Annotated in this window: 47 protein-coding genes and 2 pseudogenes (1 of these 49 running past the window's edge); 6 read left to right on the top strand and 43 right to left on the bottom strand. The window is 47.6% G+C overall.

All coding sequences use genetic code 11. From position 1 onward, the window contains the following. Nucleotides 1–1,487, bottom strand: partial view of an ATP-binding protein gene (locus AC0YN3_RS30005; protein ID WP_475778579.1) — the 5' portion only. It extends 40 nt beyond the left edge of the window; the window shows 1,487 of its 1,527 coding nt (coding positions 1–1,487); the start codon lies at nt 1,485–1,487; the stop codon falls past the left edge of the window. A gap of 134 nt (nt 1,488–1,621) precedes the next feature. Between AC0YN3_RS30005 and AC0YN3_RS30000 the strand changes: the two genes are divergently transcribed. After that, nucleotides 1,622–2,284 (top strand): hypothetical protein, encoded by a 663-nt coding sequence (locus AC0YN3_RS30000; protein WP_475778578.1) that lies wholly within the window; start codon nt 1,622–1,624, stop codon nt 2,282–2,284. A 29-nt stretch (nt 2,285–2,313) separates the two neighbouring features. Here AC0YN3_RS30000 and AC0YN3_RS29995 read toward each other — a convergent pair whose 3' ends face one another. From AC0YN3_RS29995 to AC0YN3_RS29940, 12 genes are all read right to left on the bottom strand, one after another. Further along, entirely contained in the window at nt 2,314–4,017 is a 1,704-nt protein-coding gene (locus tag AC0YN3_RS29995) for a DNA cytosine methyltransferase (protein ID WP_475778577.1), read from the bottom strand. A gap of 104 nt (nt 4,018–4,121) precedes the next feature. Continuing rightward, nucleotides 4,122–4,868 carry a choline/carnitine O-acyltransferase gene (locus tag AC0YN3_RS29990; protein ID WP_475778576.1) on the bottom strand — a complete coding sequence of 249 codons (747 nt, stop codon included), beginning with the start codon at nt 4,866–4,868 and terminating at the stop codon, nt 4,122–4,124. 5 nt (nt 4,869–4,873) lie between these two features. Then, nucleotides 4,874–5,725 (bottom strand): hypothetical protein, encoded by an 852-nt coding sequence (locus AC0YN3_RS29985; protein WP_475778575.1) that lies wholly within the window; start codon nt 5,723–5,725, stop codon nt 4,874–4,876. Next, nucleotides 5,715–7,616, bottom strand: coding sequence for a hypothetical protein (locus tag AC0YN3_RS29980; RefSeq protein ID WP_475778574.1), 1,902 nt, complete (start codon nt 7,614–7,616; stop codon nt 5,715–5,717). Before AC0YN3_RS29980 ends, AC0YN3_RS29985 begins: the two co-directional genes overlap by 11 nt. Beyond that, nucleotides 7,591–8,682 (bottom strand): DNA cytosine methyltransferase, encoded by a 1,092-nt coding sequence (locus AC0YN3_RS29975; RefSeq protein WP_475778573.1) that lies wholly within the window; start codon nt 8,680–8,682, stop codon nt 7,591–7,593. Before AC0YN3_RS29975 ends, AC0YN3_RS29980 begins: the two co-directional genes overlap by 26 nt. An 872-nt stretch (nt 8,683–9,554) precedes the next feature. Then, entirely contained in the window at nt 9,555–10,706 is a 1,152-nt protein-coding gene (locus AC0YN3_RS29970) for an enolase C-terminal domain-like protein (RefSeq protein ID WP_475778572.1), read from the bottom strand. A 40-nt stretch (nt 10,707–10,746) separates the two neighbouring features. Further along, nucleotides 10,747–12,990: a helix-turn-helix domain-containing protein gene (locus tag AC0YN3_RS29965; protein WP_475778571.1), complete on the bottom strand. Its 2,244-nt coding sequence runs from the start codon at nt 12,988–12,990 to the stop codon at nt 10,747–10,749. 39 nt (nt 12,991–13,029) lie between these two features. Beyond that, entirely contained in the window at nt 13,030–14,652 is a 1,623-nt protein-coding gene (locus AC0YN3_RS29960) for a type 2 periplasmic-binding domain-containing protein (RefSeq protein WP_475778570.1), read from the bottom strand. Between the two features lie 67 nt (nt 14,653–14,719). Next, nucleotides 14,720–15,589, bottom strand: coding sequence for a carbohydrate ABC transporter permease (locus AC0YN3_RS29955; RefSeq protein ID WP_475778569.1), 870 nt, complete (start codon nt 15,587–15,589; stop codon nt 14,720–14,722). Nucleotides 15,590–15,604: 15 nt separating this feature from the next. Further along, complete coding sequence (locus tag AC0YN3_RS29950; RefSeq protein ID WP_475778568.1) at nt 15,605–16,510, bottom strand: ABC transporter permease; 906 nt, start codon at nt 16,508–16,510, stop codon at nt 15,605–15,607. Nucleotides 16,511–16,854: 344 nt separating this feature from the next. After that, entirely contained in the window at nt 16,855–17,115 is a 261-nt protein-coding gene (locus AC0YN3_RS29945) for a hypothetical protein (RefSeq protein WP_475778567.1), read from the bottom strand. 263 nt (nt 17,116–17,378) lie between these two features. Next, nucleotides 17,379–19,085, bottom strand: coding sequence for a glycoside hydrolase family 2 protein (locus AC0YN3_RS29940; RefSeq protein WP_475778566.1), 1,707 nt, complete (start codon nt 19,083–19,085; stop codon nt 17,379–17,381). 119 nt (nt 19,086–19,204) lie between these two features. On the opposite strand from AC0YN3_RS29940, the gene AC0YN3_RS29935 reads away from it, so the two are divergent. Further along, complete coding sequence (locus AC0YN3_RS29935; protein WP_475778565.1) at nt 19,205–20,026, top strand: helix-turn-helix transcriptional regulator; 822 nt, start codon at nt 19,205–19,207, stop codon at nt 20,024–20,026. 87 nt (nt 20,027–20,113) lie between these two features. Here the strand turns inward: AC0YN3_RS29935 and AC0YN3_RS29930 are convergent, their stop codons facing one another. The 6 genes and pseudogenes from AC0YN3_RS29930 to AC0YN3_RS29905 form a co-directional block, all read right to left on the bottom strand. Continuing rightward, nucleotides 20,114–20,656 (bottom strand): histidine phosphatase family protein, encoded by a 543-nt coding sequence (locus AC0YN3_RS29930; protein ID WP_475778564.1) that lies wholly within the window; start codon nt 20,654–20,656, stop codon nt 20,114–20,116. A gap of 127 nt (nt 20,657–20,783) precedes the next feature. Further along, complete coding sequence (locus AC0YN3_RS29925) at nt 20,784–20,906, bottom strand: hypothetical protein (protein ID WP_475778563.1); 123 nt, start codon at nt 20,904–20,906, stop codon at nt 20,784–20,786. Nucleotides 20,907–20,924: 18 nt separating this feature from the next. Beyond that, nucleotides 20,925–21,905 carry a glycerophosphodiester phosphodiesterase gene (locus tag AC0YN3_RS29920; RefSeq protein ID WP_475778562.1) on the bottom strand — a complete coding sequence of 327 codons (981 nt, stop codon included), beginning with the start codon at nt 21,903–21,905 and terminating at the stop codon, nt 20,925–20,927. Between the two features lie 175 nt (nt 21,906–22,080). Beyond that, complete coding sequence (locus AC0YN3_RS29915; RefSeq protein ID WP_475778597.1) at nt 22,081–22,368, bottom strand: hypothetical protein; 288 nt, start codon at nt 22,366–22,368, stop codon at nt 22,081–22,083. Nucleotides 22,369–22,479: 111 nt separating this feature from the next. Further along, nucleotides 22,480–23,586: pseudogene (locus tag AC0YN3_RS29910) on the bottom strand (DEAD/DEAH box helicase); the annotation flags it as partial. Nucleotides 23,587–23,644: 58 nt separating this feature from the next. Then, a complete protein-coding gene (locus AC0YN3_RS29905) occupies nt 23,645–24,121 on the bottom strand; it encodes a GNAT family N-acetyltransferase (protein ID WP_475778561.1) in 477 nt (158 codons plus the stop codon). Nucleotides 24,122–24,512: 391 nt separating this feature from the next. On the opposite strand from AC0YN3_RS29905, the gene AC0YN3_RS29900 reads away from it, so the two are divergent. Beyond that, nucleotides 24,513–28,400 (top strand): glycosyl hydrolase family 18 protein, encoded by a 3,888-nt coding sequence (locus tag AC0YN3_RS29900; protein ID WP_475778560.1) that lies wholly within the window; start codon nt 24,513–24,515, stop codon nt 28,398–28,400. A 270-nt stretch (nt 28,401–28,670) separates the two neighbouring features. Then, nucleotides 28,671–28,835 (top strand): hypothetical protein, encoded by a 165-nt coding sequence (locus AC0YN3_RS29895; protein ID WP_475778559.1) that lies wholly within the window; start codon nt 28,671–28,673, stop codon nt 28,833–28,835. A 6-nt stretch (nt 28,836–28,841) separates the two neighbouring features. Here the strand turns inward: AC0YN3_RS29895 and AC0YN3_RS29890 are convergent, their stop codons facing one another. The 13 genes from AC0YN3_RS29890 to AC0YN3_RS29830 all read right to left on the bottom strand — a co-directional run bounded on the left by AC0YN3_RS29890 (nt 28,842) and on the right by AC0YN3_RS29830 (nt 43,813). Then, nucleotides 28,842–28,964: a hypothetical protein gene (locus AC0YN3_RS29890; protein ID WP_475778558.1), complete on the bottom strand. Its 123-nt coding sequence runs from the start codon at nt 28,962–28,964 to the stop codon at nt 28,842–28,844. A 183-nt stretch (nt 28,965–29,147) separates the two neighbouring features. Then, complete coding sequence (locus AC0YN3_RS29885; RefSeq protein ID WP_475778557.1) at nt 29,148–29,705, bottom strand: GNAT family N-acetyltransferase; 558 nt, start codon at nt 29,703–29,705, stop codon at nt 29,148–29,150. Nucleotides 29,706–29,899: 194 nt separating this feature from the next. Beyond that, the gene (locus tag AC0YN3_RS29880) at nt 29,900–30,931 is read right to left on the bottom strand and encodes an ABC transporter substrate-binding protein (RefSeq protein ID WP_475778556.1); all 1,032 of its coding nucleotides are present in this window, start codon (nt 30,929–30,931) and stop codon (nt 29,900–29,902) included. A gap of 120 nt (nt 30,932–31,051) precedes the next feature. After that, entirely contained in the window at nt 31,052–31,867 is an 816-nt protein-coding gene (locus AC0YN3_RS29875; RefSeq protein WP_475778555.1) for a helix-turn-helix transcriptional regulator, read from the bottom strand. Between the two features lie 237 nt (nt 31,868–32,104). Continuing rightward, nucleotides 32,105–32,494, bottom strand: a complete 390-nt coding sequence (locus AC0YN3_RS29870; RefSeq protein ID WP_475778554.1) for an iron chaperone — start codon at nt 32,492–32,494, stop codon at nt 32,105–32,107. A gap of 22 nt (nt 32,495–32,516) precedes the next feature. Beyond that, nucleotides 32,517–32,705, bottom strand: a complete 189-nt coding sequence (locus AC0YN3_RS29865; RefSeq protein WP_475778553.1) for a hypothetical protein — start codon at nt 32,703–32,705, stop codon at nt 32,517–32,519. 140 nt (nt 32,706–32,845) lie between these two features. Then, on the bottom strand, nt 32,846–33,499 hold the full coding sequence (locus AC0YN3_RS29860) for a M48 family metallopeptidase (RefSeq protein ID WP_475778552.1): 654 nt from the start codon (nt 33,497–33,499) through the stop codon (nt 32,846–32,848). Between the two features lie 370 nt (nt 33,500–33,869). Continuing rightward, on the bottom strand, nt 33,870–37,670 hold the full coding sequence (locus AC0YN3_RS29855; RefSeq protein WP_475778551.1) for a GH32 C-terminal domain-containing protein: 3,801 nt from the start codon (nt 37,668–37,670) through the stop codon (nt 33,870–33,872). 140 nt (nt 37,671–37,810) lie between these two features. Beyond that, nucleotides 37,811–38,692, bottom strand: a complete 882-nt coding sequence (locus AC0YN3_RS29850) for an ROK family protein (protein ID WP_475778550.1) — start codon at nt 38,690–38,692, stop codon at nt 37,811–37,813. Between the two features lie 15 nt (nt 38,693–38,707). Beyond that, entirely contained in the window at nt 38,708–40,186 is a 1,479-nt protein-coding gene (locus AC0YN3_RS29845) for a glycoside hydrolase family 32 protein (protein ID WP_475778549.1), read from the bottom strand. A 94-nt stretch (nt 40,187–40,280) separates the two neighbouring features. Next, nucleotides 40,281–41,894, bottom strand: coding sequence for an ABC transporter substrate-binding protein (locus AC0YN3_RS29840; protein WP_475778548.1), 1,614 nt, complete (start codon nt 41,892–41,894; stop codon nt 40,281–40,283). Between the two features lie 87 nt (nt 41,895–41,981). Beyond that, nucleotides 41,982–42,863 (bottom strand): carbohydrate ABC transporter permease, encoded by an 882-nt coding sequence (locus tag AC0YN3_RS29835; protein ID WP_475778547.1) that lies wholly within the window; start codon nt 42,861–42,863, stop codon nt 41,982–41,984. A 17-nt stretch (nt 42,864–42,880) separates the two neighbouring features. After that, complete coding sequence (locus AC0YN3_RS29830; protein ID WP_475778596.1) at nt 42,881–43,813, bottom strand: ABC transporter permease; 933 nt, start codon at nt 43,811–43,813, stop codon at nt 42,881–42,883. A gap of 467 nt (nt 43,814–44,280) precedes the next feature. Here AC0YN3_RS29830 and AC0YN3_RS29825 point away from each other — a divergent pair, with 467 nt between their 5' ends. Continuing rightward, complete coding sequence (locus AC0YN3_RS29825) at nt 44,281–45,321, top strand: LacI family DNA-binding transcriptional regulator (RefSeq protein WP_475778546.1); 1,041 nt, start codon at nt 44,281–44,283, stop codon at nt 45,319–45,321. 291 nt (nt 45,322–45,612) lie between these two features. On the opposite strand, the gene AC0YN3_RS29820 is transcribed toward AC0YN3_RS29825, so the two are convergent. Together AC0YN3_RS29820 and AC0YN3_RS29815 are read right to left on the bottom strand one after the other, a co-directional pair. After that, the gene (locus tag AC0YN3_RS29820) at nt 45,613–46,314 is read right to left on the bottom strand and encodes a DUF5666 domain-containing protein (RefSeq protein ID WP_475778545.1); all 702 of its coding nucleotides are present in this window, start codon (nt 46,312–46,314) and stop codon (nt 45,613–45,615) included. 330 nt (nt 46,315–46,644) lie between these two features. Beyond that, the gene (locus AC0YN3_RS29815; RefSeq protein ID WP_475778544.1) at nt 46,645–47,076 is read right to left on the bottom strand and encodes a hypothetical protein; all 432 of its coding nucleotides are present in this window, start codon (nt 47,074–47,076) and stop codon (nt 46,645–46,647) included. Between the two features lie 112 nt (nt 47,077–47,188). Here AC0YN3_RS29815 and AC0YN3_RS29810 point away from each other — a divergent pair, with 112 nt between their 5' ends. After that, a complete protein-coding gene (locus AC0YN3_RS29810; RefSeq protein ID WP_475778543.1) occupies nt 47,189–47,557 on the top strand; it encodes a DUF4180 domain-containing protein in 369 nt (122 codons plus the stop codon). Nucleotides 47,558–47,606: 49 nt separating this feature from the next. Here the strand turns inward: AC0YN3_RS29810 and AC0YN3_RS29805 are convergent, their stop codons facing one another. The 9 genes and pseudogenes from AC0YN3_RS29805 to AC0YN3_RS29765 all read right to left on the bottom strand — a co-directional run bounded on the left by AC0YN3_RS29805 (nt 47,607) and on the right by AC0YN3_RS29765 (nt 57,113). Then, nucleotides 47,607–48,485 carry a DUF72 domain-containing protein gene (locus AC0YN3_RS29805; protein WP_475778542.1) on the bottom strand — a complete coding sequence of 293 codons (879 nt, stop codon included), beginning with the start codon at nt 48,483–48,485 and terminating at the stop codon, nt 47,607–47,609. Between the two features lie 318 nt (nt 48,486–48,803). Further along, a pseudogene (locus AC0YN3_RS29800) lies at nt 48,804–49,268 on the bottom strand (MEKHLA domain-containing protein). Nucleotides 49,269–49,363: 95 nt separating this feature from the next. After that, nucleotides 49,364–49,792: a disulfide oxidoreductase gene (locus AC0YN3_RS29795; RefSeq protein WP_475778541.1), complete on the bottom strand. Its 429-nt coding sequence runs from the start codon at nt 49,790–49,792 to the stop codon at nt 49,364–49,366. Nucleotides 49,793–50,031: 239 nt separating this feature from the next. Continuing rightward, nucleotides 50,032–51,312: a glycoside hydrolase 5 family protein gene (locus tag AC0YN3_RS29790; protein WP_475778540.1), complete on the bottom strand. Its 1,281-nt coding sequence runs from the start codon at nt 51,310–51,312 to the stop codon at nt 50,032–50,034. Between the two features lie 26 nt (nt 51,313–51,338). Beyond that, the gene (locus AC0YN3_RS29785; protein WP_475778539.1) at nt 51,339–53,972 is read right to left on the bottom strand and encodes a glycoside hydrolase family 2 protein; all 2,634 of its coding nucleotides are present in this window, start codon (nt 53,970–53,972) and stop codon (nt 51,339–51,341) included. A 12-nt stretch (nt 53,973–53,984) separates the two neighbouring features. Continuing rightward, nucleotides 53,985–54,815, bottom strand: a complete 831-nt coding sequence (locus AC0YN3_RS29780) for a carbohydrate ABC transporter permease (protein WP_183566924.1) — start codon at nt 54,813–54,815, stop codon at nt 53,985–53,987. 3 nt (nt 54,816–54,818) lie between these two features. After that, a complete protein-coding gene (locus AC0YN3_RS29775; RefSeq protein WP_475778538.1) occupies nt 54,819–55,136 on the bottom strand; it encodes a carbohydrate ABC transporter permease in 318 nt (105 codons plus the stop codon). Further along, nucleotides 55,079–55,702 (bottom strand): carbohydrate ABC transporter permease, encoded by a 624-nt coding sequence (locus tag AC0YN3_RS29770; protein WP_475778537.1) that lies wholly within the window; start codon nt 55,700–55,702, stop codon nt 55,079–55,081. Before AC0YN3_RS29770 ends, AC0YN3_RS29775 begins: the two co-directional genes overlap by 58 nt. Nucleotides 55,703–55,808: 106 nt before the next feature. Continuing rightward, nucleotides 55,809–57,113: an ABC transporter substrate-binding protein gene (locus tag AC0YN3_RS29765; RefSeq protein WP_475778536.1), complete on the bottom strand. Its 1,305-nt coding sequence runs from the start codon at nt 57,111–57,113 to the stop codon at nt 55,809–55,811. Between the last annotated feature and the right edge of the window lie 558 nt (nt 57,114–57,671).

Here is a 57,671-nt window from a genome sequence, read left to right as displayed (position 1 = left end):
TCTGAGTACCGGTTGTATGCCGGCATGTCTTTTATCGTTGAAATTAACTTTGTAAGAGGGATATCCATTTCTTGATAGATACCATGTATTTTTAGTATTTGTTTGGCGTCTTCATCCGTAATTTCATCTAGTTCTTTAGTAAGAGTAGCCGGAACATACGTAAAAGTATTTATTGGACAAAACTCTTGAAGCATACTAAGATATGCGGTTAGCATTGCATCGGTATCCTCATCAATGGCGCTTTTTATTTTCGTTAATAATAGGTTTTCGCGATGTATCTGAAAGTAAGCCCTATCGTTTCTCGTTGTCTGAGACCAAAGAAAATCGATTTCTTGATCTTTTTTCCCATCCCGCTTACTACTGATTCCCGATATGCCTCTATGATAGAACACCTTTTGAGATAACATCCTCGCTTTCTCTCCCCATCGCTTTAGCGCTTCAATTACTTCTTGAGGAGGTCTGGCAACCGATTTTTTAACATCAATTTGCCAATCAAAGTCCGAGTCTTGACCAATATCAATTTTAATTCGCGCAAGCTTAGTAGACTCTTCCTTGGGAAATAAATTAAGCCAGCCTGCTACCAGAAGCATTCTCTTATTTCTATAAATATAAAATCCTTGCTGATCGTACCAACCTTCAGGACCTTTTGCTTCCTGGTACTGTTCTTTGTTTATCTTACTATGATGAGGAAGAACATACCCCTCGATATGTATCAATTTGTCATCAATAACGATAGACTCATCGCCCAATTCATGTGTTTGCTGAAGCTTACTGCAAAAGGGATCCCATGGTGCTAATACATTCCCATTAAGAATAATGCTTACTTTTTGCGAACCCGATAAAAAACGATGAAATACCATGCGAAGATGTAGCTCTAATATACTTAACTGTCTAAAAAATTTATTTCTTTTATGACCAGTATATGGTGGGTTTATTAACCTATCGAGTTTCTCAATTAAAACAACTGTTCCTGTACGGGTAGATACGGTATCCAAGAAAATTAATGAATCTATAAATGCTTGTTTCCTAAGCTTCCACTCATTTGTTTCGTTAATCGTATCCAAATCCCAGCAACGAACGTTTACTTTTTCTCCCAGTTTAGAGGAGACCGTTAATCGCTTTCCCAAAGAAAAAGAAGCAGTTTTCAATCCCATTCCAAATCTACCTAATTCTTTGCTCCCTCTTTCAGCAGATGGATCTTTAGAACCTAATCGCATAGCAACGACTAATTCGTCTTCTGACATACCTCTACCATCATCTTCAATCCGAACATAGCTTTTTTCTTCTTCCCAAATCATATCAACCTTTATCATTTTTGCGCCTGCATCCAAACTATTGTCAATAAGATCTGCAATTGCGGTTTCTAACGAATAACCGATCGCACGTAAGGACTGAATCACAGGAGAAGCTTCAGGCGTAACGATATCAAAATCCTCTATCAATGTTGTTTTTTTGTCGCGCTTCAGTTTTCTCGCTCCTTCAGTCATATAGTAAAATATTCCTAGTAATAGGATATCAGACTATAAGACTATGTGTAAAACGAACATATGTTTTTTTTGGAATTAATCTACTATAGTTAATGATTGATTTTATGCACTATAGTAGAAATAGGGTGATGAATATGAATTCTAACTATTTCTTTTGGTCAACTTTATTGCGTTGGTTTAACTATAATTGCCGCGAGTTCCCATGGCGTATCTCAAAAAATCCATTTCATGTATTAATTGCAGAATTTTTATTACAGCAAACTCACGTCAGAAAAGTAGAATCTGTTTATTGGAGACTCATAGAACAGTATCCAACACCAGAGAATCTTTCTGCAGCTGTAAGTGAGGACATCAAGAAAATTATCGCACCACTTGGTCTAAGCTACCGTGCTGATAGGTTGCATGCTGCAGGAAATCATATTTATGAAAACTTTAACGGCATTGTACCATCTGAATATAATGAATTAATCAGCATAAGAGGTATCGGAGATTATATCGCAAATGCAGTTCTTTGTTACGGATTCGGCCAAAATACTATACCTATTGATACAAACGTTATTCGATTGTTCACCAGATACTTCAACTTATCATCTAATTGTTCTAGACCGAGAACTGATAAAAGATTGGCAGCTAACATTAGAGATAAATTTCCGAGGTATGCAAACTATAAGAACTATAATCTTGCGATATTAGATTTTGCAGGGTTAGTATGTGTGGCAAATAACCCACAATGTAATGTCTGTCCTATGGCTGCAAATTGCTTGTATAATAAAAAAACCATCTCCACCTTATGCTAGATCTTACTTGCATAGGTAGAGATGGTTTTTCATACAAAATTAGCTGTTTTAGGAACAATTATATGCTCTAGTTCCTCCTCAGGTTCCATACCAAGCAGATGAAGCACATGCTCAGCGACTGCTCTTCCTAGCAATGGTGGAACCGCATTCCCAACTTGTTGATATTGGGCATCCTTTGGACCTACAAATACAAAATTATCTTGGAATGTTTGTAGCCGAGCAGCTTCCCTAATGCTGATTGCCCTATCCTCTCTAGGATGAATCCACATTGATTTTCTTACATTTACAACTGTTCCAGACGGCTCATTATATTTTAAACGCAGGTAGACCGTATTCTGGGTTCGATTTGGATTTGAATAGGTTGTTTTCATTTTTTCCGCAAGATGGTGAAAATTCTTTCCTTCATCTATTTTCTTAAATCTTTCTAACGCTATTACTGTGGTTTCTGTACATATGTGATTGTGTAATTCGTTAGTATTAGCATTCAGATATCTTGACAATAGGTTGGTTGGTTTTCGTTCAGGTTTTATTTTCAGGTCACTATTCATTATCGTTTCCGGCTCTATATGCCTCAAATCCTCAATAGCATTTTTCACTGTATAACGATTATCTTTTGTTATTATAGCCTTAGGGAGTGTCACAGTATTCATTCTATTTTCATTCAATTTTTCTTTTTTAACTCCTATTATAAACAATCTCTCTCTGACCTGTGGAGCTCCAAAATCTGCTGCATTCAGAATAAGTTCTTCACGTTCATTATTGAAGATATACCCCAATTGAGTAAAACTTTCTTTCAAATAATCTAATACACCGTATGTCTTCACCTTAATAAATACTTCCATTAAACTTGGTTCGCAGTACTCAAAATCAATTTGTTTTTGCACTATTTCGCACATTTTGTTGATTAGTTTTTGGACTTCAATTATTTCCTTCAGTGACTCTATTATCTGAGTTTCAAGTGAAAAGTTACCGTTGAAATAATCTTGAAAGTTTTCTTTCAAATTCAACCATAACTCCGTGTAATTGTCGTTCCAATCTGTTTGATGAAAACTATCCCATTTGTTTAGCTGACTAAATAGAAATGCCTTCCCTCTATGTGCGTATTCCTTGAATTGTTTTTCTTTTCTAACTAGATGAGATATTTTCGAAAATAATTTATCATCTGTGATTTTATATTTCTCTAACAAATCAGTGTTTATTTGATTATAATTTTTCAAGAACTTCATTAATGAATCGACCAATTCCGACCTTTTGGAAAGAATAACATTTTCGCTCTTCAACTTAATTCCTAACTTCGAAATTGTTTCTTCTTCTCCTTTGGCTAAGAAGAATTTATGAGTTGACGACTGCAGCATTTTGACGTTCTCCATAACGAATGCCTGGGGATCCATCAGTTCAATTGCTTTAACGTAGGCTTTAACTAATTCATTATTGGTAGACAAGAAACTCACCTTCTGCCTATTAGCATTTGAGAAACCTTGGCAAGGAGGACCACCACAAACGATATTAGCCTTTAAATCATGAGCATCTAAGTATCTCTTCAAGTCATCTAGTTCTTTAGTTACATCTCCGAACATTTTCACATTTTTATGATTTTTCAGGTAAGTTTGTTGCGCCCATTTATTATTCTCAAACGCAGCTATCACATTCATTTTATTTGTTTGTCTAAACCCGGCGCTCAGTCCGCCCGCCCCAGCGAACAAATCAACTACATTCAATTTGTCCTTTTGCATCTTACACCAACTCTCATTGCTATTCATCCTACTATTATAGCAGTTTGGCATATTCCTGCTACGAGAAATAATGACAAAAACCGTGCATTTCTGCACGGTTTCCTCTACAGGACTCGTAGGTTATTTAACTCCTCTTCAAGCAATTGTTCAAGTTCCTCTTGGGAGTAAGAATCCAATACGGTTACTCCCCCAAGTTGATTTAAATATTTCATTAATTCCCTAAATTCGTTTCGCGTGGGTTCTTGAATATCAGATTTTTCGATTTTTACTAGAAAACTTAGAATCGACTTAGTTATGATTGTATTTCTAGAGAAGCTGCGCTCTATGACGTTTTGTGTTATATCCAGCTTTGAAAGCAGCATTTTGGTCAGTTCGAATGGATCATCTCTCGTCTCGTCATAGGAAATGTATCCGTACCACCATAAACGAGATATACCGTTCCGAGTCAGAGCTCTATCCTTATTTGCCATAAAAAAATACCTTTCTCTTATAACAGATGAAGGATCTTCTTTTTCCAAATATGTATCAACCGACCACCGTTTACTCATATAGTTCCAAAATACTTTATGGGTAAGATATGCCCATAACCGTTCATCTATTGCTTGAGAAATGGTTAATTCCTTGAAAGCAGTATATAATCGTTTCGTATTTTCCAGATCATAATGCTGCGTGACACTCTGAGGCAAGAGCAGATCAATCTCATGAAATCTAAATTTCGTTGGTCGCGACCATTCTTGCCCTTCAAAGTAAGAACTCACCCAAGATTCCTCTTCTAAATAATGTTGGATATTAGTCCTAACGTTTAATTTCAGTTGATCTAAATAATTTGATTCTATATATTCCAGGTTCATTTACCTTAGTCCTCCGCTTCCAAGTTTTCAATGGCAGCTAGTGACTGCGTTAACGGGTCACCAATTAGCTTCTGAGCAATAACTACGGTCGAGTCTGTAGTAATAGCAAGATTAATATTGAGACTTCTCAGTTTTTGTTTAATCACTTGATACCAGCGGCAATCTTCATATTCAAGCGCATCCTCTAGTCCCTTAATAGATTCAATTATTGATACAAGAGACGGAACAATTATTAATGCTGACAGCAATGGTTGCAAATTTTGATCCACAGATAAATATTTATAGCGCTCAAAATTTCCAGGAGACAAGGAGACGACAATTTTGTTACCTGAAGCATCAAAATCCATCGGTAAAGCATCATCATTATAGTTTGGCACGACTGAGAATATTGATGGGATTTTTTGAAGTGGATCTGTATCATTATCTGCATAAAAAACCCGTTCATTATCGATGGCCAATATGTCGCCCTTTTTTATCGAAAAGTAATGGCCTTCGTAATCAGTATGGAACTCTTCTAATCTATACTTATCGTTATCAGCTGTGGAAATAATAAACGAACATATTTCCACTTTTCCATTAAGCTCGTCTGCTTTTATCTCGAAAGAAAACTTATCCTCAAACGAAGTGAACATCCTTCTGTATCGAGTGCTCTGGCATTCAATATGGAAAGCATATTTTGCTTTCCTGTCAGCCATATATTCTCTCAACCCGTCGCAACTTGTAATCGCGGATGCGTCGAACATATAAGTATTATGAGTCTTAGTCGGTTTCAGAGCTGTTTGAAAATCGACATCAGGAACATCATCTGAAAAATAAGAGAGCACAGGATGAGGATACTGTCTGAAATTAATTTGCATGGATGGACACCTCCAATGCACAACGTTTAGATCTTTGAAGCTTAATAATAACATTGCATTTCTTGTCCCTTAGAAAACTAATGGGACCTACTCTGCCATCGCCGACGTGAAGCGGCTCCTGCATACCTTCCAGTACCGCAGACTTGATATTTGCAAGCTCGCCACCAACTTCACCTGCGATTTTAACACTGAGATAGCCTAATCCATTATCGTCTGACTGCACGCTAATCTTGTACTCTCCATTTAATGCATCCGTACAAAATACACGCAAATGTTTGAGTTTCAACGATTTCTTAGGAGCATCGTTTTTTCTCTCGTCATTCTTTTGTTCAGGTTTTTCAGCGACATTATCGTCTGTAACATCGTCTTCATTCTCTTCGTTATTAGAATCTTTATCGGAGTTTTCATCTCCACTCTCGGAATTCGTTTCTTCATGTTCAGAGTCAAGCTCCGACTGATCGCTTGTAGCTGCTACTTCTTCATTATTTACAAGTACAGTAGCCGCCATTGGCCGCCTTACAATATCCAATTCAATTTCCTTTGACACCAACGGTTGTTTATTAGGTAAATTAAACATACTTACAGGCTGATTATCACCTACATAATCCGGTAAATGATCACCTAATCCCTCAACATCAAGCTCCTCTACATTATCTGGGATAGCTATAGACTTTACTTTATCGTTTATCCAAGCGTATAGAGAACGAATTCTACTTTTAGCGAGCTCAGGATCATCATGACGTTCTGCTTCCCAAGCAATATGCGTTGGAGGTTCTAATTGTCTTAAGAAAGAGTTCATTTCATCACCCTTCGCAATCATGACACCCGCAAACTTAAAAGGAGTTCTAAAATTACCTTTATCATAGATTTTCATCCCTGTTTGCCTTACCATAGCAACACGTTTAGGAAGGTCTTTACCTGGCAATACGAATAACTCAATACGTCCAAGTCCTAAAAAATTTTCTTCGTAGAAATAATGACGATTAGATAAGGTGTATGAATCAAAATATGCTGCCGACAGACAATCGGAATCTTGTCGAGTGTATCGATTAATTAACTCTGCCATCGTAGCTGAATTAATTAGTGTGTCTCCTACTTTTACTACTAGTTTTTGCTCAAGAATTGAAACAAAAAAGTTTTCCAATACAGACTTAATAACCTTTATCTCCCAATCCTCTTCTACCATGAAGCCCGCTACAAATATATCTGTTCCCATCTCTTCACGTTTAAAAAATGTATGCAACCCCTCAAGTTCATGAATAGGGCTGTTTCGATCCTTAATACCAAAATAACCGGTTCCCTGCGTTGGCTCTCCGTTGCTTCCAATATGAGTCACTAGTTTTGAAACTCCTTGGAATGCTCGATTACCATTTTTATCTAGCGTTCCATAATAGACAGTTCTCAATTGTGAGCAAGCAAAGGGTGCATGTTTACCGATGCCGAAGGAGCCACCAGATTTTGACCCTTTATCTGAAGAACCAACCGATTTAATCAGGTTATGCCAACCTCCTCGATCCAGTTCAGATGAGCCCGTTAATCCAGTCGTATTAAAATCGCTGATTTTTAAAAAAGGAATCTGATCTTCGCTCATTATCTTTAATGCGTTTGAAAAAAAGCTTTCAGTTTTCGCGTTTCCCTTCCAAAAATCAAAGCAAGATTCTAAAATTTGAACAAATTGTTCATGACCCGGAATATCAGTCCTTTTAATAAGTTCTAATTTGAATTCTACTTCTACGGGACGAGTACTGTCATCACCTTTCGCATCGCATGAATTTTGATTTATCTCGCGAGCAAGTGAATCCCAAGGATTCCCTTTGAATGTCTCAATTCCAGCATCGTTTAAACCGGTCGTTTGACCGTAATTATTAGATGGAAAACTCCAACCTATCATATCCTTTAGTCCTCTCTTCGGCTATTAATTGATTTTTACATTGAGCTGCCAATAGTTGAACAAGATCAACCGTTACAGCATTGCCTATTTGCTTGTATTGTTTTGTTTTTGCCATTTGAATTGGGAATGAAAACTCATGATCCTTAAACCCCTGTAATCTAAGACATTCACGCGGAGTAAGCTTTCTTATTCCCCAGTCATCTTCAATAACCGGTACATTATGGCCACCGCTCCCCATATTTGCTGTGAGAGTAAAGGCACAGTTATTTTTATTCTCCCTTACATAAATACGCCTTAATAAATAGACAGAGTCATGACGTCCTTCTTTTTTAGCCTCTTTAATTGCATCTGCAAACAAAGTTTCATATTTACTTCCAGGCTCAAAATACAGTTCAGATTCGCCTTTTTGTAACTTATCAAAAAAGGATTGAATATCCGTGAGCGGTAAGGTTCTCTCATCTGGGAATTTAAACATGTTTTTTTTGAAATAATCGCTGTTTAACGCAACCATGTATAGCCGTTCGCGATTTTGAGGAATAGTAGTATGATCTTTCGTATTCAGCACCTTGGCATTGGGAGTAGAGTTTAACAAATGACCATTCATGTCTTTATTCACTCGAAACCAATACCCTGCATTCCTTAGCTCTTCTTCTAATCGACGAATTGATCTACCGGAATCATGGTATATAAGATTCTTAACATTTTCTAATACGATAATTTTTGGTTTCTCATTTCCAAATTCTTTTATTAGCCTAATAATTTGAAAAAATAATGAACCACGTGGATCCTCGAAACCCAGTTGGTTTCCAGCAACTGAAAAAGACTGACACGGAAATCCGGCAGTCAAAACATCAACCGGATTCAATTTATCCATATTCACCGAAAGTTCTTCTATCGATTTTTCATGTAAGTCAACTTCAGGATTATTGTATCTATATGTCTCACACGCGGACTTATCAAATTCATTAGCCCATGCAATTTGAAAGCCTTCCCTTTTAAATGCAGTACAAAAACCGCCAATACCTGCAAACAAACTGCCTACGCTCATTGAGTACTTCTCTTCCAACCTAATTTCCCCTATGACTGATTTTTTTGTTCTGTCAATCAATAATAATAGAATTCCTCAACATTCATCATTATCCTTTATTATACAAGATCAAAATGTACTATTTTTATAAATATATTTTACTTCAACATTAATTTTAGGCATTTAGACTTGAAGAGGACTTATTATTCATTCTCCTGTTTGACTAGGCCACCGAGAAACACTAACCGCTTCGATGTTAACAGTTTAATTCAGATGCTTGTAAGTAAATCTGATTTTTATATTCAGAGTACGCATTCCCCGGCTATACGTCTATTTTCACACGCTCCGCTTCTATCAACGGAACAGTTAGAGCCATGGAATTAGACAGCTTCATCTTCTTGTTACAAACCTATATTTCAATGATCACACCAATAATTGTCATATATATACATCCCTATAGTTAATAAATTGTTTGTAGTAGGATGTAGTGTTATGTTACTTTAATCATACCATGATTTTAATATTAGTTTATTATCAAGCTTATTTGTATTTGCGCCACAGTAAGAAGTCTTGGCATCATCCATTGGAAGTCTTAATTGATTGACAGGGCATTATTAAACATGTTTTTAAATATATATCCTGAATAGTATTTGTTAAGTCTTGTTTTTTTGTTAGGAGAGCGATTTTCCCCCTCTCTAACTACCAGAAACCAAGCAACACTTGGGAGAATTAGGCATAAAAAGGTTGTTGATCGCAACCTGACGTTTAGTCGTGCGCTGAACTACGCTGGCGAATGTAAATCAGTCGTCTCCCATAAAATAAATAGAAGTATTTGGTCGATGACCAAATACTTCTCCCAAGCGTAAGATTTATTAAAAAACACTACCCCGCAGCAATTCAATCCTGCACAACTAATCGATCACCCATCCACCTTGAGAAACCTGAAAGGTAAACCGATCATCGTCAAACTCCAGTCCAAACCCTGCTTTAGGCGGAACATAGAACATTCCGTCTTGCACGGAATAAGCGCTGGCGTCCATCCCTTCGATCGTGATGTCATCCCATTCCACGAACTGAAAACCTTTGATGCTGGCAGATAAATGTCCCGTTGCGTATATGCCATAAGCATTGCCATAACAGTGCGGCGCAGTCAACAAAGCATGCTCATCCAGCTTTGCGCCAAGCTCCAGCCAGTGGGTAAAGCCGGGATGTATAATATCGTATTGCAACACGTCGACTCTTCCCTGTATAGCCCAGTCAACCAATCGGGGGGAGGCATACCCTTCTCCGTCCGCGATCAACACGCTCTGATTACGATCCTTCAGCCACGACTTCAAATCTTTGTACAATTCTTCGTCCTCGTGGAAAGCTTCTTCGATCCAATACAGATCAACATCCGATAAAGCGGTCAAAACTTCTTTTGTCAGGTTGAGATTGTAAGCATTGTTGGCATCGATCATTAGCTTTCCTGCCGGGCCGGCCACTTCCCTTACGCCCTCCACGATCGCGATGTCCCGTCTAGTCCCTTCCATCAGCGGCATATGCATCCCGCCGCGTCCTACTTTTATTTTAAAATGACGATGTCCCTTCGCGTAGCCTTGTTTGGCTTCTTCCTGAATGAGCGCGACCGCATCCTTGTCATTGGTCAGATGCAAATCGTCAAAATATAGAGAAGTATCATAGCATGGAACGGCCAGCCCGCTTTGCGTTTGACTGCTGGCCCCATTATATATTTCATACACCGGCTGGTTCCATCTACGCCCCAACCAATCCAGTAACGGAAATTCGAGACAGATGCGATAAGGCTCACGAATTTTCCCCATATCGTCGAATAAGTCGCGAATAGGCTTCCCGACAAGCGTTCTCGCCTGCTCCGTCGTGATGCGCGAGGCGCCGTATGCCGTTTGGCCGTCAATGGTGATTCGGACAAGGCTAACTTCGCAAGCGGTGCCATGAATGCCTAGTCTGGCATTTGCCCCGGCACTTCGCGCCCGCTGCCCGTGAAGCTTAGCGAATTCGATCTTCTCAATTACCCAATTTTTATTGATTGCTGCAAGATTCATTCCTATCCCGCTCCCTCATGATTAGACTTTACTGTTATCGTTATTTCACGTTCATGCTCCGGTATTCCCCCGGCGTTTTGCCTACCAGCTTCTTAAATACGCGGTTAAAGGAAACCGAATGGGTGTATCCGACCAGGTTGGCAATATGTTGTATGGGTTCCGCGGTTGCCTTCAAATATTGTTTGGCTTTCTCCATGCGGAAATAAATTAAATAACTGACGAAGCTCTCCCCGAATTCTTCCTTGAAGAGACGGCTTAAATAATTTCCGCTCATGCCGAATTTATCGCTAATCGAGGTCAAAGATAGGTTCGAATCATGATAATTCATTTCGATATAACTTCTAATGTCACGAACCGTTTCATGGTTGCTATGATTTTCCCGCATGCCTTGTATATCATTAAATAAGGTCATGAGTATGTTTTTTAAATTTTCCTGGGTATCCGTGACAGACTCAATGATGTACATCTCTTCGCGTATATGGGACAAGCTGTTTTCCTTCAAAGATTCGATGGACTCCATATCTAAGTAGGATAGTTCTCTATCCAGCTCGAAGAGCAGGTAATTCAGTAAATTCACCATATCCTCCGCGGTTAGTATAGCCCCCTTCACTTCGCTGAACAGCCGCTCGAAGGTGCTCTCCCATTTCGCGTCGCCTACTCTGAACGAGTCGGCGAGAGCATGGACAAGATGCTGGTATTCGTAATAAACCTTCCCTGATTTCCCCTCGACATCTTCGCGCGAAATGATTTTGCGGTCTTCAAGCAGCCACTTATAACGCAAAATCTCCTCGGCATCCCGGTAAGATCTTTTCAAATCGCGAATATAGAACACTTCGCGGCCGATGCCGACGGTAATGCTGAACGTCATAAACCGTTCCATCCAATCGAGCATTTCCCGCCAAAATCCGTTCGCGGTCTCGGACATATTGCACGAATCAGATTCGCCGAGGCTAAATAGGAGGATCAGCCTTGTTTGCGACATCCATTCGCAATAGATGCCGAATGGATAATACTCTGCGATCTCCTGAATCACTTTGGTCACGGCGTATCTTAGCAAATACTGATCCGATTCCGAGTATCGACTGTCGAACTGGTGGAAACGGTCGATCTCGGCGATCGAGAATTGAAACTGCTTGGACTGGATCAATAAGTGTCCGTCCTTCAATTCCGAAAGTAATTGTTCAACCTCACCTGTGACGTCCTCGCTCATAATTTTTTGAAATACATGCTTGCGCTTGATGACATCATCCTTTACCGACTGCTCCCGGAACTTGCCTAGCTCCTCCGCCATATTTCCGAACGTGGATTCGATAAACCCGAATTCATCCATATGCCGAACATCGGCAAATTCGTCTTTTTTGCTAGGAGCATTCATTCGAATTCGAGTGATAATCGATTCAATCGGTTTGTAATTTCTGCGCGTCGCATATACCACCCAAATTACGCCAACTACGGTGACCAATGATCCGAGAATGATCCATAAGTATGAAAAGGCAGAAGCGTAGCTGATTATGCCCCCTTGCTTGATACCGCTTTCAAATGTCCATCCCGTATAAGGCGATGTGACGCTTGCCAGCTGCACATGATTGTTCTTCCCCTGCTCCTTAGACCTTTCGCTCGTATCGAGCAGCATGTCCCCTTGCCTATGGATCGCGATAAAACCTAACTTCAAGGCCGTCTTTTCTTCAATCGACCTGGCAATGGCCTGGGTCCGGATATTGACGATGACCAGCCCCTGGCTGCCGTGCTCCAGCGGAGCCTTGCGTACAAGGGTAACCACCTTTTGCGACGGATCATGCGGCACGAACGGATCCTGTCTGCCAGTCCAATTGAGAAGGTTCCTGGCGTTCTGAGCTTCTTTAATGAACGCCTCGTCCGTAAATTCATCCAAACTCGCCAAGCCGCCTTGCGCTAGCAGCAGGCGATCGGACCATCGAACGACATAGATGGACGAAATCCATGGATTGGAATCCATCCATCCCCTCAGCTTCTCGCCCGTTTCGTAATTCTGGAAATACGTATTCGTCGTCCCCTTCTCGTTAAAGAAGGCGGATAACACCTCATCCGTCTGAATCCCTTGCATGATAACGCTGTCAATCGTCTGCAGCGACTGGTCCACGGATTGCATCACGGTCTGCGCGAACATCGTGTTGGCGCGTCCCGTCTCTTCCTGCGACAGCTTTACTATGAATAGGAAGCAAGAGATAATCAAACCCGAAACAACAAAGAGCACGATCGGGAGATAAGAGAACAACAACCGATAAAACCACTTATTGCGCTTCATTCTTTATCCCCCTGCCCATCGTTTGGATGTTGCGTAATCTTACTTCGTATATAAATCTTTGGTTAAATAGGCCGTGTCTTTATTTGCATTATACCAATCCCTCCACCAATCGTCGATTTGTTCGCCTCCTACTTGTTTCCATGCCTTTTGCGCATCGGCGATCGCTTGATCCGCGGTGTACGCATCCCCGCTGACGATCGCTTTCTTCAAAATATTATCGATCTGCCCGTTCACGGTAGAGGAGATGGTCTGCAGCTCTTTGGGCAGCACTGGCCTAAACTCCATGAAAGTGAATCCCGGGTAAGGACGGTCCGGACTCAAATAATTTTCCGTTGCTTGTCCGTATAGCTCCAACCATTTCTTTTCTATCGGATTGTCAAGGCTCAGAGAATTGATATAAGCAGGCACGCTCCCGAAGAAGGCCGGCGAATATAATAAATTAACGTCGTTTGTCCAGGAGAATTTCGGATTATCCAGCTGTTTAAGCGCGGGAAAACCCGCTTCGGTCAGCGTATGATCGGTTCCCTCGTCTCCGTAAGCCAATTTGGTCATGCTCGCTTTATCCGAAAGGAAATCGATATACTTCATAACGGCTGCCGGATCTTTGGCATCGGCATTGACGAGACCGACCACTTGGATCGGCGGGATCAAGCCGCCGCTGAACTGGCCGTATGCACTCGCAGGCAGCGCAATGCAAAGCACTTCTGCGTTCGGGTTATTGTTCATTAATGTAGCAAGGACCTGCATTTCGTCGATTCCGTCGATGGAGCCCCCGTAAATGCCCAGCTTGCCTGTTACCCATTCTTCCTTCGCTTTCGCCCCATCCTTATCGTTCAGGAAGTCTTTATTTACAATGTCCGAATCAAATAGCTGCTTTTTGAAAGCCAGCGCATCCTTTTTCCGATCCCAGCCGTTTACTAGTTCGTCATTTTCCACCACAGGGGTGATGTTCCCGAACATAGCGTCAATCAAGGCACCTGTAATAAAACTCATCGCGATGCCGCGCGTATCGTGCTTCCCGTTGCCGTCCGGGTCCTGGGTTGCAAACGCCTTGGCCACTTCAAAGAGCTCCTCCGTCGTTTGGGGAACGGACAGATTCAGCGCTTTCAACCAGTCCGCCCGAATAAACAAAGAATCATTCGGCTGCAATCCGTTCATACGGCCGATTTGATAAATATGCCCGTCCGGATTAGTCGTAAGCTTTTTCAGCCCCGGGTAGTCCTCCAGCAGCTTCTTATAAGTGGTACTCGTCTCGTTGATAAGCTCCTCGAGCGGCATAGCTTGGCGCTGGTTGATCAGTTGGCCTTTGAAATCGCTGCTATAAGACCATACGATGTCCGGGGCGCTTCCTGCCGCGAATAAGGTATTATACTTTTCCGTATCCGAAAAGCGCGGTATCGGCACGAACTTCACCTCTGCCGGTCCCTCTTCGTTGATCCACTTTGTCGCCCAATTATCCGCAATGGTGCCCTGATCGGCCGGGACATTGCCTCGATCGTATACGGCTGCAGTCAACCTGCCCTTTGCCGCGGTATTATTTCCGTCCGTGCCCGGATCGGGCTCCTTGGATGGAGTTGTAGAGCATCCTAATACCGTTACGCTGCACAATATAATGTAAACGAACGCCATCATTGAACCTCGCCGAAGTTTCCGATTGATCATGTATGAGCCTCCCCTTTCATTTCACCATGTTCCAAATGTAAGATGCTTCTGCCGCTCATAGCCGCAGCTAACCTTTCAATGACCCGATCATCACCCCTTTCACGAAATGCTTCTGGACGAAAGGATAGACGATCAGTACTGGAAAGACCATAACGAGTACGCCTGCAGCCTTCACGCCCTCCGGTGTAATCGCTTGCTGCAAATCCGAATCGATGGCGAGCTGCGGGTTCGAGGCAGAAAATATCATTTGCTGCACCAATACGGCCAAATTGTATTTGCTCGTATCATTGACGTAGATCAGTACGTTGAAGAAATTGTTCCAATACGCGACGCCATAAAACAAGGAGATCGCCACAAGCATGGGCAGCGACACCGGAAGCACGATTCTCATAATCAATCGGAGCTCGCCGCAGCCATCGATGCGGGCCGCATCCTCCAGCTCTCGCGGGATGTTTTGGAAAAATGTTTTTACGACCCACATGTTATACGTGCTTATCAGTCCCGGCAGCCACAGGGCCCAATAGGAATTGACCAAACCAAGCGATTTGACCAGCAAATAGTTAGGAATTAGTCCGCCGCTAAAAATCATCGTAAAAATGATAGCCATCGATAAAAATCGGCGGCCATAAAAATATTCTCGAGACAAGGGGTATGCGACGGCGATGGAAGCTGTCATGCTGCATAACACGCCGACAATCGTGATGACGAAGCTGTTCCCGAATGCATCCACGATCCGTGTCCCGAGAAATAGAGCTTTATACGAATCCCAATTCCATTGTACCGGCCATAGCGAGACCCGTCCCCCCATAATCATGCCCGGGTCGCTGAACGAGGTTGCAAAAAGATGAACTAAAGGCAAGAAACAAAGCAGTCCCGCCATCAACAATACGAAGTAATTAACTGCATAAAACACTTTTTCGCCAGAGGATGCGCGCATCGATCCATCCCTCCTTTACCACAGTTCTTTTCCCATTCGGCGGGCGATTTGGTTCGCCGTTAGGATCAATAGCAACCCTACCAGCGATTCGAACAATCCCATGGCAGTCGTAAGGCTGAATTGCGCCCCCTGCAGCCCAAGCTGATACACCCAGGTGCTGATGACTTCCGAGACGCTGGCCACGACGGGATTGCCCAAAATATAGATTTGATCAAATGATACCTCCATAATACTTCCCATGGATAGAATCAGCATCATCACCACGACCGTGCTGACTCCGGGCAACGTAATATGCCAGATTTGCCGCCATTTGCTTGCTCCGTCGATCGCTGCGGCTTCGTACAAGACCGGATCAATCGCGGCCAGGGCGGCCAAATAAATAATGGCGCTAAAGCCCGCTTCCTTCCAAACCCCCGATCCGAGATAGATCGTAACCCATGACGTCACCTCGTACATAAATGCATGGTTGTAGCCGAACCACCGTTCCAGCAACAGGTTCAAGCTCCCCCCTTCTTGCGAGAATAACGTCAGCACGATGCCCCCTACAATAACCCACGAGAAAAAATGAGGCAAAAACACCATCGTCTGAATCGAACGTTTAAACCACGTTTTACGCACTTCATTGAGCAGCAAAGCCAGAAGAATCGGAAACGGGAAGCCAACAACGAGCCGAAGCAAACTTAGCCATAACGTGTTAATAATGATATCCGTTGTGAGAGCGTTGCTGAAGATCAAGCGGAAATTATCAAGCCCGACCCAGGGACTGCGCACGATTCCGTCATGAAGGTTGTAATCTTTGAATGCGATTACGAGCCCCGCCATTGGCGTGTATTTGAAAAGAAGATAAAAGAGTGCTCCCGGAATAAACATCCATAAGAGCGGCACATTTTGTTTGAACCGTCTACTTGCGCTCGTTCTCATATTTCGCCTCCCGGTTGCTAGCATAGCCTGTTTTCAATTCATTGTACCTCCTCCGTCCGACATTGCATTCGAATTCTTATTCATCATCAAGGTTTTGGAATTCCCAGACAAGATACAAAAAAGGCGGAACTAAACCAAACAAGGAAAACGCGAACTAAACACTTTCAATAGAACACACATTTTCAAGAATCCCCCCTAAAATCCAGCTCAAATACGAGCAAAAATCAGGGTAGATACCTGAATTGTGCTCGCCGACGTTAATCGTTTCGTTTACTATTTGCCGTACATCGTATTACAACTCGCCATAAAAAAAGGAGCAGCTCCCGCCGCTCCTCCTCCCCAGCTTACACATTCCGAAAACGCTGCAGCAGCAAATTGCCGCTCACATTTGACGTTTTTTTCTGGTACACGATTTTGAAATCGTCCAGCAAGCAGTTCAAAGCCGTAATAAGCAGTCCGTTCGTTACCAAAGTAGCTTTGCAAGGCTCAGCGCTGCCAATGACGCGTACAGAAACGATTCGGCGTGCAGAGCCGGGAACAAGCGGATTCCTTGTCCAACTGATCAACACCAAGTCAGGCTGACGAACAGCTTTTAGTCCACCCATACCGATCACCTCGATTCTATTAAACTTCTATATATCAGATGCGTGATCGGCTCGCATGGTGCCAAGCAAAAGGCGGAGTGATATGTGGTGAAACGCAAAAAGGGACCCATCCTACTAGGATGAGTCCTAACGCCATACGCTTTTGCTGGGCTGCTACAAGGATGAGTACCAACGCCGTTCGCTTTTGCTGAGTTGCTACAAGGATAAGTACCAAAGCCATTCGCATTTGCTGAGCTGCTGCACAGCTCTACAGTCCCACTCTCTTACCGCTCCGAACGATAAATCTCCTTCACCAACCGGTATGCCAGCTTCGGCTTGCGATACTCGTTCAGCAACCCCTTGTTATTGAAGCTTCGCGCGCGATCGCGGAAGTAAGGTCTATCGCTCCGCACATCAACGCGAATATCGGCGAAATGCCAGATAAGCGTGCCCGCAATGCGAGGGTCGTCACGGAATATGTTGAGCGCACGCTTCACGGTATCGGCCTGGTAGTCTTCGCTGAACAAGCGCGGCTCCCAGCCCGCATCTCCGAATATCCCTGCTGCGCCGAACTCGCTCATGATGACAGGCTTGCCGCCCGCGCCCTGCTTCTCGGCATTGCTGTAGTAGTTCTTCAGCATGCTCCTGAATCCATCGACGCTGCCCTCATACCAGCCGTAATATTTGTTAATGCCGATGACGTCGAAATGGGATAATACAATATCCTCCTCCGGATGCATGGTTGCGTAGGTTACGAGCCTGCTGCTGTCCATGCTGCGGATTTTGCCCACAAAAGCTTTGGTCAGCTCGAGCGCTTCCTCCGTCCGCGTATCAATCTCGTTATGCGCCCCCCAGAAAATGATAGACGGATGGTGATAATCGCGTGTAATCATTTCGTCCAGCATATTGACGCCACGTTCCCTAAAGATCGGGCTAGCCAGCGTCTCTACGCTCATAAAGCATCCCCACATCGGGATTTCGCTCCACAGCAGCATGCCGTGCTCATCGAGCAAGTCGATCCAGAACTGGCTCTGCGGGTAATGAGATCCGCGTACGATATTGCAGCCCATATCGGTCAAAATATCAAGATCCTTCAGCATCAGCTTAGGCGGGAAAGCAAAGCCCCATTCCGGATGCTCCTCATGCCGATTCACGCCTTGGAGATACAGCTTTCGGCCATTCAGCAGAATGTCGCTGCCCTGCACTTCCACGCTGCGGAATCCAGTCCGGTCAATGAGATCATCTTCCCCCGCTTGAACCGTGAACGTATACAGCGCCGGTTCTCCAATGTCCCATCTACGGATCTGCGCAAGGCTGCCCCGAAGCGTCAAGCTCACAGCTTGACCGGCAGCGACTTGCACAGAGGAGGCAGAGAGCGAATGCCCCTCCGTAACGGCACTCACTTCTACTTGGCTGTCTTCCTTGCTAAGCGACTTTAGATCAACGTGCAGCTGAATATCGGCGGCATCACCCTTCAACTGGTAGTCGATTTTCATCAATTCGATGTACACATCAGGCAGCTCCTGCAGCTCGACCGATCGCATAATTCCCCCGTAGGAATGCCAATCCGCAATGTCCGTCGGCAGCGTTTGCCAATCCACCGTATTATCCACGCGAATAACGAGCTCATGCTTGCCTTGAGCGAGCTTAGGGAGGATAACGGAGAATGGCGTAAAGCCGCCAAAATGATCCCCCGCATGCTGGCCGTCCACATAAACATCCGCATGGTGCAGAATGCCTTCAAAGACCAACCGAATATGGGATGCCTTCACATTGTCAAAATAAGTACGGTACCAAGCCGCACCGATATAATCGTAAGTACCTAATTCATTGTTCCAGCATGAGGGTACAACAAGCTTGCGGGAACCCGTAGGAAACCGGGACGCCCATCCTTCATTTTTGCCGATATCGCCTGCATCCGTTATGAAATCCCACAATCCATCCAATAGCCTTGTAGGCCGCAGCGTATGCTGCTGAAATGTCCGTATCACGTTTAACGAGCCCCTTTCCTATTCGCTTCGTAAAGCGTATCATAAAAGAAGAGCCGCATAACATGGCTAAACCTCATCTCTCTTTGTCAAAATCGCTACAAGGCTGGTGATCAATTCCCTTGTCTAACGACCGAATTTACCATCATCGGCTTTCCTATGAGAAGCTGCCTGTTCCAGGCTGGAAGGATATACGGAATACGACGGACGTTCATTCTCTCTACTGGGTCCAGAGCGGCGAAGGCGAATTTTTTTATGGGGCGGAGGAAGTGTCTCTGCCTGTGCAGGCTGGGGATTTATTGTATCTGAAGCGTGGGTTTACGCTCTCCATGTCATCCTCTATGGACAAGCCATTATGTATTCGGATGCTGCTGTTCGATGTGCTCGATATACCTTATGAACAGGATCAATGGCTGAAGCCTGTTCCGCTCGAATCTCTGGACGTGCCTTTTTATAAAACTTACTCGCCAGAGCAAGCAGACTGGGTCGAATCGCAGTTTGCACGCATGTGGTCTATCCAAGGAACCGATTCGCATGAGCGGCAAGCGGAGTTCCAATATGTGCTGACTCGCTTGATTTCATTCATGAAAGACAACGATACGTCGCAGAGTCCCTCTATGAAAGCCTTCCAGCAGGCGAAGCTGTGGATGGAAACAAGCTATCATCAGCCCATCCGGCTGGAGGAGCTTGCGCAAGACCTTGGTATTTCCGTATCGCAATTGCGCAAAATGTTCATGAAGCATACTGGCATTTCGCCCAAGGCTTATTTAAATCAAGTTCGGAATGAGCAAGCGAAGACGCTGCTATTGCTTACGGATGAACCGATGAAGGCCATTGCGGATGCGTGCGGATTTGCGGATGAGTTTCATTTTGGCAAAATGTTTCGCGTATGGAACGGGATCGCCCCCGCTCGTTTCCGCGCATGGAACAAGTCCGGGCGCTAGGTTGGACGCCTGGGAAGCCTGATGCAGCCCAAGAACCATATGATTGGCTCATCTACGATATGGGGCACGTCTTTAAACGCTAGAACCTTACTCCGCCCAAATTGGCTCCAGCTTAACCTCATCACCCGCGAATGAAAGCTGAAACACATCCGGATTGCTCAGCGACTGCCATTCTTTAAATCCGATTCGGCTATCAAAATGCTTCAGAATTAGCGAAATCAGATTGCCGTGCGACACGATCACCACATTGCTCTTCCCGCCTCCGCTTGCTTCCAATACGACCGGAACGGCACGCCGCATTGCTTCGTTACTCGTTTCGCCGCCTTCACAGCGCAATTCCAAATCATCATAGCTGTTGCTTAGCTTCTCCAGCCAATCCAAGCTATTCTCGGAAGATAGGACACGCTCGGTTAATCGGTCATCCAGCACGATCTCCATCCCTAAGCGGTCAGCTAACGGCTTTATAGATCGGCATGCTCTCTCGTATGGGCTTGATATCACATGATCAATGTCTCTTGTCGAGAAAAATGCAGCCAGCTGCTCAGCCTCCCGAGCGCCGCCTTCGGTTAACGGAGCCGACGCCTCTTGCCCTGTTGCCTTGCAATGACGGACGATATATATATTCACCATAAACGAGCACCTCGCCATACGACTTTCACATCATCGTATCACATTTTTCAAACGCACTAAATAAAAGAGTTGAAGAATGAAAGAAGCGCGGAGTAAGCACGAGGGAAGGTTTGGAACTGGAGGAGCGTCAGCGTTCGCCTTTGTCTCCGGATTTCAACCATAGGCAGCGGTACAATCGAAGAAATCTGGAGACAACAGCGGCCGGAAGTCCAAACGTTCCCGAAGCTGCAAACGACGTCAGCTCGTTCATGCTCCTCAACTCATCCCCTTACCCCGGATAATCCGTAATCACGCCATCTACCCCAAGCTTCTTCATCTTCACCATGTCCTCATCATTCTGAATGGTCCAAGCGATCACTTTGCGACCTCGATCATGAATTCGTTCTACGGTCTGCTTGTCGAGCAGCTCCTTCGGATAATGGATATAAGCGGAGAAAGAAGTGAGCGCATCGAGCGTCGCGTCCGAGAGCGGATGCTTGTCCTCATGTACAAGCGCCGCGATGGGAACGTTCGGCAGCAGGTTATGCATAAGTCGTGTCGATTCAAAATCATACGATTGAATCACAATGCCCATACTGTTCTTCCTCTCCGCAAGATCCACGATGGACTTATGCCCGCCCAAGCCGGCAGCGGCTAAACGCTTCTCATAGCTGCGTATTACCTCAGCGACTTGCTCCTCGATGCCTGGATACAGCTTGGAATCCTTAATCTCGATCAGCATCGCCATTTTTCCTGCAAAACGGTCCAGGACCTCCTCCAAGGACACAATTTTCTCTTTCTCTTGTTCCTTGTCTTTCTCCTTTTCCTTATTCTTTACTTTCTCTGTTTCCTTATCATTCCCAGTTACGTTCTCTTCCTTATCCGTTCCCGTCCTCTCCTTCTCCGCTTGGCGCGAGCCTTTCCCCGCAGGAGCATCCATATTCTCCAGCTCGTCCAGCGTATACTCATCCACCGCCCCTTGATGATCGGTCGTCCGATCCACCGTGTCGTCGTGAATAACGACAAGCTCCTTATCCTTGCTCAGCTGCACGTCGAACTCGATGAAATCAGAGCCAAGACGCTCGGCCTCCTCGAAGGCGGCCATCGTATTTTCCGGCTCATGCCCGGATGCGCCGCGATGCGCAATTATCAGAAAGCCTTCCGGCGTGTTGGGATTGGATGCGGATACGATCAGCGTCGCGCAGCCTAGCAGCACGAGTACGATGCCGATTCTTCTCCATACATAAGCTTTGTCCCGTGTACTCATCATGATAGCCCCCTATGTGTGTCGCCTAGCGATCTAGACGCAAGTAGTCTTATACCTTACACACGCGGAGCGGCCACCGAAACAGCAAAAAGGCCAAAGCCGCCTTTTGCCAAGGCTGCTCTGACCTGATGAAACGATTCGACGAAGCTAAGCCGACCAACCGATTTCCATATTCTAATTACTTAGCGCCGTACTCCGCAGTCGCTGTATCCAGCATCTTCTGCCAGTTTGCGAAATCCGTATCTCTGGCTACGTGACGGTCAAAAAACTCATCCGGGATGTCTAGAATATCCTCGCGCGTCTGGACTTTGAAATTGCCTTTCTCCAAAAACTCCGCGAAGCTATTCGAGCGGGTATGCTTGCTCATGAACGAATCATGAAACAAAGCTTCCAGTGAAACGTGGCTCGGATCCTCTTGTATGTCTTTCTGGCCTTGCAGTTCCTTCAGTAGATCCTCAAATGACATTGGTTTTTGCTTTCTCAAATGATCAACTCCTCATTCTCATTAGTGTATTCCAGACTGCCTATTGCCGTTCCCCTATACGGTCAGCACCTGATTGGTTGGTACGGTTGCTACGGGAATCGTTTTCTTGATTTTTTTCTCTATGTCCTTCAAATACGGCAGCTCTTCGGTCTCGCAGAAGGAGATCGCGATACCGCTTAATCCCGCTCTTCCGGTACGCCCGATCCGGTGCACGTACGTTTCCGGTATGTTTGGCAGATTGAAGTTAATCACATGCGACAGCTCATCGATGTCGATTCCGCGCGCTGCGATGTCCGTTGCGACAAGCACTCTCGTAGCGCCGCTTCTGAAGCTGGCAAGCGCATTCTGGCGCGCATTCTGCGACTTATTGCCATGAATGGCCTGTGCCGTAACGTTTACCTTGTTCAGTCCGCGCACGACGCGGTCAGCGCCATGCTTCGTGCGTGTGAACACAAGCGCCGATATAATTGTTTTGTCCTTTAGAAGCTCATTTAATAAGCCCTGCTTGCTGGATTTTTCAATAAAATATACGGATTGCTCGATACGGTCCACCGTCGAAGACGCTGGCGTAATTTCCACCTTGGCCGGATTAACCAGCAGCGCTTTGACAAGCTTCGATATTTCGGGAGGCATGGTCGCGGAGAAGAATAACGTTTGCTTCTTGCTAGGCATCTTGGCGATGATTTTCTTCACGTCATTAATAAAGCCCATATCCAGCATGCGGTCTGCTTCATCCAGCACTAGAATTTGCACGGCGCTTAGATCGACGAGTCTCTGGTTAATCAAATCGATGAGCCTGCCTGGCGTCGCAATGATAATATCCGCGCCTTGCTCAAGCGAGCGCTCCTGCGCTTTCTGTGAAACGCCGCCTACGATAGCCATGCACCGAATATCGGTAAACTGGGCATACGCCTTGATGTTATCATCTATCTGCAAAGCCAGCTCTCTGGTTGGAGTTAGAATGAGCGAACGCGTACGGCGTCCTCTTCCCCCTTTGCTGGGCTGGCTGCTTAGAAGCTGGACAATCGGCAACGCGAATGCGGCCGTCTTTCCTGTACCCGTCTGCGCGCAGCCGAATAAGTCCCTGCCTGCCAGCACGACGGGAATCGCCTGCTCCTGAATCGGCGTAGGCTCGGTGTAGTTCTCTTTGGCTAGCGCTTTAAGAAGCGCGGGGGAAAGCAATAGATCGTTAAAAGTCATTTTGTCTCCTTCATGTTTAAAAAGCAATAATGATGAATCACGCTGCTTATTTATACGGTTAATTATAAGTCATCCACACGGTGCCGCCCAAAACCTCAAAGCCTTGCTTAAACCAGAAGTTTCTGGATTTCTCGAGTGAATAAACGTACATTCTTTTGTTCGGGTATTTCGCTTTGAGCCAGTCGATGAATGCCGCGGCATAGCCCTTGCTTTCGAATTCCTTCAGCACATCAAGCGCCTCTATAAAGACGAAGTTCTTCTTGTTCTTAATATCAATATAGAAGTCCTTCTCCAAATATTTCTCGTCATCGCTGAAATAATCGGCTTCCGCCTTCTTAATCAGTTGTTTCCCGTTTTCGTATTCCCATACGACGCCGTAGCCCACCATCTCATCTTCTGCTTCAATGACATAGATTTGATCCGGTAATGCCGAGCCGTCGCGTTTGCTAAGCTCAGGCGCATGATAGGCCGTCACAATCTCGCCAAGCAGCGCCTGCATGTCTGAATCGAACGGTTTTGCGGTAATTGTAGCCATTATGAGCTCCCTTTGTTCGGTTTATTACGTCTATCTTCATCAAAATAAAAGAAGCGGGGTGTTAATTCGTCCCCCACTTCTCCTATTGATTGTGTATGGTCTATTGTCCTTAGTCATCTTACCACAAAAGTGCGCCATCAACTAGCTATTCTCGATATATAAGCCCGCTCCGCACGGAAATGCTCCAATTTTACCCCCTGCGAAATGGAAATATACCCCTTCCCATCTTTCCCTGTTCGTCTCATGATTATAGTAGGTTAACCGAATCTTAACTTTTCTCCAAAAAGGGGGGACCGCTTAAACCCGCGATCTCAGTCAGGCACCAGCACCCAGACATTTACATGACATGCCATGCTGCAATGTTCAAAAAATGACGATCAGAGGTGATAAGGTGAACGATTTGGCCCAGCTACAAAAGACGAAAAGATTTGTCCTGCTTCTATGCTTCGCGCTCTTATTCAGCTCCTTATTCAACGCTTCAGCCTCCTACGCTGCCGACAATGATCCTCCAGCTATCGACCCTGCCGCACCGCAAAATTTACGGATCGTACAAGATTCCCTGACACCCACAGCTGTCACCTTAGCATGGGATATTAACCCAAATGTGAACGATATCGATGTCTGGGACGCCAACACCAATGAATACCTAGACTTTGGAAACAGCGGAACCCGCACGCTCACCGCGCTTAAGCCGAACACCGCTTACCGTTTCTATATTACCTGGTATGAAAGGCCCGCAACCTTAGCTCACAAAAGCAACATCGTGGAATTCACGACGCCGGACGGGGAAATCGTGGCACCGCCTGCTTCAGGCGCACGGAATTTAAAGGTGCTGGAGGTCACCCACAATACGGTATCCCTTGCTTGGGACCCGGCCCCAGACATTGCGCATTACTGGATATGGGACGAGAATAACAAATACATTACTTGGGCGAATGATGGCGCTCAAACCGTCGGCGGTTTGACCCCAGAAACCACTTATTCCTTCTACGTGGGCCCTGACGGCATTCAAGCGCCCAACCTGACTCCGGAACAAAAGAGCAATTTGGTTACGTTCACGACACTGGCGGATGTGAGCGAATACAAAGAATCTCCGCTAGCGCCTCCCCAGAATGTGAAGGTGTCCGCCGTATCCGGCTCCTCCGTTACCTTGAGCTGGACGGGAAGCCCCGGTGCCGACGGCTATGACTTATACGTAGACGGCGCTTGGAAGGCCGGCGCGTGGGACGGCTCCAACACGATTACGTACACCCTGTCGGAACAGCAGACTGCTGCCGAATCCGTAACCTTCGTAGTCGGCGCGCAGAACTCCGTTAAGAAGCAAGTGTCTGAGAACAGCAACGCCGTCAGGCTGACTTGGGGAGAACTTGCCGCCCCACCAGATGTCCAGGTCGTTACTGCGAACCGCACGACCGTATCGCTCGGCTGGGCCCAGGTTCCAGGGGCAACGAGCTACGAGGTCTTCCAAGACGGCGTGCAGATAGGCATCAGCGATTCGAATCGTTATGTCGCTGGCGGATTGCAGGAAGGCAAATCTTATTCTTACAAGGTTATTGCCCGCAACAACCTGTGGGAATCTCCTGCCAGCCATGCGGTAACTGCCGTTCCTGGCAGCGACTATAACATCGTCACTTACTATACGTCATGGTCCGTGTCCCCAGCAGGACGACATTACTTGCCAACCGATGTCGATGTGTCGCAGGTCACGCATATTAACTACGCTTTTGCCGATATCTGCTGGAAAAAATACGGGACCGGCGCGAACGCTTGCGAGAACACGAATGTGCCTCTTCAGAACCGCTACGTGTATGACGGCGAAATCGTCATCGGCGACTCCGAGGTTGACCCGGATAATTTTGCGGCTTTTGCCGAAATGAAGAAAACCAATCCCCACCTGAAGATGATGATATCCGTTGGCGGCTGGACATGGTCCAAAAACTTCTCGAATATGGCAGCCACGGAAGAAGCGCGCCGAACGTTCGCGAACTCTGCCGTAAAGTTTCTACGTGAATATGAGCTGGACGGCATCGACATCGACTGGGAATATCCGGTCGAGGGCGGCGAATCCTACAACGTTCACCGTCCAGAGGACAAAGAAAACTTTACGCTTGCGATGGAAACGATCCGCGAGGCGCTTGATGCGGCTGGCTCCGAGGACGGCAAATACTATTTGCTGACGATCGCATCCGGCCAGGGCGATAACTTTGTCGTGAACGCAGATCTTGCGAACGCGTCGGGCTACTTGGATTTCATCAACATCATGACCTACGATTACAGCGGCAGCTGGGAGCTGCTTGCCCATCATAACGCCCCGCTGTATGCGGATAAGAACCATCCGAAGGAAACGGCTGCCCGCAACCATGTCAGCGGCGGAGCCCTTGGGCACCTGAACGGCGGAGTGCCGGACTACAAGCTGGTGCTTGGCATTCCTTACTTCGGCAAAGGCTGGAGCGGCTGCCCGGAACCAGGCGAGTATGCGACATGTACGGCGGTACCGACCGGAACGTGGGAAGCAGGTATATTCGACTTCACGGATCTGGAGGAAAATTACGTGAATATGAACGGCTTTGTCCGCCACTGGAACGAAGCATCCAAGGTCGCTTATTTGTACAATAGCGAGAGCCAAACGTTTATTACGTACAACGACAAAACCTCGATGATGTATAACGCTTCCTTCGTGAAATCACTGAATTTGGCAGGCGTGATGAACTGGGACAACAGCGGCGACCGCAATCTGACGTTATCCACGCAGCTCGCGCATGATCTGCCGATTAACGGCGCAGTGAATACGGATGCCCTGCCGGCTCCCGCCAATCTTGTGCTCGTATCAAGCAACCACAATGCCATTGCGCTGCAATGGGATGCTGCCGAGCATGCGACAGGCTATGAGGTATTTGTGAATAATCAATACGCGGGTTACACAACGGTATCGAAATTTACGGCAAGCTCGTTGGCGGAGAATACCAGCTACAAGCTTCACGTGCTTGCGGTTGTAAAGGACCAAGATGAAATATTGAAGGTATCCGCCGCCAGCAAGGCACTTTCTGCAATGACGCTTGCTGCTCCCTCCTCTGGTGGCTCAATGCCTCAGCCGCCAAGCAAAAGCGCGGATGAGCTGGATGCCAGCATCACTAAGGACGGCAGCAAATGGACGTTAGACGTACAAACGGATGCCGCAGTGAAGAAGATTCAAGCGTCTGGCTCGGCAGCCTACCACATTACGATTAGCAGCGAGGCCAAGCAAATCGTAATCCATGTCTCCAAAGCAGTCATTGAAGCGCTTGCCCAAAAAGGCGAAATGCCGACTCTCTCCGTGGTGTGGAACGGGGTAACCTACAGCATCCCGGTTCATGCGGTGCATCTCTCCGCCGATATTAGAATTTCAATCGCTGCTCCGGCAACCAATGTGATCGACCAGATCAACAGCTTAGCGAAAAACAGCGAATTCAAGCTGCTCGCCGCGCCGCTGGATTTCAAGATCGAGCAGCTGGCTGCAGACAAAACGTATATCGAGGTGAAGGATTTCGGCAAGCATGCGTTCAGCCGCAAATACACGCTGAAGGCTGCCGACATTGATGCATCGCATACCACAGGCGTCGTGTATCTCCCTGAGAGCGATGAATTCCGCTCCGTACCGACTAAGATCACAACGAACGCCGACGGTACGGCTTCAATCGAATTGATTCGAAACGGCAATAGCATCTACGCCATTGTCGAAACGAATTTCAGCTATAACGACGTGACAGCCGAATGGGCGCGCAAAGACGTTGAACGCGCGGCTGCGAAGCTGATCGCGTCCGGCGAGAGCGCTGATACATTCGGCGTGAACATCAGCATTACGCGAGCTGAGCTCGTGTCGATGATCGTGAGAGGGCTTGGTATTTTGCCGGATACATCCAGCCATCCTTTCAAGGATGTTGACAGCAGCTCCGAGTATGCCGGCGATATTGCAGCTGCTAAGAAGCTGGGCCTGATCAAAGGCATATCGGCCGATCGCTTCAATCCAAGCGGCACCATTACGCGACAGGATCTGTCCGTTATGTTAGCTAATGCTTGGCAATATGCAGGTCACGCGAATACGGCAGACCCTGTGGTGCTTGAGCGCTTTGACGATCTATTATCCATTGCGTCTTATGCCGAGGCTTCCGTTGCCCTAGCTGTCGAGCAAAAGGTGCTGCAGGGCGTTTCGCCAACCACCTTCAGCCCGCTCTCCAAGGTGACCAAAGCCCAGGCTGCCGTGGCGGTTATGCGATTGCTGGATGCTTTGAAATTAACGTAACAAACAAGTAAGCAGCAATGGTGCTGGCTGTCCCCAGAGGCTTTTCGCGAAATTCCAGCTCCCTTTATCTACGCCCTATAGAGCTTAAAAAAACCATCAACACCACTTCTTATCGTGGTGTTGATGGTTCTTCGTGCGTGTTAGGAAGCTGGTCAAAGGTTCTTTCGTGCTGGTTAGGGGGACTAATACGCTCCGGTTTACCCTATTGGGAGCGTCTCTTTTGCATTTGTTGCATTTGTTGCATTTGTTGCATTGGTTGCATTGGTTGCATTGGTTGCATTGGTTGCATTGGTTGCATTGGTTGCATTGGTTGCATTGGTTGCATTGGTTGCATTGGTTGCATTGGTTATATTGGTTGCATTGGTTGCATTGGTTGTGTTTATTGCATTGGTTTCACTTGTTGCACTATTAGCATTAGTAACATTTGTGACATAAGTGGCGCTAGTGGCGCTTCTTAGTAAACGATTGAACCGCGTTTTTCAGCTTATCTCGCGCATCTTTATTTTTCATCAGATAAGTGACACCCATTCCGATTGCAGTAATCAGTACCTTTTTCTTGTTCATGGTTACTACCTCCTTGCAGCTCTTTCTATGTATATACCCAATATCACGCCGTTTAAGCAGCGGCGACTAGCGGAAAGGCTTTGACTTTGGCTTTGACTTTGGCTTTGGCTTTGGCTTTGGCTTTGGCTTTGGCTTTGGCTTTGGCTTTGGCTTTCGAATTTACTCAAGCTTCAGCTTTCACAATTAGAGCGGGGAGCACATTTTCTCATACTTATTAAATTCTCCCATGTCATTTACGGCTGAGCCTTTATAATCGTAGCCGCAGCTCAGATAGAAGCCGTTCAGCTTCTCATTGTTCGCGATACAATCAAGCCGAATACGGTCCTTCCCTTCGAAAATAATGCCGGAAGCCGCCCAGCGGACGATCGCTTCACCCAAGTTCTTGCCTGCCGCTTCGCGGTTAATGGCAAGCCGGTGCAAATAGATCGAGGACTCATGCCCCTCAGCTCCCCATAACTCGCGATCCCAAGCGCTCTCCTTCTGCATAAGCATGACGATCCCTGCCAGCATGCTGCCCTGCATAAACAGGTAGACCTCACCGCGCTTAATCGCCTCCGGCGTCTGATGGGAATCCTCCCCTTGCAGCAGGCCGCTCCACTGCTGGGAACCTTTGCTCCGCAGCCATTCCGCGGTTTGAACGAGCAGCCGCAGCACCGCTTCCGTATCTTCCGGCCTCGCCCGAAACACCTCGATATCCGGCTCTATGCTTCCCAATGAATCCGTACGTATAGAAATGGTCATAATCATTAACCTCCTGAAATACTAGTGCTGCTACTAGTATATCCTATCCCCAGGCGAGATAAGATAGCTAAGGGCGTTCGGAGTATGAAGCTTTTGTTTACGGGTATCTGCCTTCAACTAGATGTAAAACGCAAAAAAAGAAGGGAACGATGTCCCTCCTCTTTTGATGCCTAGCTGTATGGGATTCAGCTTGCCTATTTCAATGCATCCACAATAGCTGCTAAGCCGTTGATTTTACTAATCGGACCATAGCCATAAGCAAGCTCACCGTTAATCGCGTACACTTGGTTCTGCTGGACCGCCTTCAGCTTCTTCCATACTTCGCTTTGTTCCCACTCGTCTGAGAGAGCTGGCATCGATTTGTCATTGTAGTTGAAATACCCTAGGAAAATATGGTCCGGGTTAATCGCGCTAAGCCCTTCAAGCGTAAGCTCGATGCCGTCGCCCTTCGCCTCTTCTGGAGCATTCAGGCCGAGCGGCTCATAATAATCACCAGCATAGGTTGTGCCCTGAAGCCAAATCGCCTTGTCTCTAACCTGCAAATAAGCAACTGTACCTTCCACATTGCCTAGCTGCGATTTCGCTTCCTCCACCTTTGCGGTAAAATCGCCGATTGTCTGCTTGGCAAGCGTCTCTTGTCCGAGAATGTCGCCGAACTGGGTAATTACACCTTGCCAATCCGTCCATACATTCGTTTTTTCTTCATCGATCAGCACGGTAGGCGCAATCTGCGACAATTGGTCCGTAATGTCCTTATTCGTGACGCTGCCCGCCAAAATAATATCCGGCTCATATTGCAGAAGAGCTTCCAAGTTAACAGCCGTATTCTCGCCAACAATTGTCACCTCGTCAAACTTCTCGACATAAGGCTTGTATACATCCGAATCCAGAAAGGAATTTTTCTCTGTGAACGGGAGCGTTACCGCAATGGAAGGCAGCTCAAATCCTAGCAGCTGCTGCGTTAGTCCCCAATGCACGAGGGCGACTTTTTTCGGCTGCTCGGCAATCGTAACTTCTTTGCCGTCTGCGCCCGTCACCGTTCTTGGAAAAGCGGCGCTGTCTCCCGCATTCGCGTTATTTCCGCTCGTATTTTCTGCCGCATCGGTCGCAGCCGGCGCTTCCGTCGCCGCATTGTTCGCCGTTCCTGCATTGGAGCAGGCACTTACGAGCATAATAACAAACAATAGCAGGCAGGCTGCTGCCTTACGTAATGTAGCTGTCTTCATTTCATTCTTCCCCTCGATGTCTCTCATTTAGTTGATAACGATTATCATTATCGAATTAATAATACCATCGCTCCACTTATGAGCAAATAGATAATTTCCCGTTTTCAGGATGGATTATTTCTACTCGCCCTGCAGCCTCACGGAAGAAGGCGACATGCCGTAATGTTTTTTGAACAGCCTGCTGAAATAATAAGCATCCGAGTAACCGACGCTTCTCGCAATTTCGCGAATGGAGAAGTCCGCCGTCGTCAGCAATTCATGGGCAAGGTTCATCCGGTATTGAATCAAGTAATTAATCGGTCCGATACCGGTATATTTGCGAAATAAATGCGAGAAATATTTGGCTTTCATCTGATGCTGCTCTGCCAGGCTCTCCAGCGTTATCGGCTCCATGTAATGCTTCCTAATATGCGCAATCGTCTGCTCCATCATCGGTTGGCTCTCGCTATTCTGCTGGTATCTCTCAAATAGGAGCGCTTTATTGAGCAGCCGGTAAAATAACGTTTTCTTCTCCAGCTGCTCGATATTGCCAAGGATCGTAGAAAGCCCTCGGAGCTGCTCCATTAATTGAAGCAGAGCCGCATCCAGCTCGATATGAAGCTCGTTAACCTTTTCGATAAACGTCGGATCTTCCTGCCTCGCATGCGTAGGCAAATAATGCACGAGAAAATATTCGAATTCACTCGTCCGGACCTCGAATTCGAGACTGCGGTTGCAGCCGCCAAGCAGCGTTTTCCCCGGATACATCGGATAGCTTACGCCGTCATAGAAAAAGACAGCCTCTCCCTTCAGCGCAATCAGCAAGGCGCACTTGGTCGTAGGCTGAAACTTGTGTCCTTGGTAAATCCCGGTACGAAGCAACGTCTGGTGCACGCCATATACGTCAACGGGCACCTGCAAGAAATAAGCAGCCAGCTCATCGTACTGACTTTCCATACCAACACCCTTTCTTGTCCCGTTCAACCGATTATTCCCTTATTGTACTCGAGAAATTTAGGCGACTCAATGTTTAATGGGCATAATGCTTGAAGCGTTGATGCATGCAGTCGCTTTATTGTCCGAGACATGCAAAAGTCCCCAGAGCATAGCTTCTGAGGCGTTGTGGTTGGTTATATAACGTTCGGGCTTCTAGCGGTGTAATTGGCTGCAATAGCCTCACCTATTTAGAACGGTTTATTTCTTCTTTTTCAGCTTGCTGTTTGCTTTCTCGATGTTCTCTGCAACTCTGTATTTCACGATCTCGCTAATTAATTCGTAAGGCATCGGTTTATCCAAAGGAAATTGAATCGATCCCTTTGCTCCTTTATACTTTGCCAACTGCTCCTTGAAGGCAACGATTCCGCTTGGAGCCGGATATAAGCCGATATGTTTTTTGAATGCTGCAAAATGCACCAAATTCCCGTTATGCACAAATGTCGGCATTTGATAGCCGATTTTCTCTGTTGCTTCGGGTGCTGCCTCTTGGATCACATGCCTAATCTTCTCCAATATGGCTTGAATCTCGGCTGGAAAGGTAGAGATATATTGATCGATCGTCTCGAATTTCGATTTAGCCTCGTCCATGGTTACTCCTTTCCATACCGAATTATTTCCGGCGTTTCCGGGCAATTCTAGTATAAACAACGATTGCAGCGATAAGCATGCTGATAAACCCGATATTTTCTGCCTGCGCCTGCGCCATCCCAAATACCATGCAAAGATTCGTAATCAGGCTCTTAACGAGCAGGGCAATGACAATCAACATGAGCGGCCGGATAAAATTATATTTTCTCATCTTTTCATACACTCCTGACGAAAACCGAAATTAGACATGCTCCCTCAAAAATGCGAAACTGAAACCGCTTTTACGGGAGTAACCCCGGCAAGTATACCAGTTTCCGGGCCAATCGTCCAACCTTTCCGCATTACCCGATGTTAAAGCGTCATGGCCTGCCCATACCTGGCCAGAAACTCCTCTTTTTCTTTATAATCCGGCATGATGCTTCCCACCCGTCTCCAGAAGGATCGGTCATGGTTCATATGGGTGAGATGGCATAGCTCATGGATAATGACATAATCAATTACCTCGAGCGGAGCCATCGCCAAGCGGTAATTAAACGTCAAATGCTTCTCTGAGCTGCAGCTTCCCCACTTCGTCCTTGATTCCACGATCTCTATCGTTTTGGGCTTCACCTTAAGCTGTGTTTGATAGGGTTTAATCCGCTCGCCAATGATTTTCTTGCAGCTGCCGAAATAAAACTTTTTCAGACTGACCTTTAGCTCCTCTTCGGTCAGCTCCTTCGTCTCAATCAGCTCATGCAAATAATAATATTTCCCCAAGTGAAGGAACTTCCCTTCATCTTGATATTCCTTCGCCTTTGGAGCCGAGCGTGCCGCTTCTAGCGCCTGTAACTTTTGTACAATCCGTTCCCCGTTTCGTTCCACGGCGGCCATTACCTCATCATCGCTTGTGCCGTTAGGCGCCTTAATGGTGACATGACCCGTAGAGTCGATATGGATATACAGTTTTTTTCTATTCGCGTATAACACGTTAAATGCAATCGTCTGATTATTGAATTGTATTTTCATGGTAACCTTCATTTCTGTTCAGTCATTTCTGCAGCTCAAAACAAAGAGGAAACAGAGTCTCGATCCAAGATTTTCGCTTTGCTTCCGTTATCGCTTCTCCTATTGTATCAAAAACAGATGTGGTTTAGGCAGCCGTTTAAACAGGCGTTACAAATACTATTCTCCCTGCATGTTCATAATAATCGAATGAAACAACGGTTAACCAAGAAGAAGTGCACAGCTCTGCTAGAAACACCAAAGGTTAGTTTCATTGTTTTTTGCATATTTCAAAACATAAAAGAGGGTGTGCCAAAAGCTTATGGCACACCCTCTTTCATTTATTCGAAGATACAATTAGCTGCAGCCTTACCTAATTGCTAATTGTTGCCGCTTACCAATCAGCCTTCCACTGCTGCCGATCCAGTCCTTCTACTGGATCATTCAACGTTAGAAGCATGCCGTCTTGGGATGCCTCTAGCGCTTTTCCATTATGCACCGATAGAATGCTTGCCGTGCCGTTTGCATTTTTCTTCACGATCCAACGCTGGTTGTCGTAGCCCAAGTAATTGTACAGCTGGATCGTATTCTGGCTCGTATTCAAGTCCATCGCTTTTCCGCCCTCGGCTCGAATCGAATAGGAGCCAAGCTCATCCCCTGTCGGAATTAGCAACCAATTCGTGCCTGCATCAGCATTTATGGTAACCCGCTCACCGTTCTGCCCGCCTGCTGCATGCAAAAACTTGCCTGTCGCATGGTTTGTAAAGAAAGTTGAGGTTACATTCGCTTCCTGCCTATTGGTAGCTAGAACGTTCTGGTAGGACGCTTGCCCTCCAAATACGTTTAAGCCAAAATGCCCTTCCGCGAATGTGCCATCCTGAATATTTATCATGCTCTCACCGTTAACAGCTATTTGAATATGAGGGCCTTTGGCTTCAATTTTCACATGATAGGACACTCTGCGCTGAATAAATGCAGGTACCCTAGCAATGACCATCCGTTCCTCGAAAGAGCCGTCAACCTTATAGAACAGCCGGTAAGCCTTCATATTCGGATCCAGATTAAAATAATAGCCGCTGCGCCCGTCAGCGCTTGCCCGAAACAGAATGGAACCCGCTCCCCCGTCCTCCCCAAGCCTAATATCAGCCTCATAGCTAAAATCCCCAGCGGTCTCCTGTGCGATATAATTCGCATCGCTCGAATAGCTGCCCCGGATTCCATTACTCGTCACAACCCAATTGGCAAGCGCAAGATCCGGCTCGTAGCCGGTCAGATTGGTCATAAATTGACCGTCGTACACCCGAACGACCACACTTGCGGAGGCCCGGCCATCCAGCGTAGAAGCCGTTATGGCAGCTTCCCCCGCACCCATGGCTTGCACAACGGCCTTGCTGTCGCTAGAAGAAATGATTTTCACGACGCTTGGATCACTCGCAGTCCATCGCAGCAGCTTCTTTCCTTTTCCGTTCGTACCGCCGTGATGCTGATCCACGGCCACGTACAGATGTTCACTTTGACCGACATTCAGTTCCCTGTCGCTTGTATCCATAACGACCTTGGCCCCGGCATCCTTCGACAAATCATTCCAAGCATTCGAAAGGGCATACACGTTCAGCGATACTACTTTTACCGGGCCACCTTTCGCATAAAAGCTCATTCCGCGGCTTGCTGGGTCAGGGAATATAACGTCAGAGAATACAACCTCCCCCTCATTGCCGAATACCTCAATGGAAGAATCATCAACGAAAATGTTCATTTTCACCCGATTCGCCGCTCTCTTAAGCGGCGCATTCTGCAAGGTAGAGAATAAGCTTGAAAAATCAGTTACCCCCGATAGAGTTCGGTCAACGAACAGCTCGCTTTCAGCCGTTCGATAGCTTACGGCCGTCTTGTTCGGGTTGCCGCCTTCCCTTACGTTAAAACCGAATTCCGTCACCGCGCTTCCTGCAGGAATTTCGATTTCGGCTTCAATCTCGAAGGCGCCCGAGGATAAGCCTTCAAGCAGATTGGAAGAATTAGCGTCTACTTTCTTATTTTTAGCCTGATACAGCTTTGTTCGCAAAGACTGCAGCTCTTCAATAGGAGCTTGAACGAGTCTGGCTCCATCGCCGGTATTCCGAAGCTTCACTTCTCTCGGAATAGTAAGCTCGCCCTTCCATCCCTCCGTAGGAAAGGCGAAGGGGTAGTCCCAATTCGTCATCCAAGCCAGCATGACTCTGCGCTTGTCCGGCATATTCGAGAAGGACATTGAGGCATAAAACTCCTTGCCATAGTCGGTTCTAAGTACTTCGCCTGCCGCATTGTCGTTTACAAACTTCCCTTCCGCTGTCAGCTGGCCTACAAAATATTCAGCGTCTGAGCCTTTCGTTGCCGGATTAGCGCCGGTGCTAATCATCAGAACCCATTTCTTCTCATTGGTTCCCTCAATGGCCAATTCGAACAAATCCGGGCATTCCCATACCCCTCCGCGCACATAGTCGCCATAGCCAAAGTTATCGGTAAAAGTCCAATCTATTAAATTGGTTGACGTGTAGAAACGGATATGATCCCCACCGGAAACGACCATAACCCAGCGCTGTCTCGCTTCATCTCTAACGATCTTCGGATCGCGGAAATCCCAGCCGCCCGCTTCCTCTCCTTGCTTGCCTGGATTCTCGATCACGATCGGATGCTCATTCGAATATTGCCAGGTTCGTCCTTTGTCCGTGCTGTAAGCAAGCCCGATGCGCTGATTGCCATTGATAGCATCAGGATTATACGAGGTATAATAAGCCAGCAGTCCCGTGCCCCCTGATCCTGTGAACAGTCCGGAATCATTATTCAAGTCGGCAACTGCGGAACCCGACCATACATGGCCAAGCTCATTCCAAGGCAGGCTGATCGGAAGCCGTTTCCAGTGGATCATATCCTCACTGACGGCATGTGCCCAAGTCCCTCCATCCTGATGGAATAGATGATATTCACCCTCGTAGTAGACAAGTCCATTCGGGTCGCTCGCTGAACCCCGAGCCGGAGTATAATGATAATCCGGGCGGTACTTCTCCATGTAGTAATCAGAAGCGCCAGTCAGATAAACGTTCTGAAAATAAGCTTGCCCTGACAGAACCATAAGCCCCGCGTATCCTCGCGAAAAACGATGATCGACCATTTGTATGGCAGCATCCGAATAACCATCAATATAAATCGCCACCTGCTTCCCTTTGGCGACAATCTCAAGATGATGCTTCGTTGCTTCTTGAGTCGGATAAACAAGCTTGGACGTGCGAATAACCGAACCGTCCATTTTCTTCAGCTGTACGGCGACGCCACCGTTCTTTTTTACTAATACAGCGGCATAACCCTCCGTGCCTTTAACATTTGCTCTGAAGACCAGGGCTGCTTCAGCTTTCCCAGCTTGAAAGGAGATATCGCCTTCGTAGACGAAATCGTCTGCCTGTTGACTGTGAATCTGAATAGCCGCTCTGTCAGCAGCTTGACCTTCCCAGCCCTTCAGATCCGGTTCCCACGCTCCTACAGCATAAACGATATGGCCAAGATTGCTCATTAGCTCGCTTACTTTCACATTTTGGAATAATGCCGAGCCATCCCATACATTTAGCCCAAGAAAACCTGATTCGTAAGCAGTATCATTCGTATTTATAATTGGCGTATACTGATTGTTCCAATACACTTTCAAGCTGCTTCCATTCGCGATGACTTTAAGATGGTAGATTTCACCCTTCTGCAAGGTGACTTGACGTTCTTCCCTTAGCCCGCTGTCGCTAGCAGCGTCCCTTAGACGGATTAAGCCAGCATTGGGCACGATTTGTAGCATATAGGAAGCCCAGCCATCCTCATTGGAGCGGAACACCAAAGACGCATCCGCATTGGGATCGGTTATTTTAACGTCAGCCTCAAAGATGAAGTTATCGGAAGACACGCTGGAGATCGCCATCACGTTTTCCTTTCGATCGGAAGTAAGGAGCATTCCCTCCTGCGTATGATCCATCGTTCCTTTTCCTTTGACTTGCCAGCCCGTGAGATTCGCGTTCAAATTGGATGCGCTTTCAAAAATAGCTGAGCCCTCCCCGTTAGCTACCATGCCCTCTGCTGTCCTCCCCGGTGCCGGATTAATCGTAATAGCAGCCGTCACGGTAGCAATCATAACCAAACCAGACACAAGGATGGATCTCCATTTATTCCGCTTTGCCTTCATTATTTTCCCTCTCTTCTTGTTTAAATGTTCGATTGACCCGTTCAATGGAAAGAGCGGGAAATCACCATACGACGCTAGACAACACGCAGGCGATTCCCGCAATCCTTTGACATTCACATGTATGACTGAACAGAGCTGTTCTACTGTGCCTGCTTATAGGCTCGTAATCCAAGGGCTAGTGCCCCGTATAGTCCCGCTTGATGTCCAAGACCCGGCGGTACGATGTATCGCTCCATGTGGCTCGTTATTTCGTCTGCTTTAACATAGCCGCTCAGGTTGTGCTTCACGGCTTCCCTGATCAGCGGAAATAGCTGGGATTGCTGCATGACGCCTCCGCCAAGAATGATTTTGTGCGGCGAGGTCGTTAGTATCGCATTCGTAATGGATTGAGCGATGTAATAGGCTTCGACTTCCCATGCCGGATGGTCTGAAGGAAGCTCGAATCCCTTCTTCTGCCAACGCGCCTCGATAGCGGGTCCCGCTGCCATCCCTTCCAGGCAATCCCCGTGGTACGGGCATGTGCCAGCGAAGTCATCCTGCGGATGCCTTCTGGTCAATACATGCCCGCCTTCCGGATGGACAAGCCCGTGCACCAGCTGGCCTTCAGCATATACGCCTACGCCAACCCCGGTGCCAATCGTATAATACAAGCAGCTGCGAAGCCCCTTCGCCGCTCCCCATACGATCTCTCCATATGCGGCGGCATTCACGTCCGTATCCCAGCCATACGGTACATGAAAATGGCGCTTCAGCGTTCCGAGAAAATCATTATTTTCCCAGCCCGGCTTAGGCGTTGTCGTAACATATCCATACTGAGCGCTTTCGGGATGCAGCTCTATGGGACCAAAAGAGCCAATGCCGATAGCCTCAACCTCTTTATCGGTGAAATACTGAATCACCTTGCCCAGCGTAATATCCGGATGCTCCGTCGGAAAACTGACGGAATCCTCGATTACCCCCTGCTCATTGCCGATGCCGCAAATAAACTTGGTGCCTCCGGCTTCAATGGCTCCTATGCGCATGACTGCGACCTCCCCTTAGTTCGCCTTAGCCGCAGCAGATGGGATTAGCTTGTATAGGCTTAGGGAAGGAATGATAGCGTCACTCTGAGCCGGGAAGAACGAAATGCCTGTCGCATCCGCATCGGGATAGATCAGATCGGTAATCACTGCCTGGCCGTCGCCGCCAAACACTTCTACGGAACCCGCATCTACGAATATGCGCAGCGCCAAATTCTCACCGCTTGTTAGTAGCTTTGCAGCATGAACACCAAGGAAATGAGCATGGAAGCTGTGCAGGCCGGACTTGGTACGATCGACATAAATCGTATTTGCCGAGGCGTCTGCACCAACAATTGTCTCATTTGTTGCTCCCACTCTAACTTTGAAGCCTAGCGACTGATTAGGAGGAAGCTCCGCATGAATTTCATAGCTTATCAGGTTCAGCTGCTGCAGCGCTTCTGCCACATCGCTAGCTGTTACATTCTTTAACGTAAGGATCGGCCTGCGGGCACTTTCCAGCTCAACCGCCGGCTTCTGTACTAACGTGGCAATGTCGTTAATCGTCTCAAGCGTCAGTACTCTCGGAATCGTCATTGCACCGCGGAAGCCTTCGGTAGGCGTCTGATTGGCATATTGCCAGTTGCTCATCCAGCCAATGAAGAGGCGCCTTCCATCCTCCGCCGGCATATCGGACCAGGTAATGCCCGCATAATTATCGCGTCCGTGGTCAGCCCATCTCACTTCCTTGGATGCGGCATCCGGCGTAAAGGTAACGCCGTCAAATTCGCCCGTAAAATATTGCGTTCGGGAGCCTTCAACGAATGCAGGATCAGCGCCGATACTAACCAGCATCACCCATTTCACACGGTTAGCATCTCCGTCCACTTCCAGCGGAAAGAGGTCCGGACATTCCCACACGCCATCATGAGATCCAATGCCATTGCCGAACTCGCTGCCAAATGTCCATGTCTTCAGATCAGGCGAATGATACAAACAGACCGTCTGGCCGCAAGCAATGATCATCCCCCAGCGGCTCTTCTCCTCGTGCCAGAACACCTTAGGGTCGCGGAAATCGATAAAGGCCTCCTGCTCCAGAACCGGGTTCCCCTCGTATTTCACCCATGTTCTGCCCTTGTCCGTACTATAAGCCAGACTCTGGCGCTGAATCGGATGGCTGCCCTCTACTTCCAAATGATGGGTGAAAATCGCGACAAGACCCGGGCCATTCTCGAAAAATCCCGTCGTATTATTCCAATCGACGACCGCGCTGCCAGAGAAAATCGTACCGTGCTCGTCGGGAGAAAGCGCAATATCAAGCTCTTCCCAATTGACTAGGTCTTTGCTAACCACATGTCCCCAGTGCATAGTCCCCCACGTATCGCCATGCGGATGATGCTGGAAGAACAAATGATATTCCCCTTCAAAATAAACCATGCCGTTAGGATCATTCATCCAGTTCGCCTGCGGCGAAACGTGATAGGCACCCCTGTAGTTTTGTTTAGCCAGTATAGACATAATGATTCCTCTCCCTTGCTCCCATTTATCTTTACGATCAGCTGTTCTAGCTTAAACATGTCTTGCAGCATACGCTGCCGAACATTGTATTCTGTTAACCTTTTGTCGCCCGGTCATAGCCGCCTTGCTTAATTTCAAGCCATTCCTGCAGGCCAAGACGATCCAGTTCTTTCAAATATTCCGCCCATTGCTCATTTGCCTTCCCATTCTGGTACCATTCCGTACGCATTCTAAGCACATAAGCGAACAGATCCGTTTCGATGGTGGTCAGGCGATCCAACTCATCAATTGAGTTGAACACGCTAGGCATAACGTTCTCTGCTTTCATTTGCGGAGCCATAATATTTTTGATAATATCCATTCTTCCTTTGGCATCGTCCGGCATCGTTGTATATTGGCCGTAGTAAGAGTCTAGAATAGCCAGTGGCCCGCCGATGCTCGTTTTCTCGCGCAGCTCGACCGGCGCAGTGCCTTCCAGCGGCAAATGCTTGAGGGAATGGGTCGCTTCATCGAATTCAAATATATTTTGCTGCTTATCGTCGCCATAGGTTCCCCAGTTATTTTGTACCGACTGCACAGGCTCAAAGAGCTGATCCACCCACTTCGCTGTCGACTCCAGATTCTTATTAGCGCTTGTTACAACCATCTTGCCCCTGCCGAGACCTAGCCCGTTCGTACGGGTTACGTTAATCTCCCCGTCGGGCCCTGCAAGCGGAGGCATAATCGCATACGATTCGTTCGCTCCCGTAATATTCGCTTTATCCCAGGAGAAGTACAGGCCGTATTTCTGGTCCTTCCCTTTCGCCAGATACGTGCTCCAATCTTGCGTGTATGCTTCAATATCGATTAAGCCCGCTTGATAAAGCTCATTAATGAATTGAACGGCTTCTTTGTACCCTTCTTCAGCAGCTGTGAAGATAACCTTGCCGTCATTGGAGACGACCGCATGGTCAGGGTTTTCACCGAGTCCGAAGGAACCGAACAGGAATGCCAAATCCTCAGCTCCCGGCTTATTAATGAAGGACAATGGAATTTCATCCGCTTGCCCGTTGCCATTCGGGTCCTTTGTTTTGAAAGCGATCAGCACTTCCTTCAATTGCTCCGTCGTTGTTGGCATTTCAAGGCCGAGCTTGTTCAGCCAATCCACGTTAATCCATGGCATGCTGTCTACGGCTTGAATTCTTTCCTTGCCGCTGCCGAGCTCTTCGATCCAAGGGAATGAATAAATATTGCCATCAGGAGCCGTAATCATGCTTTTATACTCAGGCGCTTCCTCCAGCACTTTCTTAAAGTTAGGCATATATTGCTCGATCAGATCATTTAAAGCAATGATTGACCCGTCCTTTGCAAGCTTCAGAAGCTCATAATCGCTATAATCCGCATTAAAAATAGCATCCGGCAGATCGCCGCTTGCAACTGCAAGATTTCTTTTCTCTACGAAAACGTCTTTCGTGAAGTTTTTCCAATTAATATGAACATTGGTTTTCTCTTCGAGCCGTTTGTTAATCAGCTTCTCGTTCGGATCCGGTGGAGCGATCGCAGAGCTTTGCGTAATAAAGTTGAGGGATACCTTCCCGCTCGGATCTTGCTCTTTGCTGGCCGCGCCCCCGCCTCCATTCCCGCTGCAAGCCGAAATCAGAATAGTGGCTGTAAGAATAGATACCGTTGCCGTTCTGGCTGCAAATCTCGATTTGTTCATTTGTGTCATAACCTAAGACCTCCCGATTAATAGTGGATAAAATGATTTCTCTCTAACGCTTGGCTTGGCTTGCCTTTGCTTATGTGAAGGTCCGACCTATTTCAAGGACCCGACCATAACACCTTTTTCGAAGTATTTCTGGAAGAAGGGATACATGATAATAAGCGGCAGACTGGATACTACAATTGCTGCATATTTGATAATTTCCGATAACCGTTTAAGCTCCGCCGCTGCCAGCTGATCACCAATCATGCCCGGCTCGACCTGATTCTGGATCAAGATCGAACGAAGAACAAGCTGAAGCGGATGCAGGTTCGGATTATCGAGATAGATCATGGCGTCGAAGTAAGCGTTCCACTGACCTACAAAAGCGTACAGGGCAAGGACGAATATGATCGGCTTCGATAACGGAAGGACTACCTGCCAGAAAATTCTGATCTCCGATGCACCGTCAACGTTGGCTGCTTCCTTCAGCTCCATGGGGACCCCTTTAAAGAAGGTTCTCGATAAAATGATGTTCCATACGTTCACAGCCCCAGGTATGATAATGGCCCAGATGGTGTCCAGCAATCCCAATGTTTTCACCAGAAGGTAGGTAGGCACCAACCCGCCGCCAAAAAACATCGTGATAATAAATAGGGTCATGAACGCCCCTTTGCCCTTCAAGCGATTGTCAGAAAGCGCATATCCCGCACAGACCGACACGACAACCGTCATAAGCGCAAAGCAGACGGAATATAAAACAGAATTGCCGAAGCCCTTGAGCATGGCCGGATTGGTCAAAATCATTTTGTACCCCTCCAATGACCAGTTGGACAGATCAAAGGACAAGCCGCGGCTTAAGAGAACGGACGGATCCATAAAGGAAGCAATGACAACATAGAAGAGAGGCAACAGAACAAGCAAAACGGCGAAGATAAGAAATATTCCGTTTAAAATAAGCAAAAATCGATCCAGCTTGGAATGCTTAATAGCCATAACCTGATTCTCCTTTCTTAATAAAGACCGTCACCCTCGTTCAGCTTCCTCACAATGAAGTTGACCGTAACGAGCATAATGACGTTAATGACCGAATTGAACAATCCAACAGCGGCCGAATAGGCATAATCACCGGATTGCAAACCGATTTTGTAGACATACGTTGGGATAATTTCCGATGTCGGTAGATTCATTGCCGTCTGCATGAGATAAGCTTTCTCGAAACCGATAGACATGATTCCGCCGGCTGCCAGGATAAAGACGATCGCCATAATGGGCCGTATCGTAGGCAGATCGATATGGCGAATGCGCTGAAGCAGATTGGCGCCATCCAAATTAGCAGCGTGATGAAGCTCGGGATCCACATTAGCCAAAGCGGCCACATAGATAATGGATGCCCAGCCTGCCCCCGTCCATATATCGGACAAAATGTAAATGACCCTGAAATATTCCGCGCGTGACATGAACATGACCGGTTCTCCGGTCAGTAAGGTGAAAATCTGATTGACCGGTCCCGTTGGGGACAGGAATATAAACAGCATGCCGACCACGACTACGACGGAGATAAAGTTCGGCGCGTACAGAAACAATTGAATGTTCTTCTTCACAACCGTTTGTCTAACCAGATTCAGCATGATTGCAAGCAAAATCGGTATCGGAAAGCTTAACATTAGGCCATAAAAGCTTAATTTAAGCGTATTCATAAAAATGACGTCAAAATTCGGCGACGACAGAAACTTTTCGAAGTTGTACAAGCCGACCCATTCGCTTCCCATGATGCCTTTGATTGGACTGAAATCCTTAAAAGCGATAATGGCCCCATACATCGGTCCGTACTTGAAAATAATCGTTAAAATAAGTGCCGGCGCTAGCAAAAGATAAAGGAAGTAATGTTTTTTCAAATACTCCATACCCGGACTCGCTACCTTGCTCGCCCGATCGGCTTCCATCGTGTTATGCAACGCATTTGCCTCCATCCATTTACAAAATTTAATGCATTTGCGCAGTAAGGGCTTACAATGATGTGTTTTGTCACTTGCTGCTTTTACAATTTATCAAACAAAAAGACAATCGTCAATACTTTTTGTAAAATTATAATTGTGCATTTGTAATAAACAATTGTTCAATTGCCCACTGAATTATAGACTGATTTTAGTAATAGGGGATTGAAAACCGATCTCTTTTGGAATATTAACGATACACTAAAGTCAAAGAAGAAATATTGTCCTAGCACGATCGTTCCATATAGATTCTCAATTGAATTTGAACAATTATTTTTATATTTTTGTAAACTAAAATACGCAAATGTAACTATCTTATTGCTATTTGTTGCAAACTATTATACATTTGAGATACTTATATAAATGTGTGCGGTTTCTAATAAATATATAGTTAGCTAGAGGTGGTTTTCACATACATGGCCAAGGAAAAAGTTACGATTCAAGACATCGCCGACGCACTCGGAATATCTAGAAATACAGCCTCTAAGGCACTGAATGGAATTGATACGATCCCAGAGGAAACGAGAAACAAGGTCGTAAAGAAAGCGATCGAGCTAAAATATAAGCAATTTGCTTTCTTGGAAAGCGATCAGCTCCTAACTAAGCAATCAGGGAACATCGCTTTACTGACAGCCAATCTTCCGAACACGTCGCATTTTGGCTCAACGTTAATGAGCGGCCTGGAGAAGCGGATCAGCTCCGAGGGCTACAACCTGTCCTTCCATATTGTCAGAGACGTGGATCAGGTTTCCTTATCGCTCCCTAACAATTTCGATGTCGCTAACGTAGACGGCATTATTTGCATCGAGCTGTTTGACCTGGCTTACAGCGAGCTTATTACGAGTCTCGGCATACCTACTATTTTCATTGATTGTGCCGCAACGGTTTGTTTTCCGAATTTCAAGGCGGACATTCTGCTGATGGAGAATCAACATAGCACCTATCAGCTTACGAGAAAGTTAATCGAAAATGGATATGGCAGCTTTGGTTTTATCGGAGATTACAACCATTGCCTCAGCTTCAACGAACGGTGGATCGGCTTCAACCGGGCGCTGACAGAGTCCGGAATGGCACTTGACCTCGCAAAGTGCATCGTAGATGATGATTCTCTCTTTTTCTCTAAGCCAAGCTGGCTGGAGGATCGTCTTCAACAGATGAAGGAGCTCCCATCCGCTTTTATATGCGCCAATGATTACATTGCCGTCAGCTTTATGAAGGCACTGAAGAACAACAACATTTCCATCCCCCAGGATGTTGTCATTTGCGGCTTCGATAACGGACCCGAGTCCAAGATTGTTGAGCCTCATCTTACAACCGTTCATATTTACAGCAACGAAATGGGGGTCAAGGCGGCAGAGATGCTTCTCTCCCGAATGAATGATCCGGCGCAGCCGTACCAAATCTCTCATATTTTCACTAAGCCTATGATTAGAGAATCTACTCCGCATCTCAGCTAGACGAGAATGTTTCAAGGTCTGCTAACCGCCGCCCTCACTCCAACGTGGCCAGTTTCGATCTCTTGAAGGAGAATCCATTTTTCCAAAGCGTTCCGTTTATTTCTAGGCATAAAAAATGCTCCCCTACCGTATACAGGCTTTAATTCTTTCACCTGTCTACCGTATAGGGAGCCTATCATCCCTGCATCGCCATTATTTACAAAATGAAAATGGGCTGTCCCCAAGTCATTTATGACCTGTGGGACAGCCCTCTTTTTATACTCCTGTTTAGCTGCGAAGCTTATCTGTCTATTATTTTTGCGGAACCATATTGTTGTAGATATTCGTTGCGTTCACTTTTCCTGTGCCTACGTCCTCGGTCGTAAATCCGGACACGATATTGCCGACCTTGAATTCTTTTTGCAGCAGCTCTTCCGATGGCGCAGCCGCCGTTGGTCCACCGATGCCGAGCTCCGTTGCCGGCGTTACGGTTACCCACAAATCGCCAACCTTGAAGCTTTTGCCGTCTACGCTAACTTCCGTAATTACGCCTTCAATATTGACTGCCGCTTTTCCCGTAGTTGCCGGTGCCGTGTCAGCATCCTTCTGCGGAGCCATATTGTTGTAGATGACGTCTGCCGTCACCTTGCCCGTGCTCACATCTTGAGAAGTGTAGCCGGATACGATATTGCCGACTTTAAATTCTTTCTGCAGCAGCTCTTCAGACGGCTCAGCCGCTGTCGGCTCTTTGCTGCCCAGCTCCGTTTTATCCGTTACCTCTACCCAAAGATTACCTACCTTGAAGCTTTTGCCGTCTGCACTCACTTCGGAGATGACGCCATCGATATTAACGGCCACTTTTCCAAGAATAGGAGGCTGTGTTATAGCCGCCGGGGGCTGGGAGGAAGCATTCGTAGCATTTTGGCTCATCGCGAAGATGCTTGCCGATAAAACCGCGCACGCTGCAATGCCGACTGTCCAACCTGTTATCGTTCTCTTTTTCGTTGTATCCATGTGAAATCTCTCCTTTAGTATGTTCGTTTTGTATGTGCCTATTCGTACTTCGTGATTGTAGAGCCAGCCGCGCAATTCATTGAGCTCTAATGAATTGTGCGCCTCAGCTCTTCCTTACACTAGTAATACAACTGAGAGCCCTTATATTTTTCATTGCGATCAAAAGATTTGGGATGAACATTTTTCCAGCAAAAAAAAGACAAAGAGCGTTCCCCCTCCTTGTCTTCGTTCGCATCCTATTCACAAACCATACTGAACGATGCCCTCCGCCTTATATTCCCCTTCAGTTGTCTACCTTCTCATTCGTTATTTTTCACTAAAAGGTTAAGCTTATAGACCGTGCCTACTTTCGAGCTTTTCTAATTCCTTAACGATGTTAATATACCTTGTCGAGCCCAATAACAGCTCATTGAACAAAAACATATAGAGCATAATGTTCTCATTATTAAAATCATCTATCGTAAATCGTTTTAACAGCTCCGCATATTCCGCATAAAATGATACTTTTTTCATTTCACGCTTTAAAGGAGCTATATCGATTAAATAGGCGGACAGCGCCTCGACGCGCTCGGATATATACGTTACAACCTCGTCTATCTCATCCTCCGGTACTCGTCCCTCCTGCAAGGAAAAGCGTTCCCACTGCTCCTTATACCAATCCGCTCTCTCGCCATGCATGATGAGATAAATAGGCTTGGCTAGCAGCGATTCCCTATACAGCCTTCGAATGGACAATCTTCGAGTAATCAATTGCAGCATCATATCACCTTCTCCCGCCTTGCTCCATCGCCGCTTATTTTTAGGCTTGAATTCCTAATATCTATGCTATAATACTCCCATTAAAGCCATATATTCGCGAAAGGATGGAAAGAAAATGAAAATGACCGTGGATCAGCAAGGCGAGTCGAGGGTAGCTATCATCGAGAGCGACGAAATCGTCATTGCGAACGTGCAGGATGCGCTGGATTTGATGGCAACCGTCAGCTACCACGAAGACTGCTACAAGATGTTAATTCGCAAATCGAACATCAACGAGGATTTTTTCGAGTTAAAAACGAAGCTTGCCGGCGATATTTTGCAAAAATACACGAACTATAAAGTAAAGCTCGCCATTGTTGGCGATTTCGACGGCTATGACAGCAAAAGCCTGAAGGATTTCATTTATGAAAGCAACAATGGGAAACAGGTTTTCTTTGCCAAGGATATACCTTCGGCGCTGCAAGCCCTTCACCAAGCCGAGTGACCACATCAGCGATGTGGTCTATTTTTTACCCGGCTAACCTGAGCGCCTCTCAAAACAAATCCAACTGCTCCACAGTAGGCGCAGGAGGCTCATTCGGGCTGCTGCCATCCGGCCTTGTCAGCCCCAGAAGCTCCATCAGCCGCTTCGCGTTTGATGCGGCATCCCCGCCGGAATTGTTGTTGAAAATAACATTCACCTGCTTGCTTTGCTGCTCCAGCAGCCTTAGCTTCTCGGCCCAATCCAGCAGCTCCTCGTCGCTGTAGCGGTACAAATAGCGCACCTCCCGCCAGTTCGGCGCGCTGGCTTGATTCCAGCCGGATACGTTGCGGCCGTGAAACCTTACGACCGTCATCTCCGAATCCGTCGCTTCGAGCACCTCCGGGATTGAACCGATTCCAGCCTGCGGCTCGTCGCATACGCTATGAATCCATTGCTCCTGCTTCATGAACGACAAGGTCCTCCCTTTGTATTCCTCGGTGAACCAGCTCTGATGCCGGAACTCGAGAGCACAAGGAATGCCGCTCATCCGTGCCTTCGTCTCCCTGAGGATACGCACATTTGCCTGCGTACAATCGAACCAAGGCGGGTATTGGAACAATGCGGCGGACAATCTTCCGGCTTCCATAACCGGCTCAAGCATCGTCCGGAATGCCGCGAACATCTCATTCGTCTCTGCCGCAGCCACGCTCGGCCCCCGCTGATGCCCAGTCATGCCCTGATAAGCCTTCACGACAAAATGCAGCGTTGCGGGCGTATCCTCCAGCCATTTTATAAACCGCTCCTTCGATTGAATCGCATAGAAGGTGCTGTCTACCTCCACTAGTGGAAAATGCTTCGCATATTGCCGCAGCTTGCTGCCGGCCTTCGCCACTGACGTATACAGCTGATCATGATCGCCCCAGCCCGCTAAACCAATATGTATCGACATATGTATATCCTCCCACCCTGCTTTTCCATTATTATACCGAAATTCCTTCGTAAAAAAAGAAACGGCTTCGCCGTCCTTTCAACAGACGCCATCGTTACGACGAAACGTAAAGAGAATGGAGGAGCACGCTCATATACTTCCCTATACGTCAAGAAGAAACGGCTTCGCCGTCCTCTGCAAGAGGACGGTATCCGTTTTTCGAAGTAATAGAAAAATACTTTAACGCGTGAAATATATAAAGTCTTATATTTTAAAAAAACAGCTCCCACGTAGTTGACCTACTAGAGAACTGCCCGTTTGCTATTTCAAAGCCTAAGCTTACAAATATCGATACTCCGAGAACGCTGCGGCTTGCCCAAGATAAGCACCGGCATCGTCAACCAAATTCCACACCGTTGCGTTCACGATATAGAAGCGCCGGCCTGTGCTTGATATCCTTATGCCGGTGTAATTGTCGACAAAGCCGTTGGCCGTTACTGCCTCAAAAAAACGATCCCGCTCCTCGCGTTCCATCGGCTCTGCCGTCAGGCGGGAGGGCGTGCGGGTGAACCGCTCCCATTCCATGTCCCATAGCTCGAGGCCAAGGCGGTTCCCTTAATTCACCACGGGATCTGCTTCGGTCCCGTGAGACAAGATCACGATAGGCGCTTCGAATAGCTGATCCTTCACGCTCTCGATCCCGTTAAGCGGCAGAAGCGCTTTCCCCGTCCACTTCCTATAGCTTTCTGCTAGCAGTCTCGCATGCTCCTCGGTTGCTCCCGCACCTGTCCGCGGCAATGGCATCACCTATGCTCCTCCCCGTTTGTTTCACTTCCATTTATATATCACGGAGAGCCGCAGATGTCCACTATCCAGTAGGCGCCCGTTCATGGCTACCTCTAAGCGCGATTCAGGCTGCGCAAGCGCAGAAGCGCCGTTAGAATCATAAGAAAAGCGACAAGCGCCAGCATCGGAATCGTAATAAAGCCGAACCAATTCAAATAATCGCCTTGACAAGAAACCGGTCCGCATGAAGCTAGCGGCGAATCATGCGGAAGCTTCTGCAGTACCGTGTGGTAGAGCGAGAATCCTCCCCCGATTGCGACTAGCGGCAAGGCATAGGAGACGATGCCCGTGTCCCCCTTCGAATAAGCGATGCCTAGCAATAGCGCCAGCGGATACATAAAGATGCGCTGAAACCAGCAGAGGCTGCATGGCGCGAAATGCATAACCTCACTCAAATACAAGCTACTCGCCGTCGCAAGCACGGCTGTTGCCCAAGCCGCGAACAGCCAAAACGACTTCTTCTTTTCGATCGATTCTTCCACCCTATTTTCCCCACCTTCCCATTAGCTCCTCATGCGCAATCTTATGTTTATTGTCGCTCATTGGAAGGCGGTTCGGCATGACTCGAAAGGGCTACTCCGCATGGCTTAATCAAATATTCACACAATCGCCTGCAATTCTGCGCGCTTGATAGACGACATAAAATAAGGCTGCTCCATAAGGCACTCGCCTTTTGGAACAGCCCTGCTATTTACATCTACAGTAAGAAGCGTCTTCTTCGTTAAAAAGGATTGGATTTATACACCCTTGAATAGACGCCTGCTTCGCCCGATAGGCCGTGCGCCTTGACGCGGTAATAGGCTTCCTTCGTATGGATACGGGTCGGATCGATCCAAGCCCCGGCATGCTGAACCGGCTGCTTATCGTATACGATGCGCCACGGACCGTCCTCGCCTTCCGTAGATTTCTCGATCGTATAATAGGCTGCACCTACCGTTCCGCGAAATTTCACGGCAGCGGCGGCATCCGTTATGATCGGAGCATCCGGCAGCGAAATACCGGGCAGCGACTGTCCCCCCATCCGAAAAGCATGCTCTCTCAGCCGTTGAATCCGCTGCTGCAGCTCCTCGTTGATGCCGCAGCCGGGATAATGAACGGCAAAGCCGTCATAATGCTGCACGTACCCGCCTTCGTCATGATGACCGAACAACGACCAGAAGCAGGTACCGGAAACAGCCTCTTCCGATTCTGCCGCAGCCAGGAAACTTTGCAAATCGCAATCCGGCCAGCCGTATTCTCCTGCAATATAGACTTTGCCGGCAGCTTGCACCGCTTTCGCATCCTTCAAAAGCTCCTCGGCATTCGCCGGATAATAGTGGACGTCAAGAATATCCAAGCTCGGAATCGCTAATTTATCGGCATCAAGCTGGAATTGCTTCCCATGGGCGGTTAAGTGGCGCGGCGCTATTTGCTTCAAGAACGTGCAAATCTCCTCTACCCAAGCCGCCGGAGCATCGTTGAGCTCATTGCCAAGCTCCCATGCCAGAATCATCGGGTCATCCTTGTAGGCAATGCCCGTATACGAATTAACCCGGTTAATAATCGTATAGATATACGCTTTGAAATCCCGTATGACTTCTTCGTCCGTATAGAAGGCATTCGGGTCTTCAAGCCCTCTCCAGCCAGTAAACGTCGATCGGCCGCCATGATAGTAGCTCCAGTTGCAAACGAACGGAATAATGAGCCTCAGTCCGCGCTTCCCCGCTTCCTTAATCGCGAAGTCGACTCTGCGGAACGCTTCCTCGTTGTACTCGCCAAGCTTAGGGGCTATGGCCTTCGGGCAGCCTTGCGAAGCCGCCAGCGTATGCGAGCGCACGACCGTCGCGCCCATCTCCTTCGCCGTATCGAGTGCGTCAATGACGCGGAACGGCGTCGGCCAATCGATCCCGCCTACATTTTCGTCAAGGCCAAGCCAATAAATATTAGGACCGCCGAAGCGGAATGGCTTGGCGCCTTCCATCAGCCTGGACCCTTCCCGCTTTATAAATGGCTGCTGTGTCATCGGTTATCAGTCCCTGCTTTATATGATTAATCTTTCATGTCGGTAAATGAATAGAAACGCACGTCCGGCAAGGGCTGCCGCAGCCCAATTCCAGCAGGCCCCTGTGCCCTTTCCGTAAACAGCTCATCCGCCCGCCTGCGGCAGGTTACCGTAACGAGCCGCTGCTCGCCGGGAAACAACGTGAAATGGCTGGCGCTTGCCGTCATCCAATAACAGTCGCTCTTCTCCTCCGGGTGAACATGCAGCGCTGCTTGAAGGCCTTCGTTCCGAACGGTAAAGCTGCTTTGAAGCGTTCCCTCCGGCAGTCCTTCGCCAGACCCGGCAGCTTGCCATGGCTGTATCAGCTTCGCGGATAGGGCCGCAGCGGTGTTCGCCCACGCACTTGCATAGAGGGCTTCCGCACGGGTGGAGAAAATATATAATCCCCGGTCCGGCTCTTCCGCCTGCTCGAAGCGCAGCCGCACATAGAACAATCCATCCTCCGTTCGCGGCGCTTGAACAATAAGATAGCCGATTGGGAGCGCCTCGTTCCTCCGCGTTCTCCCGCTGAACAATTGCTCATGAATGAGCTTTCCCCCGCTGTCCAGCACCTGGGCAAGTACGGTACAAGCTTCTCCGCTAACGTCTGTCATGACATACACCGGCAGAATGAGCTGCTCATCCGGTAAATAATCCAGCTTCCGGTAATCGAGCCACGCATGCTTGGGAGCAAATGCCTCACTCACCCAATAGTAGGCCATCTTGGCCTCATTGTAATAATCGATGACATTGGTGCAGCTGACATTCGGCCAAGGCTCGTTCATCTGCCAGATGAGGCTGCCGCTGTTACGAAAGGCCCTACGGCGGTTCGATTGCAAAATAAAACGAAGGCCCTCGGCCTGCATCCACTGACTGGCTGCTGAAAACGCGGATAAATGCGCCATTTGTCCAAATAGCTCTGTATCGCGGTCATACGTATCCCACCACTCGCCGTGATGGCGCCAAACCAGGCTCTCTTTCATCGAGACGGGCTTGCGATGCCGTTCGCTGATAAACTTGCGAATGCTCTTTGCCGCGCTCAGCCCATCAACGCCGAACTCGCTGTGAAACAGATGGTCTGCCTCGCTATATAGCTCATAGTGCCCGGGGTTTCCTTGATACTTCCAATGACCGTGCACATCATGGCTGACGCCTTTCTCGGCCGTAATGTACTGGACCGGCCCCGAAGCCGAGGTCGGCAGAAACAGCCGCTGGCCGTCATGCTGCCGAACCAGCCGCTTCAGCATGGCGAGGTTCTCGTCCTCATACGTGGACGGTACATTCGGCTCGCTCATCAGCTCGTTCCCGCCGCTCCATACAGTCAGGCTGACATGGCTGCGCCGCGTCTTCAGCGCCTGCACGGCTGTCTGCTCCAGCAGCCCCAGAAATTCCGGACGCTTGGACGGTGTATTATCGATGCCGGAGCTCGATTGAATAAATTCCTGCCAGATCATAATGCCGTGCTGGTCGCAGAGCTCGTAAAGCATGCTTTTTTCAATAATCCCGCCGCCCCAGATGCGCAGCACATTCATATTCGCTTGCTTCACCGTGTGAACGAGCCACTCGTAACGCTCCCGGCCAACGTTCCCATACAATTGATCGAGCGGCGTAAGATTAGCGCCCTTCAAGTAGATCTTTATGCCATTGACAATAACCGTATACGGCAAAGCGTCCTGCGGGCTTTCCTCATTCTGTGCATAGGCAAGGCTGCGAATGCCTGCTCGAAGCCGCTGGCGATCATAGATAACCGATTCGCCATGCAGCGTAATCATGACCTCGTATAGAGGCTGCTCACCGTAACCGTTCGGGTACCAAAGCTGCGGACGCTCGATGCAGATGTTTATTTTTTGCATGTTATGAACATCCTTGACCTGCTGCGTACAGCTCGCTGCTTCGGCGCCGTTTGGGGCCGTTATTCGGACGGTCAGCCGCAAATCGTCAACCTTCTCGGCAATCTCCTCGATCGCGACGGCAAGCTTAATGTGGCCGCTGCCTTCCTTCGCATCGGTATGGAGCGCTGTTTCGCCGATTGCATACGCTTGTTTGACAATGAAGCAAATATCATCCCAGATTCCGACGTTGACCAGCCGCGTCGAGAAATCCCATTTGTAGTTGAAGCGGCTTTTCTGCGTGAAATTGTCCGAGGTTTTGCCGATTTGCCCCATTTCATCCGGTGCGTGCTTCAGCACGATCATAAGCTCGCCGGACTGACGGCCGCGCGTCTGTTCGGGAGTCAGCGCATAACGCGCCGGCACATACATGCCTTTGTGCTCGCCGAGCAGCTCACCGTTCCAATAAATAAGCGCCTCGTAGTCCAGCCCTTTGCACAGCAGCTCCAACTGCTTGCCCTTCGCCTCCGGAACAGGGACCTCCGCTCTGTATACCCACCACCGATTCTCGACCCACTCGCAGCTTAGGCTGTTTAAGTCGACGTATGGATTATCGATCAGGCCCGCCCGAAATAAATCCTGATGAACGCCGCCCGGCACCGTCGCCGGCATCCATTCGGTCACGCCTAGCAGTTCCTCGCCGATCTCCATGCTTGTTCCCTTTAGCGGCACCCACGGCCAGAAGCCCTTCAGCTCCCATTGGCAGTGGCGAAGCGAATGCTCCTGTCGTTCATATAGCTCGTCTTGCTGCATCGCGCTTCCTCCTTACCCTTTCACCGCGCCGTTCGTCACGCCGGAAAATATATATTTTTGCAGAAATAAATAGAGCAGCACCGTCGGGATCATGATGATCAGAATTGCCGCGCATATGTTGCCCCACTGTGCCTGGTTGTTGCCCGCGAAGCGCATAATCGACGTGGAGACGACGACCAGCTCCTGCTTCGGCATATACAGAAACGGAATATAGAGCTCGTTGTAGATATTGATTGTTTTCAAAATAATAAGGGTAGCCGTTGCGGGACCGAGCAGCGGAAAAATGATGCCCGCATAGATGCGGAATAAGCTGGCCCCATCCATCATCGCGCTCTCATCGAGCTCGTAAGGGATATTTTTAATAAATTGCAGGTAAATGTAGATCTGGATCACATCCGCCCCGATAAATAGCAGAATAGGCGCGTACAGCGAGTTGTATAGGCCCATGGATTGAATGAGCGAGAAAACGACGACCTGTGTCGTAATCGTCGGAATAATCGTAGCGACGAGAAAGGCGCCAAGGATTTGCGTCTTCCCCTTGAACTCGATCCGTCCGATCGCATATGCCACCATGGTGCCCAGCAGCACGTTGCCGGCTAGCGATGCAATGACGATGACGAACGTATTCGAGAACGCCTGAAGGATGTCCGCACGCTCGATCACCGTTGCAAAGTTGCTGAAGTTGAAGAAGCTCTCCGGAAGCGCAAACGGGCTAGAGCCTTCGTTCTCTGTCTTGAAAGCATTGACGAGCACGACATAAGGCGGGAACAATACGACGAAGGTCGCGAGCACGAGCAGCAAATATTTCAGTACATGGATGGGATCGAACCGTTTCGCTTGCATTCGTTATTCCCCTTTCCGGTTAATGACTGCATTCTGAATGCCAAGTATAAGAACGGTAAATAACAGCAGCACGACGCTCATGGCGGAAGCCAATCCGTAATTGTTGAACTGGAACGCGGTTTCGATTGTCTTGAGCAGGAACGTTTCGCTTGCGCCCGCAGGCCCGCCCTTGGTCAGCACGAACGGCAGGTCGAATACGGCAAGCGCCCCGCTTAAGGTTAGGAACATATTGAGCTGAATGATTTTGGTCAAATTCGGAATGGTTAAGTACCATAACGTCTGGAAGCGGTTGGAACCGTCAATTTTGGCCGCTTCGTACATATCTCCCGGAATCGACTGCATCGCGCCAGGTAAATGACCATGTTGTAGCCCATAAACCGCCAGAAGCCGATCGATGCAAGCGAGAAGTTAACAAGCGACATATCGCCGAGCCAGCTTTGCTGCAGCGAAGAAAGTCCGATCATGCCGAGCAAGCTGTTAAGCGAACCGTTTGTCGTGTCGAAAACATACTGAAACATGAAAGCGACCGCTACGGCGTTCATAATAAAGGGAAGAAACAGCATGACGCGAAATACGTTTCTTCCTCGAAGTTTCGAGTTGAGAATAACCGCGAACACGATGGCGATTATATTTTGGATGACGCCAATGATGACGTACGGGATTTGATGGATAAATACGCCGAATAAATCGGAATTCGTGAAAATTTCTTTATAATTGCTAAGGCCTAGCCACTCGCTGCTTTTGCTGATGCCGTTCCAGTCCGTGAAGCTCAAGTAAATTAATTTGGCGGCTGGGTAATACGTGAATAAACAGAGCAAGGCAAGCGGGATCGATAGGAAACTGATCAGAATTAGCTTTCGTTGCGCTTTGTATGACAGGGCGTTCATCGTTCCACTCCATTTCTCATCCAAAAAGGGCTTATAGGTGCAAAGGGATGACCAGACTCTATCGTCGATCATCCGCGTTGCTTATCTGTCTATAGTAGAGATAACATTATTTCGCTACCGCTTTGCGTGCTTTTGCCCAGCTGTCGTTGTATTTGTCCAGAATCGACTGCGGGTCCTTCGATAATACGAACTCCTGTACCATCGCCTCTTTCGTAATTTGAGCTTTGTTGACGATGTCCGTTGCAGCAGCGTCGTCGGCAACCGCTTCGATGTATGTCGGGTTGAACGAGTTGAACTCCGACAGCTGCGGAACATTCGGCTCTTTATCCTTCAATACCGGGATAAAGCCTGCGAAGTCGTCAAAGCCGGAATCCTCGACCATCCATTTCACGAATGCTTTTGCAGTCGCCAGGTTTTTGCTGTTTTTGTTCACGCCGTATGCCCAGTCAGGTGCAAGCGCCACATTGGTTTTACCGGAATTGTCATAGGGCAGCGGGAAAAATCCTACGTTGTCCGACGTTGTTCCGCTGTCCGCTACCTGTGGGATAACCCAGTTGCCAAGCATGTACATCGCGAATTTGCCGCTTGCGATATCTTTCTTCGATTGCTCCCAGTTTGTCGAGTTGACGTCTGGCTCAAGGTAGCCTTTTTCGTACATGGTGCGGATGATGGACATCGCTTGGCCGTAAGCATTGTCCATTGCAAAAGGCGCGTCCGTGTCTTTGCGCTCGTTGTTAAGGTTCGCATTGCCAGCGATTGATGTGGCAACCTCCGATGCCCATGGGTAAAGCGTCCATTGATCCTTAAAGTTGGATGCAAGCGGCACGATGCCCTTTGCTTTCAGCTTCTCTGCCGCAGCGTAGAAGGCATCGAGCGTCGTCGGAATTTCCGTAATGCCGGCGTCCGCGAACGTTTTTTTGTTGTATACGATGCCTGTTGTGCTTGCGCCTGCGGCGATGCCGTACACTTTGCCGTCATGTCCTTTGTAATCCTTGAAGTAGATGCGGTCGTTCAGGCCGATATCATCAAGCGGCGCGAAATATTGCGGAAGCTCGGAGTTCGGGATTGTTGGAATAAGAACAACATCCGGGAATTCGCCTGACGCGATGCGGATCTTCGTCGTTTTGTCGAGGTCGGTTACCGCTTCGAATTTCACTTCCGCGTTCGGGTATTTTTCTTTGAAGCGATTCGCGTACTCTACATATTCCTTGTCAACCATGTCCGTACGGTTGGTCAGGAACGTAACCGTACCGCTGATGTCGCTCTCCGCGCCGCCTTCGCTATTCGCGTTCGTTGCGTTGTTTGCCGGAGCATTCGTTGCCTCTGCTGGCTTGTTGTTGTTTCCTCCGCATGCTGCCAATAGAGCAACGAGCATCATAAGCGTCAAAACTGACAATAATGGCTTCTTCATTGTGCTTCCCCCTAATAGATATGGTATCGTTTACATTTCGAATATTAACATACTGAAACTTTTAATTCAACATATTTAAATTAAAATAAACAATAATTATATTTTTAAATGTGTGGGTGTTGGGGGGGCGTATGTCGGCTGTGTAAGAACCTATGGGTTCTTACACGTGCTCAGGTTGGTTAGTTTAGAGGCTGTTAGCACCTATTTGCGCTCACGGCTGCTTTTCGTGAAGCCACCGATGAGCGCAGAGACTCTCGGTGGCTCTGTAAGAACCTATAGGTTCTTACAGCTGCTTTTGGTAGGGCACGCGGAGCCGCGGAGCTGCTTTTCGTGAAGTCACCAGTGAGCGCGGAGACTCTCTGCGGCTCTGTAAGAACCTATGGGTTCTTACAGGTGCTCAGGCTGGTGTGTTTGGAGGCTGTTAGCACCTATTTGCGCTTACGGCTACTTTTCGTGGGGCACGGGGAAGCGCGGCGGCTCTGTAAGAACCTATAGGTTCTTACAGGCGCTCAGGCTGATTGGGTTGGAGGCTGTAAGAACCTATTTGCGCTTACAGCT

It is taken from the genome of Paenibacillus sp. J22R232, from assembly GCF_056269165.1.
Note: the sequence above shows the minus strand (reverse complement) of the source record. Positions and strands in the feature narration are given on the sequence as shown.

Coding starts and splice junctions, on each gene's coding strand:
- AC0YN3_RS30000 (WP_475778578.1), top strand. CDS start 1,622: ATGAATTCTAACTATTTCTTTTGGTCAACTTTATTGCGTTGGTTTAAC.
- AC0YN3_RS29995 (WP_475778577.1), bottom strand. CDS start 4,017: ATGCAAAAGGACAAATTGAATGTAGTTGATTTGTTCGCTGGGGCGGGC.
- AC0YN3_RS29990 (WP_475778576.1), bottom strand. CDS start 4,868: ATGAACCTGGAATATATAGAATCAAATTATTTAGATCAACTGAAATTA.
- AC0YN3_RS29985 (WP_475778575.1), bottom strand. CDS start 5,725: ATGCAAATTAATTTCAGACAGTATCCTCATCCTGTGCTCTCTTATTTT.
- AC0YN3_RS29980 (WP_475778574.1), bottom strand. CDS start 7,616: ATGATAGGTTGGAGTTTTCCATCTAATAATTACGGTCAAACGACCGGT.
- AC0YN3_RS29970 (WP_475778572.1), bottom strand. CDS start 10,706: ATGAATCTTGCAGCAATCAATAAAAATTGGGTAATTGAGAAGATCGAA.
- AC0YN3_RS29965 (WP_475778571.1), bottom strand. CDS start 12,990: ATGAAGCGCAATAAGTGGTTTTATCGGTTGTTGTTCTCTTATCTCCCG.
- AC0YN3_RS29960 (WP_475778570.1), bottom strand. CDS start 14,652: ATGATCAATCGGAAACTTCGGCGAGGTTCAATGATGGCGTTCGTTTAC.
- AC0YN3_RS29955 (WP_475778569.1), bottom strand. CDS start 15,589: ATGCGCGCATCCTCTGGCGAAAAAGTGTTTTATGCAGTTAATTACTTC.
- AC0YN3_RS29950 (WP_475778568.1), bottom strand. CDS start 16,510: ATGAGAACGAGCGCAAGTAGACGGTTCAAACAAAATGTGCCGCTCTTA.
- AC0YN3_RS29945 (WP_475778567.1), bottom strand. CDS start 17,115: ATGGGTGGACTAAAAGCTGTTCGTCAGCCTGACTTGGTGTTGATCAGT.
- AC0YN3_RS29930 (WP_475778564.1), bottom strand. CDS start 20,656: ATGGTGAATATATATATCGTCCGTCATTGCAAGGCAACAGGGCAAGAG.
- AC0YN3_RS29925 (WP_475778563.1), bottom strand. CDS start 20,906: ATGAACGAGCTGACGTCGTTTGCAGCTTCGGGAACGTTTGGACTTCCG.
- AC0YN3_RS29920 (WP_475778562.1), bottom strand. CDS start 21,905: ATGATGAGTACACGGGACAAAGCTTATGTATGGAGAAGAATCGGCATC.
- AC0YN3_RS29915 (WP_475778597.1), bottom strand. CDS start 22,368: ATGTCATTTGAGGATCTACTGAAGGAACTGCAAGGCCAGAAAGACATA.
- AC0YN3_RS29905 (WP_475778561.1), bottom strand. CDS start 24,121: ATGGCTACAATTACCGCAAAACCGTTCGATTCAGACATGCAGGCGCTG.
- AC0YN3_RS29890 (WP_475778558.1), bottom strand. CDS start 28,964: ATGAACAAGAAAAAGGTACTGATTACTGCAATCGGAATGGGTGTCACT.
- AC0YN3_RS29885 (WP_475778557.1), bottom strand. CDS start 29,705: ATGACCATTTCTATACGTACGGATTCATTGGGAAGCATAGAGCCGGAT.
- AC0YN3_RS29880 (WP_475778556.1), bottom strand. CDS start 30,931: ATGAAGACAGCTACATTACGTAAGGCAGCAGCCTGCCTGCTATTGTTT.
- AC0YN3_RS29875 (WP_475778555.1), bottom strand. CDS start 31,867: ATGGAAAGTCAGTACGATGAGCTGGCTGCTTATTTCTTGCAGGTGCCC.
- AC0YN3_RS29870 (WP_475778554.1), bottom strand. CDS start 32,494: ATGGACGAGGCTAAATCGAAATTCGAGACGATCGATCAATATATCTCT.
- AC0YN3_RS29865 (WP_475778553.1), bottom strand. CDS start 32,705: ATGAGAAAATATAATTTTATCCGGCCGCTCATGTTGATTGTCATTGCC.
- AC0YN3_RS29860 (WP_475778552.1), bottom strand. CDS start 33,499: ATGAAAATACAATTCAATAATCAGACGATTGCATTTAACGTGTTATAC.
- AC0YN3_RS29855 (WP_475778551.1), bottom strand. CDS start 37,670: ATGAAGGCAAAGCGGAATAAATGGAGATCCATCCTTGTGTCTGGTTTG.
- AC0YN3_RS29850 (WP_475778550.1), bottom strand. CDS start 38,692: ATGCGCATAGGAGCCATTGAAGCCGGAGGCACCAAGTTTATTTGCGGC.
- AC0YN3_RS29845 (WP_475778549.1), bottom strand. CDS start 40,186: ATGTCTATACTGGCTAAACAAAACTACAGGGGTGCCTATCACGTTTCG.
- AC0YN3_RS29840 (WP_475778548.1), bottom strand. CDS start 41,894: ATGACACAAATGAACAAATCGAGATTTGCAGCCAGAACGGCAACGGTA.
- AC0YN3_RS29835 (WP_475778547.1), bottom strand. CDS start 42,863: ATGGCTATTAAGCATTCCAAGCTGGATCGATTTTTGCTTATTTTAAAC.
- AC0YN3_RS29830 (WP_475778596.1), bottom strand. CDS start 43,813: ATGGAAGCCGATCGGGCGAGCAAGGTAGCGAGTCCGGGTATGGAGTAT.
- AC0YN3_RS29825 (WP_475778546.1), top strand. CDS start 44,281: ATGGCCAAGGAAAAAGTTACGATTCAAGACATCGCCGACGCACTCGGA.
- AC0YN3_RS29820 (WP_475778545.1), bottom strand. CDS start 46,314: ATGGATACAACGAAAAAGAGAACGATAACAGGTTGGACAGTCGGCATT.
- AC0YN3_RS29815 (WP_475778544.1), bottom strand. CDS start 47,076: ATGATGCTGCAATTGATTACTCGAAGATTGTCCATTCGAAGGCTGTAT.
- AC0YN3_RS29810 (WP_475778543.1), top strand. CDS start 47,189: ATGAAAATGACCGTGGATCAGCAAGGCGAGTCGAGGGTAGCTATCATC.
- AC0YN3_RS29805 (WP_475778542.1), bottom strand. CDS start 48,485: ATGTCGATACATATTGGTTTAGCGGGCTGGGGCGATCATGATCAGCTG.
- AC0YN3_RS29790 (WP_475778540.1), bottom strand. CDS start 51,312: ATGACACAGCAGCCATTTATAAAGCGGGAAGGGTCCAGGCTGATGGAA.
- AC0YN3_RS29785 (WP_475778539.1), bottom strand. CDS start 53,972: ATGCAGCAAGACGAGCTATATGAACGACAGGAGCATTCGCTTCGCCAC.
- AC0YN3_RS29780 (WP_183566924.1), bottom strand. CDS start 54,815: ATGCAAGCGAAACGGTTCGATCCCATCCATGTACTGAAATATTTGCTG.
- AC0YN3_RS29775 (WP_475778538.1), bottom strand. CDS start 55,136: ATGTACGAAGCGGCCAAAATTGACGGTTCCAACCGCTTCCAGACGTTA.
- AC0YN3_RS29770 (WP_475778537.1), bottom strand. CDS start 55,702: ATGAACGCCCTGTCATACAAAGCGCAACGAAAGCTAATTCTGATCAGT.
- AC0YN3_RS29765 (WP_475778536.1), bottom strand. CDS start 57,113: ATGAAGAAGCCATTATTGTCAGTTTTGACGCTTATGATGCTCGTTGCT.